Raw genomic sequence first — 57,671 nt, 5'->3', positions numbered from 1 at the left:
AAACGTTGTTCAGTTTCCATTAACTTTGTGATTTTAGCATCTTGTTGAATGCGAGCTACAACTTCTTGTGCTTTTTGGTTATCTTCTTCAGTGATTTCTTGACCTTGCATCATTTTTTGTTGTAGGCCAAGTTGCATTGTGCGGAACTCATCGAATAAGTTCTTTGAATTTGCATCACCTTGTACTGCTGCGTAGCTTGCTTTTAATGTTTGGAAATCTTCGTTTTCAGCGATTGCTTTTTGTAATTCATATGCAACATCATGAATGTTTTTTGTCATTTTATTTTTCCTCCTTTAGAAGGCTAGCGCTTTTCGCTCACACTGCCTTTTAAGTGCATTTACATACGCACCTCTTCTTACCATATCAAACTATGCAAGAGATGTGAAGAAATTTCACTTTTATTTCTATGTACTTATCTTTACTACATAAGGAACAACAGTAATAGCCCTTGCACGAGTCCAATCATCCCGCCTAATAGTGCTCCTAAATACGTAATCATTTTTAGTTCATTTTTGGTAATGGATAGAACTAAATCTTCTAGTCGCTCTGTTGAAAATGTAGACACTTCTTGTTGGACAATTTCCGCAAGGTGGAGATTGTTTAATATACTTTCTACGTTTTCTGTCCCCCACTTTAAGCCTTTCGTTACAGCACTTGGGACTAGCTTTTCCTTGATTGTTTCTCGAACTGGCTCACATACTTGCTGCACAGATTGATTTAAAAACTTACTCACTGTTTCTTCAACTTTAACTGCTGACAATATGGAGCTTACAATCATTTCTTTTTCTACAAACGTTTCTAATTCTTTTACATCTCTACCTTTTAACTTTTCCCACTCTTTTTGCAGTACATCAGTTAAAAGCTGCTTTGTGCCATCTTGCCCTAAAAACTTAATAACTTCTGGCTGTACACGATCCATTAAGCTTACATTCCCTAAAAACATTCCGACTAAGTTAAGCAGCGTTCCCCTAGAAGCAAAGAAATCATCAATCATTTTTGAAAGACGAGCTTTTCCTTCCTCACTTTCAAAAAAACGAATTCCTCGCTCTAAAATAAACGCCGAGACATTTGGGATCGTATTTTCTATTTTTTCATGTACAGAATGAGGTAAAGCCTGTTCCCATGTATATGTATAGTACTCCGCTAAAAATGCCTCTATTTTTTCTGTAATCACATGTTCAATTTTCCCGGTCGCCTCTTTTTCTACATGTACTAAATTCCATTTTTCTAACATTTGTCGTAACGACTGTTCATTCGTAATTACTTTATCCACTTCTACTTGTGTCCATTGAATTAAACCTTTTTGAAACTCTTCATTTGTTAATTTCTTTCCGATTCCTTCTGGCGTTAACAAATGTTCGACAACCATTTTTCCTAATTGAACAGCAAGTTCATCGCGGCGCTTCGGAATTAATCCTGGTGTAAATGGAACTTGAAACTTTCCAATATAAATAGGGCGATGAGGACGAAATAACATTTTTATCGCTAAATGATTTGTGAATCCTCCAATAATCGCTCCGAGCCCTGTCGTCGTTAACATACTTAACCACATATTCATTACAATCAACCTTTCGCTTCTCCAAAACTATAGCATATCATCATACGGACAAAAGTATAATGGTATAAAAACGTATTTGCAATATATAGCTATGCCTCTTATGCCAACATTTTGTTAATAAAGGAGTGATTTCGTTGGTTCTCGGTATTTTAACTTCTCACCCTCATTATGAGCAAATGTATTACACCGAAATCGCTAAACGCGCTCGGTTTTATCATAATGTCGTTGCCCAGTTTACGCCATTTGGTATTGATCCTAAAACAGATCTTGTCTCTGGTCTGATTTATGATACAGATACAGGAAAATGGAAAGAGCAAATATTCCCTATTCCTTCTTATATTTACGATCGTTCTTCTTTTAACGAGGAAACAGACTTCGACAAAGCAAAATCAATTATTCATTCATTACACAACCGTGCTTCCACTACCTTTTTAAATAACACACTCATTGACTTGAGCGAACTACATGATTTATTTCTCACGAATAAAAAATTATCTCCTTATATACCAAAATTCGAAATAGCAACGATACAAAACATTTTCAAACTGTTATTAAAAACAAAAGATATTATTATACGGCCTACTAACACACATTCCAATGAAAGTCTGTACCGAATCGCTTATAAAAATAAAACGTTTCATATCGATACGATAAATGATGACTATCATACTTCTACTCCAATCAAACGGACAGATGAATTTATATCTTGGTACAAATCTAACATACGATCAGCACGTTACATCACCCATACAATGCTGCAACCACCAAATCAATTAACATACCCGCTTCATATTCGAACCATTTTGCAAAAAAATAAAGAACAGAAGTGGACTGCTATCGGCCAATTTATACAAAAAAGCTCATTTCCGAATCAACTTTTACTTTCGGCAACGGATGATTCCTCGCTGCATTCGTTTTCAAAAATTAAATACGTATTATCTAGTACCGGTGTAAAATTATTACAGGACGCTTTACATGACATTATAAATGAAGTGTTTCAAACATTAGATGAATCTTATTCTTCGTTATTCGAGCTAGAGCTTTCCACCATTATGGATCAAAAAGGGGCAATTTGGCTTATGTATGTCAACACGATTCCCCCGTACGAACATTACATTCGTCATAGTGATGCACTAGCCGAAAAAATATATCACGGACCACTAAAGTTTAGTCGCTTCACACCATAATGAAAGGAGGTAACACCATTTTGAAAGAGCACATATATACATTAAATATTTCAGATGAGCATCCAAATAGTATTACTTTACCTTATATTTTTTCCATTACACCACCAATCGCATCTCTTTCCTTCGGCGTACGCCATGTTGCAAGTGAAGAGGTGAAAATTCATTATTCCTTTACTCGCGAAATCATTATCGGAAAACAAATTGCAGAGAAACTTTTACTTCCTCATTCCACTACTATCCATGCATTCACGCAAAATGAAACCATTATTTTCGGACCGTTAATCGGGATTTTCACAACTGGTTTTAACGATGACTCTTCTAATCCTTTAGGAAACCGTTCAACTTCTCTCAGCGAGTTACTAACGCCGCCATTCACCTTGCGACCATTTGTATTCGTTTTTGGTGTGCAACATATAAACTGGGCAGACGAAACAATTGAAGGATATTTCTTTCAAGAAGGGCAATGGATTAAGAAAAAAGTTCCTTTACCGAATGTCATTTATGATCGATTACCAAATCGGAAAGCCGAAAATTATAAACCGATCGTAAGAGCAAAAAGAAAATTAGAGCGTGACTATTCCATTCCGTGGTTTAACCCAGGGTTTTTCAATAAATGGGAAGTGCATCAACTTCTTATGAAAGATGAATCCATTATTCCCTTATTACCAAATACGGAAGCTTTTCAACATTTCGAACAAGTAGAACGCTTTCTTGGCACGTATAAATCTGTTTACATGAAACCGATACACGGTAGCTTCGGGAGAAACATTCATCAAATATTTTACTCTCAAACAGAGAATTGCTACTACTGTCGTTATCGCGAAAATGAAGAAAATAAACTAAGAAAGTACCAATCATTAGAAACGCTTCTGAACCATGTATTAAAAGGACATGATTTAAAAAAGTTTATCGTACAACAAGGTATTTCCTTACTTCGCTTCGATGGGCAACCTGTTGATTTTCGCATTCATACAAATAAAAATCATTTTGGCCAATGGATGGTCAGTGCAATCGTTGCAAAAATTGCGGGCAAAGGTAGCTTAACAACGCATGTAAATAGCGGTGGCGATACGAAATTACTGCAAGAACTTTTTCCGGATTCAACGAAACAAGTTCAAATTGAAAATAAATTAAAACATACAGCCTTACAAATCAGTTACGCGCTCGATGAACAAGTAACCGGAAATATTGGAGAAATTGGTTTTGATATCGGTTTAGACACGCAAGAAAACCCGTGGCTCTTTGAAGCAAACTCTAAACCTGGGCGAACGGTATTCCAAGATGAAAAGTTAAAAGAACAAAGTGAACTGACGCGCCAATTATTTTACGAATATGCCATCTACTTAACTGAACATTCTTTGCGCGATGCAAAAGAAAAAATGGCTCAAATAAAATCCGGAACTCCATCAAACACCGAACATATCCCATCCCCTATGATTCACTCACAAATACGAAAACAAAAACTTCCACCTCATTCATAAGGTGGAAGTTTTCTATTTATACAAGTTTCACTACAACCTCTGTTTCCACATTACACATCCCGCAATAAAAAACATGATTGCAGTACTCTTGTGAATTACTATGTGTTAAACCATCTACTGCACTTAATAATTCTTGATCCATATACGCACTATAATCGTCTATGTAATCTACAGTTTTCCCATAATCTTGGAGTATACCTTGGCAATTTTGACAAGAATATGTTTGTGATTCTAATGCGTTGCAAAGCGGGCAAATTCCCATCACGATTCCTCCATACGTTATCATTTACAAGCAGATTGAAGAGAGCATCTAGCCGTGCATAGGAGCGTCCTGTCCCCCTACTTAAAATAGAACTATAAAGTTGCTACCGATTTAATTTTAGTAAGTCATAAATAAGAAGTTAATGATTTGCCCCACAATAGCGGGATACAAAAAGAAAAACATATTTCATATCGCTCTTAGTTTAGCCTTCTTTCTAAAAAATACAACGATTACTCTTATTTCATAATTTACGAAATCACTAAGATTTTTTACAAAATTTACAAATTATTATTTCGTATATCTTTCTAGGTAACATCCATACTATGAGTACAAACTTAATTACCGATGGATTAGCGCCAAACGGGGCGATAATCTGGTTCAAATCCAGCTAGTCCAACCAAAAAAAATTTTTCTAACTCTAAGGAGGATATATTCCTATGGCAAACCAAAGTTCTTACAATCAATTAGTAGTACCAGGAGCAACAGCTGCAATCGATCAAATGAAGTACGAAATCGCTCAAGAATTTGGTGTACAATTAGGGGCAGATTCTACGGCTCGCGCTAACGGTTCTGTTGGTGGAGAAATTACAAAACGTCTAGTTGCAATGGCTGAGCAAAGCCTTGGCGGATTCCAAAAATAAATATATATGGCAAAAAGGTCTCAAGGCATATGCCTTGAGACCTTCCTTCATTTACTGCAACATTTGTAAAAACTTTTTCGTACGTTCTTCTTTTGGATTTGTAAATACATCTTCTGGTGTACCTTGTTCGACAACGACACCGCCATCCATGAAAATAACGCGGTTCGCAATTTGATGTGCAAAACGCATTTCGTGCGTTACAATCACCATCGTCATGCCTTCTTTAGCAAGTTCTTTCATTACTTTCAGAACTTCTTGAACAAGTTCAGGATCAAGTGCTGACGTCGGTTCATCAAATAGTAATACTTCCGGCTCCATCGCAAGCGCGCGAGCAATTCCAACGCGCTGTTGTTGTCCGCCTGATAATTGGAACGGATATAAGTCTACTTTATCTGCAAGACCAACTTTTTCAAGGAAATAGTTTGCTTTTTTCTTCGCTTCTTCTTTCCCCATCTTTTTCACTGTAACGAGCCCTTCCATTACATTTTGAAGTGCTGTTAAATGCGGAAATAGATTATGGTGCTGGAATACCATACCTGTTTGCGTACGAAGATTGACAATATCTTTCTTCGATACTTTTTGAGAGAAGTCGAGCTCTTTATTACCGATGCGAATATTACCAGCGTTCGGCGTTTCTAACACGTTGAGGCAACGCAGGAATGTCGTTTTACCAGATCCCGATGGCCCGATAATAACAACAACTTCCCCCTTCTCAACTGATAAATCTATATGTTTTAGTACGGTATTATCTCCGAAACTTTTTTGTAAATGTTGAATTGAAATCATAAAAACAAAAACTCCTTTTATGAAAGGGTTATTTTAGAGTGTAACGTTCTGAACGTTTTTCTAATATTTGTTGCACAATAGATAATAAGAAGCAAATTGCCCAATAAATTAGACCTGCTTCGAAATACACAATTAAAAACTCATAGTTCATTGCCGCAATTTCCTGCGCTTTTCGGAACATTTCTGTTACTAAAATTAGCGATGCTAATGAAGTATCCTTCACTAAACTAATAAATGTATTCGAAAGCGGCGGAATAGATACTCGCGTTGCCTGCGGTAAAATAACACGTTTTAATGCTTGCGGGTATGTCATCCCAATTGTGTAAGCTGCTTCCCACTGTCCTTTCGGGATTGAAAGGATAGAAGCACGAATAATTTCAGATGCATACGCACCAACATTTAACGAAAATCCAATAACTGCTGCTGTATATGGCTCAACTTCAATATTAAGAGTTGGAAGACCATAGAAAATAATAAATAACTGTACAAGAAGTGGCGTTCCGCGAATGATAGATACATAGATACGAGCAATCCATTGTAAAATACGACTACCTGAAATACGTGCAAGCGCCGTTAACGTCGCAAGTATAATCCCGATAATAAATGTAATAAGCGTTAATGGAATTGTCGTAAACACAGCTTCCTTCAGCATAGGCATGAAGGAAGACTGCATAATATCTATCCAAGTAGACAATCGATCTGAAACCAGCGCACTACTTAGATACATTTTCACCGAACCATTTTTTCGCTATTTTATCGTACGTACCATCTTTTTTCATATCTTCTAACGCTTTATTTACTTCTTGTACTAGCTTGTCGCTACCTTTACGGAATAAGAATCCACTTTGTGACGCTTCTTTTTCTGTATCTACAATTTTAATTTTTGCATCTTTTTTCGTTTCTAAATAGTTTAACACTGATAATTTATCATTAATTGTGAAATCAACACGGCCAGTGTTTAATAATTCTGCAGCTTGGCTAAAGCCTTCTACATTCGTGATTTCTGCACCATTTTTCTTAGCAATATCTGCATAGTTACTTGTTAAAGATTGTGCTGCTTTTAATCCTTTTACATCAGCAAATGTAGCAGGTTTATCTTTATCCTTCGCAATAACTAATACCGCTGAAGATGAAACATATGGGCTAGAGAAGTCATATTTCTTTTGACGATCTTCACGAATACCAACTTCGTTTGCAACCATGTCGAAACGTTTTGCATCTAGACCAGCAAGTAAGCTATCCCATTGTGTTTCTTTAAATACAGGTTTTACTCCTAAACGTTTTGCAACTTCTTCTGCTAATTCAACGTCAAATCCAGTTAATTTATTACTTGAATCGTGGAATGTGAACGGTGGATATGTACCTTCTGTTCCAATTACAAGTTCACCACTTTGTTTTATCTTTTGTAACGCATCTTGACTAGCTGTATCTTTTTTCTCTTCTTTGCCGCAGCCTGCTACAATCCCGATCGCTAAAGTAGTTACTGCAAGAACTGAAAATAATTTTTTCATGATGGTAATCCTCCAAGTATTCTGATAGGAATTTAAAAACTATATTGATTGTATGCAATCTTGAACAATTTTTCAATGAAAATGTTCTTATTTAGTTTATCCTTTTTCTTCATAATCAAACAAAAGGGGAAAATAACGCTACATACAAAAAATAAGTAACATTTTTTAATATAGCATTTATAAAGAAAAAGGTAAAACAATACTTCTTATTTAACTGTCGCGATTCACTAAAAAAGAACTTGCAAAAATCGCAAGTTCTCCTCCATACATATTAAGCGCTCTGGTTTCCTTCCATTTGCGTTTTGTACATATCGTAATAACGCCCGCGCTTTTTCATTAGTTCATCATGAGAGCCTTTTTCTAAAATCGTTCCTCTATCAAGCACAATAATTTGATCTGCACTTTTAATTGTGGAAAGACGGTGAGCGATAATAAATGTCGTTCTTCCTTTTTTCACAACTTCTAACGCTTGTTGAATCATCGCCTCTGTTTCTGTATCAATACTAGACGTTGCTTCATCTAAAATTAAAATGGCTGGGTCAAAAGCGAGTGCCCTAGCAAACGAAATAAGCTGACGTTCTCCAGTGGAAAGCGTGCTTCCCTTTTCTGTAATTTCTTCATTTATATTGTTCGCAAACCGTTCCGCACCAACATCACGCAATGCTTTTACGATGCGCTCTTTTGAAATTTTTTCGTTCTCTAAGCTTACATTAGAAGCGACCGTCCCGCTAAATAAAAACGGATCTTGCAGTACGATTCCCATATGTTCACGCGTTGCTTGTTTCGGCATCGCTTTTACATCGTGACCATCAATCGTAAGCTTCCCTTTTTCAAACTCATAAAACTGGAAGAGTACATTCATAATGGAACTTTTTCCTGATCCAGTATGACCGACAAGTGCCACTGTCTCGCCTTGTTTCGCTTCAAAAGAAATATTTTTTAGTACTTCATCTTTTCCATTATAAGAAAACGACACATTATCAAACTTTACATTTCCTTGTAAGCGAGGCATACGTTCCTCTTCTACTGCTTCCCCTTTTTCCTCTAACAATTCAAAAACACGTTCTGATGCAACACGCGATTGTTCCAAGTTAGCAAGCTGATTTACCATATTTGTAATTGGTGAGAACAATCGTGTTAAATAATCAACGAACGCATACAGTATCCCTAGAGAAATGACGCCTGAAGCACTTAATGAAGCACCACCGAAATACCAAATCACACCTGTGAAAGCAATATTTCTTAATACAGACACTAAGTTATGAGAAGTTGCTGCATTTAAATTCAAAATTTTATTTTGATATTTAAAATAATCACCATTTAATTCTTCAAACTCTTTCTTCGTTTCACGCTCTTGACGAAACGCTTGAATAATTGGCATACCTTGAATAGATTCATTCACTGTCCCATTAATATCAGATAAACGTGAACGCATTTTATGATTGTATACAGACGCATACTTTCTATAAAGAATTGCCCAAACGATTAAAATCGGGATGATAAGTAAACATAATGTCGCCAATTTTACATCGAGTAAAAATAGCGCAGCGAATATCCCGATAATATAAATGATACTAGAAACGAATGTCGCCAGTACCGTTACGTATAAATCACGAATGGCTTCCGTATCATTCGTAACACGCGATACAATTTTCCCTGCTGGTAAATGATCGAAATAACGAATCGGCAACGTTTGAATATGAGAAAAGACATCTTCCCTCATAATTTGAATAATTTTGTTCGCTGCTTTCTGTAAGAAAAATTGCTTTCCGTATGCAAATAATGAGACAACCACTAATAAAGCGAAATAACCACCACCAAGTAATAATAGGGGGTTTATTTCTGGTTTATAAAACGCAAACACTTCTTCTTTCGTTAATGCTTTCGCTTTATACACTTGCACTGCCTTACCATTTTGGACGGTAATCATATCATCTTTTACAGTACGTGACCCTTCAGCATTCACTTTATTCGGTACAAAGTAATATTGAAAACCGACTTGCATCACGCGTACTTCTTTTCCTTTTTTCTCACCTTCCTGGAAGCGATCACTTCGCTTATAAAAGGCACCATTATACGAAACAGCCTCTTCACTCTGTTCTGTTTCATACCAAGGTTTCTCTATCCCGACGATATGATCGTCAATCATCGTTTTCGCGACGAAAGGACCAGCAAGCTCTGCGATGACGAAAATAAATAACATTAGCATCGCTGCAAAAATCGTCCCTTTTACTTTCATCGCATATTGGAACAATCGTTTTGATACGCTCATATTTTCACCCCACTATCCGCACTTTCACTTTCCCCTTGTTGTCTTTCAAACTGCTCCGCATACCAGCCTCCGCTTTGAATAAGCTGTTCATGCGTACCTTCTTCCATTACTTCACCTTCATCCATAACGAGAATCCAATCCGCATGTTGTACGGCAGATAAACGGTGCGTCGTAATAATCGTCGTCTTTCCGCTTCTTTCTGTTCTTATATTCTCGATGATCGCTGCTTCCGTACGAGCATCAACAGCTGATAAAGAATCGTCCAAAATTAAAATTTCTGGATTTTGAATAACAGCTCGCGCAATCGAAATCCTTTGTTTTTGCCCTCCTGATAAAGAAACACCTTTCTCTCCGACGAGCGTTTCTAACCCTTCTGGTAAAAACTCTAAATCCTTTGTAAACGCCGCAATTTCAATTGCTTTCTCGAGTTCTTCTTCCGTCGCTTCTCGGTTCCCAAATAAAATATTTTCCCTCGCTGTCTTTGAGAACAAAATATGTTCCTGAGGTACATACCCAATCCACCCGAGTACATTTTCATTCGTTATTTTATCTAACGTCACATCAGAGACCGCAATATCCCCATCACCAAGCGGATATTGACGAAGAAGCTGACGTACAAGCGTCGTTTTTCCGCTTCCTGTTTTTCCAACAACTCCAAGCGTCTCCCCTTGTTTTAATGTAAATGAAACCTTCTTTAAATTTTTTTCATTTGATGAAGGATATGAAAAGGTAACGTCATCAAACTGAATATAATCTGGCTCTTGTACAAGCTTTGGGTTTTTCGGATCCTTTACATCCGGTTCGTACGCTAATGTTTCATTCACACGGTCTAACGAAGCGTTTCCTCTTTGCATAACATTAATTAATTCGCCAATTGCAAACATCGGCCAAATCATCATCCCTAAATACACGTTAAATGAAACAAGTTCACCAAGTGTCACCTTTGATTGAAATACAAGATACGCACCATACACTAAACCGATTAAATAACTAAGGCCAACAAGCATTTTAACAGTTGGTTGGAATAATGCATCAATTCTCGCTACCTTCATATTTTTTTCGTAGACGTCATCTCCTAAATGATGAAACCTTCCCTCATCTGCATTCTCTTGTACGTATGCACGAATAACGCGCACGCCGGCGATCGATTCGAGTACTTTATCATTCATATCTCCGAACGCATCTTGCGCAACTGTAAATCTCTCATGCAATTTCTTTCCATATATGTTCATCGCATACGCCATAATCGGAAGCGGTATAAGCGCCGCAAATGTAAGCTCCCAACTGATTGTAAATCCCATCATAAAGACAATTGTAAGCATATATAAACTCGAATCCACGAGCGTTAATATACCGAAACCAGCTGTCATAGCAATTGCTTTTAAATCATTTGTCGCTCTCGCCATTAAATCACCAGTACGATTTTTATGATAAAACGTCGGTGTCATCTTAAGTAAATGCCCCATAAACTTAGAGCGCATCGTCTTCTCCAGTACGAATGCTCCCCCAAACAGCTGATGTTGCCAAACGAAAGTAAGACCATATCCAATTACCGTAACCCCTATTAAAATAAGAATAAATTGCATAATTGCCGCATTCGTTAACGTTCCTGTTTTTATATTATCAATCGTAACCCCTAACACTTTCGGGGGAATGACTTCAACTATATTCACAATTAAAAGAGCTCCAATGGCGATACTATATCTCTTCCAATGCTCTTTAAAAAACCATTTTAGCTTTAGTAATACTGATAACAATGTAACCTCTCCCTTCTCGTTCTCGTTTCACTCCCATTTCTTTACCCACTATCCAGACCCATCACATTTACATTTCGTAATCCATACAGTCTCATCACATTTTTCCACCTTCCAAATTTTTATATAGTAACGTGGAAAATAAACAAAAAAAAGCATACCGCCGCTTGACGATATGCACAAAAATGCATAAAAGCGTACGTTACGATATACGCAACGTACGCTTTTTATAAGACAAAGATGCCTTATATATCCGCACGGGTTGCGTAATGATATGAATGTTTTCTGCCATTTAACAGAGCTAAGCCCATTACATTTACGATTACAATCATTACGCACACCCCCTTCATTTATTTTCCATTTATAATCTTACAACTTTATTGAGTATTCTGTCAATTATTTTTTTACAAATCGAATAAAAATATACGCTACATCATTTTGAAATAAGGGAATTTTCTGTAAGAAAGGGCATACAAAATAAAAAAAGAATAAGAAATCGTTTTCACAAACATTTCATTTGAAAAATGCTATCAAACACCCTACAATCACCTTATACTCACTCTTACAAGTTGCTATTTTAGGAGGACTAATCATGACAACTAGCAATACGTACAAATTTTATTTAGACGGAGAATGGAGAGAAAGCTCTTCGGGAGCAACAATCGAAATTCCATCTCCATACTTACACGAAGTAATTGGACAAGTACAAGCAATTACTCGCGGAGAAGTAGATGAAGCAATTGCATCTGCAAAAGAAGCTCAAAAATCATGGGCGGAAGCTTCTCTACAAGATCGCGCAAAATATTTATATAAATGGGCTGATGAGCTCGTAAATATGCAAGATGAAATTGCCGATATCATTATGAAAGAAGTCGGTAAAGGTTATAAAGATGCGAAGAAAGAAGTTGTTCGTACAGCTGATTTCATTCGTTACACAATCGAAGAAGCTCTTCATATGCACGGAGAAAGCATGATGGGCGATAGCTTCCCTGGCGGAACGAAATCTAAACTTGCGATCATCCAACGCGCACCACTTGGTGTTGTATTAGCAATCGCACCATTTAACTACCCAGTAAACTTATCTGCTGCAAAACTTGCACCAGCATTAATTATGGGTAACGCTGTTATTTTCAAACCAGCAACTCAAGGTGCAATTAGTGGTATTAAAATGGTTGAAGCACTTCATAAAGCTGGCCTTCCAAAAGGTCTTGTAAACGTAGCTACAGGACGCGGTTCTGTAATTGGTGACTACTTAGTAGAACACGAAGGCATCAATATGGTATCGTTCACAGGTGGTACAAACACAGGTAAACATTTAGCGAAAAAAGCTGCAATGATTCCACTTGTATTAGAACTTGGTGGTAAAGACCCTGGTATCGTTCGTGAAGATGCTGACTTACAAGATGCTGCAAACCATATCGTAAGCGGTGCATTCTCTTACTCTGGTCAACGTTGTACTGCTATTAAACGTGTACTTGTACACGAAAACGTAGCAGACGAGCTTGTTAGCTTATTAAAAGCGCAAGTAGCTGAGCTATCAGTTGGATCTCCAGAACAAGACAGCACAATCGTTCCATTAATCGACGACAAGTCTGCTGACTTCGTTCAAGGTTTAGTTGACGACGCTGTTGAAAAAGGTGCAACAATCGTTATCGGTAACAAACGTGAGCGTAACTTAATTTACCCAACATTAATCGACCACGTAACAGAAGAAATGAAAGTTGCTTGGGAAGAGCCATTTGGCCCAATCCTTCCAATCATCCGTGTTTCTTCAGATGAGCAAGCAATTGAGATTGCTAACAAATCAGAGTTCGGCTTGCAAGCAAGTGTCTTCACAAAAGACATTAACAAAGCATTTGCAATTGCTAACAAAATCGAAACTGGTTCTGTTCAAATTAACGGACGCACAGAGCGCGGCCCTGACCACTTCCCATTCATCGGTGTAAAAGGTTCAGGTATGGGCGCACAAGGTATTCGTAAGAGCCTTGAGTCTATGACACGTGAAAAAGTAACTGTATTAAACTTCGTTTAATCTTATATGTAGAAGCTGATCTAGTTTTAGATTAGCTTCTTTTTATATCAAATAATTATTCATTCCTAATAACAAACTCTTCTCTATAATCTGATTATTACTATATCCATTGACGTATAAAAATACATTTGTTACTCTTAACTACGTTAATTTAATATTTAAATCCTCATTCGTATCTCGGTGAGGTAGAGGTTGCAATCATTAAGAGTATCGTTTCAGGAGATGTAGTGGCATTGATGAAGGAATGAGAAAGGAATGATTGCCGAAGTAAGTCGTGTCCACCATGCACACTTGCTGGGTCTGCATTTAATAAGTGCAGAACTGTCACAAACGAAACGTTTCGTTTGTGGAGAGCTATCGAGAGGTATGTCGTGGGTTTCTTATAAGATAGAAAGCATGTAGCGGCAAATTACGTGCTTTTTTTGTTTTGTTTGGGACTTTTCTTCTCTACTAAGAAGACATACATATCTCCTCGCTTGACTTGGTTATACTAACTTTGGAGGTATTTTCTATGCAACAAAAAAAATGGGGCTTTTGGGTACTAACAGCTTTCGTTGTCGGTAACATGGTTGGCGCTGGTATTTTCATGGTGCCAAGTACGTTGGCACAAACAGCAAGCCCTCTCGGTGTCACTTTAGCTTGGTTAACAACAGGGTTTGGTGTTTTAATGCTAGCTCTTGTTTTCGGTAATTTAGCAATTCGTCGTCCTGATTTAACGACAGGACCACAAAGTCATGCATATGCTTTATTCTCATCACCAAAAAAGAAAAAAATGGCTGGTTTCAGTATGGTATGGGGATATTGGGTTGCAAACTGGGCAAGTAACGTTGCCATCATTACATCTTTCGCGGGATATTTATCACTCTTTTTCCCAATTATGAAAGATACACGACTACTATTTTCAATCGGTTCTTTTAACATAGAAGTCGGAAAACTAATTACATTTACGATTTGTTCCATCTTACTTTGGGGAACTCATATTATATTAACAAACGGTGTAAGTGGAGCTGGAAAGCTAAACTTCTTAGCAACAACAACGAAAGTAACTGGATTCCTTTTATTCATCGTCGTTACGTTATTTGCATTCGAAGCTTCTAAGTTTGGACAATGGTACACACCGATGATCGATAAATCAGGTGTATCACACGGCCTTCTTTCACAAGTAAATTTAGCTGCTCTTACAACGCTTTGGGCATTTATCGGAATTGAATCGGCAGTACTTTTATCAAACCGTGCTACCTCTCCTAAAACAGTAAAACGCGCAACAGTTGCAGGATTACTTATTACAGTTGCGATTTACTTAGGAATTACCATTTTAACAATGGGTGTACTTCACGTTGATAAATTACAAGCTTCTGAACGTCCATTAGCAGATGCATTAAATGCTGCAATGGGTCATGGCGGCGGGAAACTGATGGCATTACTTGCTCTTACTTCCCTATTCGGTTCTATATTAGGCTGGATTTTATTAAGCTCAGAAGTACCGTATCAAGCAGCAAAAGAAGGTTTCTTCCCTTCCTTCTTCACGAAAACAAATAAAAAAGGAAGTCCAATTTACTCATTACGACTAACAAACATTATGTCGCAAGTGTTCTTATTCTCAACACTATCCGGAACAATTGCGGAAGCTTATACATTCGTTATTACCGTATCAACACTAGCCTACCTCATTCCATATCTCGTTTCACCAATCTTCCAGTTAAAACTAGTCGCAACTGGTGAAACATATAAAAATGAAATGCGGGCAAGAATTACAGATGGCATAATCGCAGTGATCGCACTTTGCTACGCACTATGGGTTATTAAAACCGGCGCAGCCGATATAAAAACGTTCCTTCTCGGAATTGGTTTATTCGTAATTGGCTTTGCCTTCTATCCATTAATGAATCGTGATCAGAAAAAAAATAACGAAAAGAAAAACGAGCAAGTTGCGTAACGCAATTTGCTCGTTTTTTCTTTTGTAAAACATATATAATAGAACAAAGAGGTGAAAAACATGTCAATTGAATCACTATGGAGCAGCCGCTTCCAACAACATATTCAAAATATCATTACATACTTTGCACGTATGATTAACGGTTTACTATATAGCTTTATCTTCGTTGCCTGTATAGGTGCTTACTATTATGCAAAGTTTCTTAAGACAGCTCCTTCTAAAGGACTATCTTTATTACTTATTACAATCGTCCTAACAGCGATTATAACGAGATGTCCTATCCGTACATTTATTCAAAAACCTGATGCTGTCTATTTGCTTGCATTAGAAGAGAAACTAACATCTTATTTTAAAAAATCTCTTCTATATAATTACATCATTCAGCTTTTCCCATTATTATTTACGTTCCTTATTCTCGTTCCACTTGCACTGCAATCATTACAATTAACTGTACCTTTCTTATGTACAATCTTTATCGTTTTAATGATTATAAAAGCTTGGAACATGTATACACATTGGATCTGGCGTGATAGTCATGAAAAAAATATATGGTTCATTATTCGTATTGCTTGTAACGCCTTAATCATTTTCATGCTGTTTTACTCGGCACATGTTCTCATATTAGGCGGATTGCTCTTACTACTTGCTTTCCTACTTCTATATACGAAAAAACAGCCTACAAAACGAATACCGTGGGATTACATAATCGAGCAAGAAGAAAAAATGAACGTCCGTTTTTATCAATTTGCTAGCATTTTCACCGATGTTCCGCAACTGAATAAGCAAGTAAATAAAAGAAAATGGCTTACAAATTGGATTGAACCTTTATTACATAAAAAACGAGCAACTTTCTTCTATTTACATACACTAGCATTTTTACGCGGGAATGATTATTTCGGTATATATATTCGCTTAGGCTTAATCGGTGCCTTCGCCTTATATTTTATACCAAACATATACGTAAAAGGCGCTATCGCATATATCGTCCTATATATGATTTCTATGCAGCTCCGTTCCCTGTGGAAATATTTTTCGGGAAATATTATCGTAGCATTATATCCAATTAATACTGAAAAACGAATGAATGAATTTCTTCGCTTAATCTTTATATTACTAAGCATTCAACTCATTGTATTTTCAAGTGTTATACTCATTGCTACAGGTCAATTTTTACATAGCCTTATCATTATGATTATCGGGGTACTCTGGATCAAATTTATTATTGTACCAAAAACGAAGCAACGCGTTTCTGCGTTTTAACGAAAAGAATTATCTTAAAGCCAAGGAGAAGATAAATTATCTCCTTGGCTTTTTTATTTTTCTTCCTCAAACAAGAATCACTGAAACAACCGACATTTTATGATTTTTACATACAAAAACGATAATACATGTTTACGCGCTAACAAAAAGGGTATGTATTAAAGTAACAGGGCAAAGGAACTGGAGGGAATGAAAAAATATGAATTAAAGTTTCACTTTATAAAAGACATTGCTCAAGGATGATTCTGGAACCGATAATATAATATAATATAAGGAGCGGATTAGAATGAGTAAAAAAATTGCTATTTTAATAACGGATTATTTCGAGGACACAGAATACACAGAGCCAGTAGAAGCTTTTAATCAAAAGGGATATGAATTAACAACTATTGAAATGGAAAAAGGTAAAACGGTACACGGTAAACGAGGAAAAAGTGAAGTCGTAATTGATAAAAGTATTGATGATGTTTCTCCAGATAACTTTGATGCCCTCTTCATACCAGGCGGATTTTCCCCAGATATGCTTCGTGCAGATGAACGTTTTGTTCGCTTTAGCAAAGCATTTATGGATGCGAAAAAACCTGTTTTTGCTATTTGTCACGGCCCCCAATTACTCATCACTGCACAAACACTTGAAGGACGCGATGTGACTGGATATAAATCTATTGAGGTCGACTTAAAAAATGCTGGTGGACATTTTCATGACAAAGAGGTTGTCGTATGCCAAAATCAGCTAGTAACAAGTAGACAACCAGAGGATATCCCAGCGTTTATTGAAGAATCATTGCGTATATTAGGGTAGCTAGTTTGGTTAACCTCCTTTTATTTGTATGAAAAAAAATTTAATCAGTGGGGTTTTGTTCATCCCCCACTGATTATTACTTCTCACCAACCGGGTGTTTTCAGGAAATCCGGCTTCCACAAATAGCATGGGATAAATAAAAGGATGGAATCCAAAAGTTCATTTTTAATAATCTTTGGGATTCCACCCTTTTCTCGTCCCCAAATTTCTAATCACTTTTCATAGGCAGTTCTCATATAGTGAAAATGACTATACAATTCCTATCCATAAGTTAAACAATGATTTTACACATATATAAATACAAAAGATGGGAGCTTTAATTATGAATAACAATCCACCTTCAACGCCCCCAAATCCAACGGAAATGAATAATAATGAAGTGAGCTTACAAACGTTACGCGTCATTGGGCTTATTGTACTGATTAGTGGCTACATATTAGTAGCTCTTTCTGAAGTAGGAACGTTAAAAAATCTTTTACTACAGCCTAGTACCACTCCAGATTTAGCTGAAGTTGATCCGTTTTAAAAATTATATAAAAAGCGAGTCCAGTTCGTTCGCTTTTTATATAGTTTTATCCAATCTGAGAACCCCCTCTCTCATCCTCATACTTCTCTTTCCCAATCGCCTTCATAAATAATAAAATACTGCTCATACCAACGATAAAGTACAGAGCACTCATGCCCCAAGATGCAATAAATGAGCCTAGCATAACGCCTAATGCCCCGTTCATTTTTGCTACTTGAAAGACCATTCCGTTAATCGCCATGTATGAACCTCTTGCCTCATTCGGCACCATATCTGCCATAATAGATTGACGTACTGGCACATACATCATCTCACCTACCGTTTGGAAAAGCCCTGCAATTAATAAGACCCATAAACTATTGCTCGTTCCGAGTATTGTAAATCCAATTGTGTAAATGAATAAACCTATATATAAAATTTTCAAATCGTTGAAGCTTTTTAGCATTTTAATAAGAAGTGCTGAACATAACACAACTAAAATTGTATTCTCTGCTGAAATCCAGCTCAACATTCGAATACCTGTTAAATCAAACGTAAAACCATTCCCGAATAAAAAGTGCACTGTTTCAAATTCCTGCTGTAAACGTACTCCTAAATAATTATTAATTTGAAACTCTAAAGACAATGTACATATACTTGCTGCACAAAAAATTAAAAATGCTCTATCTTTCATCACGACTGTATAACTATCTGCCATATCTTTTAATACATTTTTCTTCTCTACTGTTTTTCTCGCTACATACACTTCTTCCATGTATACAGCCATCACATATAAAGTAATAACGGCAATAACTGTTAATCCGATAAACAATTGCAATCTATAGTTCTCAAATAGTAATCCGCCAAATATTGCTCCAATTGCCATTGATAAATTAATAGCCCAATAGTTAATGGTGTACATCACTTTTCGATTTTCAGGTGTACTCACATCAATTAACATCGCCTCTGTCGCAGGGTTCATAAGTCCAGACCCTAAACTATTTACTAACATAAACACAAATGTTAGCCACGGTGAATCTACATAATCCGAATTTGCAACTCCCATACAAGCAATGGAAATGACTTGTATACTTTGACCGATAATCATCACCTTTTTACGACCGAGCCGATCCCCAACATATCCACCGTATAAACCAATTACTAATGAAGCTATGACATTAATGAGTAATAACGCACCTGCAATCGCACTACCTAACTTTATTGAAAAGTATATCGCCATAAATGGAAAAATCATCGTGGACACAGCACGTGTTAAAAACGAAGTTATAATTCTAATTTTTATATTTCGATGCATACTCCAAAACCCCATTGTTTCCCCCTCCTTATGCTTACTTATTTTACTTTGAAAAAGAGGAAGAAAAAGGTTAGAATATTCTAAAGAGTTTCCCCTTTTATTATAAAAGGAAGTGTATATATGAAAATTATGGACTATTACATTAGACTAAGACTACATGCACAAGATCAACAGCATATCCGAAATAGCTTACAAGAACTAGCGGATATTTTATATTGCAGTACGAAAAACGTGAAAATTTTATTAAGGAAAATGAGCGAGGAGCAATTAATTCACTGGACTCCAGGGCGTGGACGCGGGAATAAAACGGAAATTCTATTTATACATAGTCTCGTGGAAGCGATTGAATCCTACACAGATGAACTGTTAACGCAAGAAAAATTAAAGGATATCTTTCTTCTTTTAAAAGAACCACTGCCTCTTGCAATTCAAAAAAAGATAGAAAATAAACTACATCATCATTTTGGATACGAACCTTCAAATGATATGTATGACATATTAAAGATTCCTATATCAAGAAAGATATTTCCATTAGATCCGGCTTTTGTGGCTGTAACTACAGAGAGCCATCTTACGAGTCAAATTTTTGACACGTTAGTCGTTTATAACGATGTTACTGAAAAAATGGAACCACACATTGCACATACGTGGGAATTAAGTGGAGACGGGCTTACGTGGACCTTTTATTTACGAAAGGATATACGTTTTCATAACGAAACAGTTTTAACTTCTAAAGATGTACAATTTTCATTTGAACGATTAAAGCAAGTTCACTCTCCTTTCAAATGGTTAACAGAAGAAATTGTTCAAATTGAAACACCATCACCACTGCAAATTCGATTCCATTTAGCAAAACCCAACTTATTTTTCTTACACTATGTAAGTTCCATGCAACTAGCAATTTTACCGTGTGATGCCAGTATTCAAGATCATCATTATATAGGTACTGGACCTTTCAAACTTACTCATTACTCTGAAGATAATATCGTACTCGAAGCATTCACCCATTATTTTAAAGAGCGCGCGTTATTAGACCGTATTGAATTTTGGGGTATTCCTGATCATGTGCAAATCGATGCTGATTATGAACTGCCAAATGAAGAGGAAAATGAAAGGCATGATATACAAATAGAAGAAATAGGTTGTATTTATGCTAGCTTCAACTTTACAAAACCTGGTCCTCATCACGACATTTACTTTCGAAAAGCTTGGAGAGAACTATATGACGTTGAAACAATACTTCGTAGCATAGAGGGTAGACGAACAATTGCTGCTTCAAGCTTTTTCCCTGAAAGAAGCCGCCAAGTTCCTAAAAGGTCCTACTCTTTAGAGAAGGCAAAAGAGTATTTAAAAAAGAGCACCTATAATGGAGAAACGATACATATTTACTTCTTCGCATTTAAAGATAGTGCAAATGACGCTCATTTCCTAAAAGAACGGTGTGAAAGTTTAGGTATACAAGTAGAGCTTCACCCATTTCTCGTTTCAGATTATATGGATCGTTCTATTGATAAACATGCCGATATTATTTTCATGGGAGAAGTATTTGCTGCCGATCATGAACTCGCATTCTTAAATGTGTTTAAAAATAAAAGTTGCTTCGTAAATCGGTTCATGGACCCGCACTATGAAAACCAAATTAACTGTTTACTTGATACCTTTTTATTAGAAGAAAATAAAGAGAAGCGCTATGAGCTCATGTATGAAATCGAAGAATTTTTACAAGTAGAACACATCATTTTATTTAACTATCACGTTTTAAAAAGAAAAACATACCCTTCTTCTTTAAAAAACGTCACAATTGATTCATACGGCTGGGCAAATTTTGCGAAGTTATGGATACAGCCATCCACGTCTTAAAATGTGAGTCATTACAAAAGGAGAAGAACCATGAAACGCACCCTAGAAAAAAGACTTTCCTATCTATACACAGGTGAGTTATTTTCAGTCATTACTTTTATTTTCACAAGTTACTTACTTAATTATGCTTATCCTACGTTACATTTATATTCTCTATATTCTTTTTGGGTCTCATTTCTTCTTTTAGAGTTTATCTTATTACAAGGAGTAATTTACTGGTACGTAAAGTGGAAACGACTAAAAAAAGAGAAAACATCTGTTACCCCTATTAGGGTGGTTCAATATTTAAAAATACTTCAAAAGATAAATATAGCATTAATTATCACGGAATTTGTTACGTTTACTATTGATTTTGTAATTTGGTATCCCCACTTACCTTTAGGCGGACTATCATTCACTCTATTTATTTATATTTTTGCATTACTTGAGTACATTAACTATTATCACACTCAGCTTTCATACGATAACATCTCTGATATTAAACATTTAATTAAATCAAAAAAACTAAAACAGTCCTGTATAAGTAAAGATTTTCAACGTATTTCATGAAAGAGAAGGTACTACGTCCTTAGTAGTACCTTCTTTACAAACTATTATTTAATTACTCCATCTAAGTGATCTTTCAAGTTCAATAAATATTGCTCAATATTCGGATTCTTCACCACATCATAACAAGCAAAACTCTTTAACGAACTCATCCCAAGAAACTTCTGCACGCGATGTAAATGGCTAAGCGCTGACTCTAAACTTTCCCCTTCAAAGAACTTCGTCTTATCTCCAAATGCCTTTTCAGGTGCATTCCAAGTTGCAGAAAACATATACGCTTTCTCTTTTAATAAACCGCCTGTTCCATATTCATCAGCACCTTTAAAGAACAAACCGTATTCATATACTTCATCCATATACGTTTTAAATAAGCCCGGTACACTAAACCAATAAATCGGTGTTTGATAAATCACAACATCGGCCCATAAAAACTTCTCTTGTTCTTCCTTAATACTGTAGCCATCTTGAATCGTTGTTGTTTTCACATGATGTTTCTCACTTAATACCGTTACCATATAATCAACTAACGTTCTATTTAAACGTCCTTCTTTCGTACCGTATTTTTCATGTCCATTTATAATGAATATATTTTTCATCGCTTTTCTCTCCCCTATATAATTTACTCTTCAGCTATTAACCCAAGTTGCTGTTTCAGCGTAAGATTATCTTCTAAATGCCAGTCTTCCGTGATTTTTCCGTCTTTCACATGTAACATATCAATGGCGAAAAAATTGATTTTCTTATCATTATGCCTTCCTGTAAAAGAAAGACGAGCTGTTACTTTATCACCGACGACTAATAAATCTTCAATCTCGCAATGTATATTAGGAAAATTTTGTGCCGCAAACTTTAATCCTTCCGTTCCTTGTGGTCGCCCTTTCGGCAATGTATTATCGAAAAAATCTTTAGTAACAGTCTGCGGAATAAGTTCCTCCTTACCTGTATCCCAAAATGCATAAAAACGCTGCGCTGCATGAACCATCTCTGTCGCTTCTTTTTTACTTAGTGAGGGATCAATTGTCATTGCTTTTGGCTGTGGCATTTCTTTTAATAACTGAATTTCAGTTTTTTGTTCCACGCCGCATGCTACAAGTACAATACAAACAACAAACAAACTAAGAAATCCAAACAACTTTTTTATCCCCATGAAAATCACCTCCTCATCTAAACCCTTTTTATTTCGTATTGCTATTGTATATGCACTAACTTCCTTTATGGAAGTAGTGATATTTTTTTCATATAGTTACCAAAAGTATATTTTTGTGATACTATAAAGCAAATTCATTCAAAAAAATTTTATGGAGGCTAGTTCCATGAACAATATAGATCCAGTTGAATTAACGAAAGGTTTACCTGGCATACCTTGTCCTATCGCTAAAACCCTTGATGTAATTCGTACAAAATGGACGTTTTTAATCATTCGTGACCTTCTTATTGAAGGAACATTACGCTTTAGTGATTTACAAAAATCAATGGACGGGATTAGTCCGAAAACATTATCGCTTCGACTAAAAGAATTAGAATCTCAAGGCATTATAACGAGAAAAGTATATCCAGAAGTTCCGCCTCGTGTAGAGTACACATTAACGGATAAAGGAAAGCAATTAGAGGGGATTTTCATTGAATTAAAACGGTTTGGATTAAGCTTATAAAACAAAAACCCCTTACCGTCGTAAGGGGTTTTATTACTTCGCAAAACTTTCAGCTAGCTGTTTCTCTCTCCACATAAATGTAATGCCGAGACCAACTATTAAAACAACTCCTGAAAATGCATATGGATAATGAATATTCATATCAAATAATATTCCGCCCATCGCTGGTCCTGCGATATTTCCTAAACTCGTATAAGTCGAGTTCATACCAGCAACGAATCCTTGCTCTTTTCCAGCTGCCTTTGATAAAAATGTCGTTAAAGCTGGACGAAGTAAATCAAATGCTAAGAAAATGAAGCAAGTAACGAGAAGTACAATCCAATAATTAAAGACTACAGTTGAAACGAAGGCTAATACTGCACCTACAATTAAACATATTTGAATTAACACTTTTTCACCGAACATGTCGACCAATTTGCCAAACATAAATACTTGCACAACTACCCCAAAGATTGAACTAATTGTAATGATTGCCGCGATATCTTTCGGTGTAAAACCAAACTTATGATCAGAAAACAGACTAAACACAGTTTCATACGCCGATAATCCGAATGCGAGTACAAATACGATAATAAATGCAATTGCATACATTGGACGTAATGATTTCTTTAAATCACCAATAAAACTGGATTCTTTCGTATTAGCAGAAATCTCTGCAAGCTCTTCCTTCGTTAACGGCTCTTTCAAAATAAAGATAGAAATTACACATGCTATAAAGGCAATTGCTGCTGCAACGAAAAACGGTACACGTATACCATACTCTGCAATAAATCCGCCAATTCCAGGCCCTATAATAAATCCAGTACTAATTGCCGCGGATAAATATCCCATTGCCTTTGGACGTTCCTGCATAGATGTAATATCCGCAACATATGCCGTAACACCAGGCATAATAAACGCGGCACTAATTCCGCCTAACACCCGTGCTGCATAAAGCATCCACACATCTTTTCCTAATCCAAAAAGAAGTTCTGAAACACCAAAAATAAATAATCCAATGATGATCATTTTCTTCCTACCGTAAAGATCGACCCACCGGCCTGTAATAGGTGACGTAATAAGCTGCGCCATTGCAAACACTGCAACGAGATATCCCATCGTCTTCCCTGTTAAACTCATGTCATTCATAAAGGACGGCATAACCGGAATGATTAATCCAATCCCTAAAAAAGCGATAAATATATTACTCAAAAGAATGACCAATATCATCTTTTGTTCTTTTATCGGTTTCTTCACTTTTTAACACCTCTTCCCGTAAGTTCCTCTCAAAAAAATGCCTAAGAAGATTTTTCTTTATCCTGCTATTTGTGGGCTAATCATGAGTAGAAATGCCTCCACCCATTAGAATTTCACTCTATCCTCCCACGCATACATACGTATTAGGTGAATGACTATCATTCATTTCCCCTCAAAAATGAACCTACCTTTTCAGACAGGTTCATCTTACTACTTCTTTATATGTAGTGCATGTGTTAAAAAATCTAGTACTTCTGCCTTTTGTAGCTCGACTTGCTCTTCATCTTTATGATCATATAAATAAACTTGTTCTGCTGCTGATTCAACAAGGGCGATAAATAACTTCGCTGCTCGCTCTGCGTGAACCGAATCACGAATTTCACCAGCTTCTTTCGCCTCACTTAAAAATTCGCTTAGCCACATATAAAGAGGCTCATACACAGCTTCCCATTCTTTTATATGTTCTGTAGATGCAAGACCCGCATACATTAAAGCTTGTATTTCACGATATTCCGCTATAAAGTGAAACACCGCATCTATTACTTGCGTCACTTTACTTGAGAAAGGCGCATCATTTTGCACTTTTTCTTTCACTGCAAGTATCATCTTTTCAACCATCACTTCTGCTATTGCAGGCATAACAGATAACTTAGAAGGAAAATATAAATAGAAAGTTCCTTGTGCAATGCCAGCTAATTTCACGATATCAGAAATCTTCGTTTTTTCAACGCCCTTCTCCTGAAACACTTCAATAGCTGCATAGACAATTTTTTCTTTTTTATTCATCAGCTAAACCCTTTCACACACATATTGAATGACTGTCACTCATTTTATAAGATAATCGATTGTACTGTCAATGATAGTGAATTCTAAGAGGAAATCATTTTTTAATAATAAAAATCTCCTAATAAACCATTAGGAGATAAAATACAATATATCTTTAAGAAAGAGCCTTTAATCCTGTCACTCCGCATACAATAAGAGCCACACTAATGATACGTGCTTTACTTTTCGACTCACCAAATAGGAACATGTTTAATAAAACGGCTCCTGCTGTTCCAATACCAATCCAAACCGCATACGCGACACTTACTTGTAAAAATAAGAAAGATGTATACAAGAATGCAAAGGATGTAGCAAACCCGCCTATATAAATCGCGCCATTTGCTAACGTCTTTTCTTTACTATACATTTTCAGACCGATCACACCGACTATTTCACTAATTGCAGCACAAAATACGAAAAACCAACCCATCTTTAAGCAGCTCCTTCCACAGTTTCTTCTTTATTATCAGCTAACTTTAAACCGATAACGCCAGCTACAACCATCACGATAAAGAATAACTTTCCTACACTAAAACTTCCGCCGAAAAGGAATACATCCATTAAGAAAGTCCCTACCGTACCAGCTCCGGCAAAAATGGCATATACAGTGCCTGTCGCAAGATGTTCACACGCTTTAGAAAGGAAGTGAAAATCAACAGCGATAACTCCTAAAATAATAATCCAATGCCACCAAGTATCGGCTGTATTAAAACCAAACACCCAAAAAATTTCAAAGATACATGTTAATATGACATATAACCAAGCTCTATTTTTCATACCTCTCACCTCTCATGACTGACTATCAGTCATTTTTTTGTTTTAAAAACATATTCTCTTTCATCACTACTATATATAAACAACTATCATCCTCATTTACCATTATATTTGTTCCATTTCCAAGCTAACTGCATCCTGCCACACAAAAATGACTGAATGTCATTCATATGTATTGTACATGAATATTTTAAAAACTGTCAATGCCGAAAGATTATTTAAAATTTCTTTCATCCGATTTGTATATTTCCTAATAACCTGTCAATACTGCTAGTAACATAATATTTTCTCCACTCCCCCTTGGAGAGATCCCTTTAATAGAGCAGTTAGCTTGTGCTAGTTGCTCTTTTTATTTTTCATCTTTCATAATCCAATTCAATCGCATATTCACTTGATCCAAAATAAATATTTGCTTATGCAATACTATCACGATATTCCTCAATATGAATTCCCGAAAAGTCATTTCAGATTCATTTTAGATCTGATTTTCTTCGTTCTAAATCCGTAATGAGTTGTTTAATTTATTCAGATTTCAAGATGCACATCCTTTTCTACAAAATAGCATTTTCATTCAATTACCATTTCACTTTTTTGTTCTACAATTCGATATGCAATATTTCATATTTCATTATCGCAATATCACTTTATTAACCATCATTTTATATAAATGAGTTCCTATTATGCGTTAAATCAACATTTGTAATTTAATTCCTTATTTAAATCATCTAGATTTTATTTTTAAACACTATATTCGGATAATTATATTGGAATTTCCTGTTCTACACATCCAAGTACATCTTGTGTATTATGTAGGAGAAGAGTAATTAAAAGACTTACTCTTTGCTATTGAGGGAAGAGCCTGAGAGCCATATCAGGCTCTTCTTCGTTTATGTACCTTGTATTAAGATGCGATTTTCAGTGAAAAATCACATTCAAGAAATCATAATTTATCTACTATGAAAATATAAACACTAAATTTTCACATCCAATTTACCGAGCAGTTAGCCTTTGCTAACTGCTCTTTTTTATTTACCAGCACACTGTGAGATTAAATCCATTTTTATCATATATATGTTTTCTATTTATTTTCCAAAGAGGCTTTGTATGCAATAATTTTATTCTCAAGCATCTTTTCTGTAATTACTAAGTTTTCTCTTTGAATCTGAATAGATTTCCTATGATCTTCTAGGAGCTGTAAACGAGCTTCGGTTGTATGCTCCCCTTCTAAATATAACCTAGCGTATTCTCTTATTTTCGTTATTGGCATTTGCGTTTGTTTTAATTTCATAACAAACTGCAACCACTTTATATGCGACTCTGCATACATTCGATTCCCATTTGTATCGCGATTTGCAATTAATATATTTTCCTTTTCATAATAACGTAGTGTATGTGTACTCACTCCTATTAATTTAGCCACCTCGCTAATTGTGTACATACTCTAACTCCCTCCACGTGCTTACCCTCATATATTTTATAGCCTTATCAAATTCATAAAAAACATTTGACTTAGAGTATACTCTAACAAATAAAATCTAACCATAATATATTTATTTGAACTTAGGGGGATTTTATATGAAATACACTGTTATTACTGGTGCTAGTTCTGGAATTGGCTATGAATCGGCTTTAGCCTTTGCAGCTCGCGGAAAGAACTTAATACTTGTAGCTCGAAGACAAGAAGAATTAGACGGATTAAAATTAAAAATTAACGAAATGAATCCGGAATTGGATGTTGTTATTCGAAGAACGGATTTATCTATCACGAAAAATGTTTATAAGCTGTATGAAAACCTACAAGCCTTTCAAATTGAAACGTGGATTAACAACGCAGGGTTTGGTAATTTCGCCTCAATTGCTGAACAAAATTTAAATAAAATAGAAACGATGTTACATGTAAATATAGAAGCACTAACAATACTCTCCTCTCTTTTCGTTCGAGATTATTCAATGGTTGATGGCACACAGCTTATTAACGTTTCATCAGGCGGTGGATACACAATCGTTGCTGATGCTGTTACGTATTGCGCTACGAAATTCTATGTAAGTGCATTTACAGAAGGTTTATCTCACGAATTGAAACAACAAGGTGCAAAACTGCAAGCAAAGGTTTTAGCACCTGGTGCAACTGAAACAGAATTTGCAAAACGTTCATTTGATATTGATGAGTTCCAATACGATAATGTTGTACCGAAATTCCACACCGCAAAACAAATGGCACAATTTATGCTCGATCTTTACGATAGCGATAAAGTTGTAGGGCTTGTCGATGGTTCTACTTATAACTATGAGCTTAAAAATCCCATTTTTAATTTTGCGGTAAGAAAAACGAATTCAAGTTCTTAATTTCCCTATAATATAGAATCCCACTATTACGTAAATAATAGTGGGACTTTTTTCTCTCTGAAAATTTCACCCAACATACCGAATCATCGCCACCTCATCACAATAATCAACTTTTGGACAATGCCTACAATCAATCCATACTTTCTCTGGTAACGCACCTCTATTCACAAAATCAAACCCGCACTTTTGAAAAAATTCCGTTTCATATGTTAAAGAAATGACTCTATTCACTTTTATTTTCGCTGCCTCATTTATTACATGGTTCACTAACATGCGACCGATTCCTTTCCCTGCATATGTATGCGAAACGACTAATGACCGGACTTCTGCAAGGTCCTCCCCTAACACATGTAAACCAGCAACTCCAACGATTTCTTCTCCTTCTTTCATAACATATAAGCATTGTAAGTATTGATAGAGAGATAAAAGAGAACGCGGTAAAACAACTCCCTCTTTTGCATAAACTTCAATGAGACTATAAATTTCTTTCACATCACTCGTAACCGCATTAAAGATTTTCATATTATATCCCCTTGCCCCTAATATTAATATTTATAACCCAAAATGAATTTTAATACATAATTTTATATAATAATACATCTCTCTTTTCTCCCCGTCAATCACTTTATACAAACAAAAAACCAAGCATTCTAATCGATGCTCGGTTCCTCATTTCGGATCGGTAATACTGTCGAATATTTAATTTCACGAAGTGCTAAACTCGTCTGTATCCTTGTAATACCAAGCTTATTCAGCTTTCTAATAAAATGCTCCAGCTCTTTACGATCACGATTTGCAACTTTTAATAAATAATCATACTCTCCTGTTAAACAGTGACATTCTAACACTTCCGGCATCGATTCTAATTCTTTTTCCAACACGTCAAGTTTATCCGATTGATGAATATTCGTACTCATAAAAATGAAGCATAACAAATCAAAACCAAGCTTTTCTTGATTTAAAATGGCTACTTGCTTATCAATGAACCCTTCTCCATCTAATCTTTTTATTCTCGCATGCATCGCAGCTGGTGATAAATTAACGCGTCGCGCAAGCTCTGCATTACTTACTTGAGACTCCTTCTGCAATATATCTAAAATTTGTACGTCTAAATCATCTAACACTTTAATAACAGATGACTCCATTACAATTCCCCCTTTTTTCTTACCGATGATTATTCGAAAAAACATACCTTAACTTATTCAGAACTGAACCTTTTATTACAAACTACATCTAAAACAAAATATTTTATTGACTTTTAACCATTATACAAAAGAATATATTACACAATAAAGAAAAATGCTAAAATTATTTACAATTCATATTGATTACAACAAAGGGGATTTTAGTATGCCTTATTTTTATGTCTTTTTACTATTACTAACGAGCTTATTATGGGGAGGAAATTTCGTCGTTGGAAAATCGCTCGTTAATCACGCGTCTCCGATGACACTTACAAGTTTAAGATGGATGATTGCGATCGTTTGTTTATTACCGATGGTTTGGTTTAAAGAAAAGAAAATCATTCCACCACGTGCTGCAATACTTCCGTTACTACTAATGGGGATTTCAGGGGTCGCTCTTTTTAACATCTTTCAATTTCTAGCACTAGAAAAAACATCCGCAACGAATGTAGGGCTTATTTCTACATTAAATGCGATTTCAATTGCATTATTTTCAGTATTATTTCTAAAAGAAAAAGTAAATACACTTCAAATTCTATCCATGATTCTTTCATTCTTTGGGGTGGTTCTCGTCCTTTTAAAAGGAAATTTTACACTTCTATTTTCACTACATTTTAATAGCGGAGATTTATGGATGATGGCGGCTGTTTGTATTTGGGGAATGTATTCTGTTTGTAGTAAATGGGCAACAAAAACAACTACACCGCTCATGGCAACATTATACTCTGGTATTTTCGGCGTTATTTTATTACTGCCATTTAACATAGGGAGCTTCACTGTTACAAACATAAATACTTCTTTCCTAACATCACTTTTATATACTGGGCTTATTTCCACAGTTCTTTGTATGGTGTTTTGGAATATTGGCGTGCAAAAATTAGGAGCGACTACATCCGGTATTTTTCTAAACTTCAATCCGATTTTTACAGCTATTTTAGCATTCCTTTTCCTCGGCGAAGAACTAACGTGGATACAAATTTTCGGGACAATGATCGTTGTGACGGGATGTTATTTATTTTCTCATTTCAAAACGGTTACTGTTCAGCCAACTAGAGCTTTAATGCGAAAACATTCTTAATCAAAAACATCGCCATCAAAGTGGCGATGTTTTTATTTACCTTTCATTTCTTTCACATACTGCTTTTCTTCTTCTGGCGATAAACGTTCTGTTGCCTTTCCAGTATCACCACCTTGAATTTCCCACAAAAAGTTATGCTCCTCAACCGTTTGTGAAAAATCCCCTTTCTCCCAACGCTCTAAAGTCGCAAGTAACTTTGATTTATATTTAAAATTTGTACTACTTTCTACAGCCTTCTTGGCGCTAACAATTTCCTTAGTTGTCATTTCAATAAATCCCCATTTTTCAGAGGATTTCACTTTTTGATGTACCATCCTATGCATGGTAGAAATAATTTCATCCTCACTAAATTGTGGCTTCTCTTCCGCAACTTTCTTGTCCTTTTGGCTCATCACTTTTTGTGTTTTAAGACTCTTCTCCTCTTCCTCTATATAATTAAGAAGTTTAGTAACACCGAATACAGCTCCTATCGCAATTACAATGATTGTAATTGCCCCTATTATCCATTTCTTCATATTATGTACTCCCCATTCCCCTAATAATCACATAAACAAATGGAATCGCCTGCGCACAGTCGATTCCATTTGTTTCCTTATTTCATTTTAAACCTTCATCGCTTCTCGTACAATATAACTATCCACATATTGCTTGAATTTTACGATTTTTCCATTTTCAAGCTGCCATACATGAACAAACTCTGCTTCAAATGATTTTCCCGTTTCTTTATAAACTCCTGAATAAACACCTTCAGCAATAATTACATCTTTTCCGTTTACTTCATGGTACATATTTACACTCGCTTTATAATCATGCCATTCTGATCCTAATCGGCTAAATACATTTTCCATTATTGCTTCTACACCTATATAAGTTCCCCCATAAGGGAATCCTTTTGCCTCTGTCCATTCTACTTTTTCAGAGAGGGCTTCTACTAAATGTTTTGCATTTGAAGAAGCTGACCCTTCATACGTGCTTCGAATAATTTCTAAATTTGATTTAGGCATATTACTTCCTCCCGTTTTATTTATTTTTTACACGAGATGTAACCGATAATGTTACATCTTGTGTAAAAAAATATTTAAATTGTTTTATTCTTAATCCACTAGTTGTAATCATTATAGTTACAATTATGATTCAAGTCAACAATTTATAAATAAGTTTACTTCGCTTTCATTACTTTCTCTTTTACGAAGCGATCTACATATCCTTCTGCTTTTACAACGAATAAATACGCGCCCATTGCTAATAATGCAAGATCTAATTCATATCCTGGATTCTTTCCATCTCCTAATAAACCTGCTGCTCCATTTACCTTTACGATAGCTCCAGCTAAAATAAGAGCGAATAACAATCCTACATATCTTACGCCTAAACCGATAATTAATAATATACCACCAACTAATTCAACTGTTGCTACGCCATATGCAAGACCACCTGGTAAGCCGATGCTTGTAAACCATCCCGCTACGTTATCGATACCTGATTGAAACTTCGCTAAACCGTGTGCAAAGAACGTTACTCCTAACACGATACGAATCATTAAATTCCCAATATATTGGTTCATTTTAAACTCTCCTTTTTGTTTTGTTATGGTGAACTTTTATTCACAAGTCAAAACAATACGGTATTTCATTTCATTCGTCAAATACTTTTTTTAAGAAAACAAAAAACATTATCCCTTTTACGGATAATGTTTTCCTACAAAATAGCGCTAATTCAAGCTTTTACTCTATCGCACAAAAAAAGTTGAAACATTTTTCCAGCACCAACATACGGCAATAAAGACAAGTCCTCTTCTACAACCATTCCAACAACATTCACTTTCTCATCCTTAGGCAACTCATGTACAACAACTTGCATCTCTCCTGCATATCTACCGTACAATTCATTATCAATTGTAATGCTGCCTTTCTTTCTTGCAATGGCATCCATCGGCTGTAAAATCACTTTATTCTCCTCTCGTGATTCTACAGAACGAATGACATCACAAGCTGGATCTAGTCTATTTGTATGCACTTGTTCTACCATTTTTAATACTTCACTTTTCTTTATCAATGGCTCATACCGCAGCGGAATAATTCCTCTACTCGCGCTCGCTATCTCTTGTACACTTTCTACACTTCCGCTTATGTCCCCGATTAGCACCTTATCGACACCACAATCTTGTACAAGTTCTAAGTACGCTTCCAGCGGGCGCATATTGCGGTGCTTTTCTAACGTTGGTAAGCCTTCATATAACGGACCACGTTTTTCACCATCTCCCGGAATAAATGCCATCGTTTTTATTCCGCACTCATGTAAGTATTCGTTTTGTTTTTGTAAGAATGATTTTGCTAGTCCTGTTTCTGGACGCGGATAAAAATTATGCCAAGCTTCTACATTCGCTACTTTTATATTTTCTATGATTAACTCTTTCCAAAATGAATCTGTAATCGTACTCGCATTTAAAGCTACTTTCATCTTATGAGATACGCGTGCGATTTCTTTCGGCGTGATGCCGTAGTCCATTCGTAAACCAGTAATGCCCCAGTCTACTAACTCTTCGACATTTTCGTACGTCATTCCTAAATGGTATAACGATTTTGGAGAAACATCCACCATTAATTCCATGTCATATTTGAGCGCTTGCTTCCCAAGTATTTGAATTAACTCTTTATACGTACCAGGATCATCCTCTGGTATATGAATTGATGTAAAAATAGATAAAAACCCGTTTTCCTTCGCCACTTTTAGCCACTCTTCTTGCTTCTGTACTCGTTCTTTTGAAAGATAAATTGAAACTCCTATCATATGAATCTCCCTTTCTATGAATAGAAAAAGAGAAAGGAATCCCTTTCTCTATATGTTTTCTGCCATTTCTTCTTTAAATCCGAAGAAGTACGTAAAGATAAATCCAAAAGTATATGCCACAACTAACCCAAGGAAATATAATAAATATTTATTATCAGCAATTAACGGAATTAATGATAATCCTGATACGCCAATTCCGAGTGCGGCTGTTTTCATAACTGCTTGGAATGCACCACCGACAGCTGCACCTAAACAAGCTGTAAGAAACGGTTTCCCAAGTGGTAATGTAACCCCGTATAATAACGGTTCGCCAATTCCTAAAAAGCCAACTGGTAATGCACCTTTAATTACGTTACGAAGTCGTTTGTTTTTTGTTTTTACAAAAATCGCAATCGCTGCTCCTACTTGCCCAGCTCCAGCCATTGCTAGTACTGGTAATAAAGGCGTTACGTGCGTTTGATTAATAAACTCCATATGAATCGGTGTCAAACCGTGATGTAATCCGACCATAACGAGTGGTAAAAATGTTCCCGCAAGCACTGCTCCCGCAAACGCTCCACCAATACTTAAAATGCCGTTAATTCCGCTTGTAATTCCTTCAGATAAGAAACCTGCTACCGGCTGAATGGCTAACATCGTTACGATACTTACTACTAATACAGTAATGAGTGGTGTCACGATAATATCAACTGCATTTGGCACTGCTTTTCGAACTTGTCTTTCTACTACAACCATAAGCCATGCTGCAAAAATAACTGCAAACAATCCACCCCGTCCGGGTACGAGCGCTTCACCGAATAATTTTACATTCGCCATCGCCGGGTTAAAAATTAAAATACCAGCAATCGCCCCAAGAACTGGTGTCCCGCCAAATTCTTTCGCTGTATTCCAGCCGACTAAAATCCCTAAGAATGTAAAGATACCGCCGCCAATAAGTAGTAACATTTGTAGCCACGTTGCATTTGGATCAGCACCTGCGTTTTTCGCAAAGTTAGCAACCCCGTTTATAATTCCTGACGCAACAAGACCTGGAATTAACGGAATGAAAATACTTCCTATTTTTCGTAAAAAGTTTTTCACTGGTGTATTATTTTTCTTCTTAATCTCTGACTTCATCTCTTGCCCAAGATCTTCAAGATGATGATCTGCCACCTCACCAATTCGCAGTCCCGTTAAACCTTCCATTTCAGCAGCTACTTTATTTACTGTCCCTGGGCCAACAACAACTTGAAGCGTCTCATCTTCAATAACGCCCATAACCCCTTCAACCTTTTTCAAAAGGTCCATATTCACTTTACTTTCATCATGAAGCGTTAATCGCAGTCTCGTCATACAATGAGCAATGCCACGAATATTTTTTACTCCCCCAAGTTGCTCTGAAATCTCTTTGGCCATTCTCTCTTCTTTCTTCATAATAGAATCCCCCTCCCTATTATTTTATAGTGCCTTCTTCACAAACCCTTTCGCTTCTTTTAACTTTTCCAGTGCTTCCCCATACTCACACTGCAATAACACCATAACAATCGCAGCTTTCACATTACGTTCTGCTTTTTCATAACACTCTGCTGCTACTTCATAACTAACCCCTGTTGCTTCCACAATAATTCGTTTTGATCGTTCTACTAACTTTTCATTTGTAGATTGAACATCTACCATTAAGTTTTTATATACTTTCCCAACACCAATCATAGAAGCTGTTGAAATCATATTAAGTACTAATTTTTGTGCTGTACCAGCCTTCAAACGCGTTGAGCCTGTTAATATTTCTGCGCCTGTCTCCACTTCTACATTGAGTTTTGCATACTTACTTATTTCAGCATTTTTATTACAAGAAATACTCGCCGTACTAGCTCCCACACTATGTGCGTATTTCAATCCGCCAATTACGTAAGGGGTTCTACCACTTGCGGCAATACCAATCACTGTATCTTTCTCGTTTAATCCAATACTTTTCAAATCTTCTTCTGCTAACTCTTCGCGATCTTCGGCACCTTCCACTGCCTTAGTAAACGCTTTCAATCCACCTGCTATAAATCCTTGCACCATTTTATCTTCTGTGCCAAATGTCGGCGGGCATTCCACTGCGTCTAAAATACCTAAACGACCACTCGTACCAGCCCCAATATAAATTAATCGGCCCTCTGCTTCAAAAGATTTAATAACAGTCTGTACGACCTTTTCAATTTGTTCTATCTCTTTTTCAACTGCTAACGCAACAGTTCGATCTTCTTCATTCATACTCTGTAACACTTCTTTTATACTCATCTCATCTAGATTCGTCGTTTTCTCATTACGGTGTTCTGTCGATAAATTTTCTAACATATTGCCACCCTCTTTGAAATTATATTTCACACTTTTATTATAACTTCGAGAAATTAAAAATCAATATTACTTTCTTATTTTATGAAATAAAATTTCATAAAATGACATATTTGTGTCAAAGATAATAAAAAAGATGAGTCCCCTCATCTTTTCTTCTACTTTAACTTCCGTAACCGCACTGCTTCTTCTCGCGTCTCCATAAATTGATCCAACACTTTATTACCAATACGATTAAAAGTAATCACATATAAAGCATCAATCATATTCAGTTGTGTCATTCTAGAAGCAATACTTGCAATACGATGATCTTGCTCTACATCTGGCATACAAAGACGAATATCCGCCTCTTTATATAACGGTGATGATTGGTCAAGCTTTGTAATCGCAATAACTGTTGCACCTTGTCTCTTCGCATATTGCGCCATTTCAAGTACATCTTTCGTACGACCAGATGTTGAAATCGCAACAAATATATCGCCCTCTTTTAAATTCGTTACAAGCGGCAACATCATATGAAAATCAGATAGCATCATCGCTGTAAATCCGAGCCTTGTAAATTTATAAGCCCCGTCCATCGCCGGAGTAGCTGATCCGCCTACTCCATAAAATATAATTTTACCCGCATTTACAATACGATCTGCAGCTTTCTCAAGTTCCTTTTTATCTATCGCAGTAACGCTCGCCTCAATTGCAGCTTTATTCACATACGTAACTTTATTAAACAAGTCATACGGTCCATCTTCCGTATTCATAACTGAAAAATCATTAATATTATAATCAGCAATCGTCAATTCACGAACGAGCGCGATTTTAAATGCTTTAAAGCTTCCAATCCCAATCGACTTACAAAAGCGAACAACACTCGCCTCACTTGCGCCCGCATTCGTTGACACTTCTTTCGTCGTTAAGTTCGGAACAATTTCTGCATTCCCCATTATGTACATGGCAACCTTCTTTTCAGCTGGTGAAAATTGATCCATATTACTTTCAATTTTAAATAGTAATGTTGAAGCTTTCACTATTTAACCTCCACTTCTTACGGTTGCTTTCACTTATTTTCTCTTGCTTCAAAAAGATAAAAACCATCATCGCCAGGAGGATGGTGAACAATTACAGTTCGATCCCCTCTTTTATATGACGTTATTTCACCTTCAGATCGCTGTTTTTCCCATCCATGTATCCAAATTGCAAAGTCAGGTACAAAAGCAGTGTAATTATAGTCTTTCGGGTTTTCGTCTTCTACATAGGAAGAAAAAATAGAAACAGGAAAGTCTTTCACTTTTGACTCTTTCCATGCAGTAAATGGTATACATAGCGCAATAAGTATGATTATACCGATAACCTTCCCCTTCGTAATCCTCACACATTTTCTCTCCTCGACTTATCATATACGTAGATTTTAACATAATTACAACCTATTCACGCTATATGACTATTGCTTTTTCCAATAAAAAAAAAGCTTACCTACATGAGATAAGCTCTTCCTCTCTATACAAAATATTTTTTCAAAAGCGGCGGCGTAATAATCGTCGTTAATATAACAACAATAACAATCGCTGTGAAATTTTCTTTCGCTAATAAATTCGCCGCAAGTCCATTTGCTGCGATGATAAGCGCCACTTCTCCGCGCGAAACCATCCCCGCACCAATACTAATAGAAGATTGAAGGTTGAACCCTGTCAGTCTTGCTCCTAAACCTGATCCGATTAACTTTGTAAAAATTGCAATAAGCGTCATGATGATAATGAACCAAAGCTGGCTTCCGATACCTTGAAATGTAATTTCCATTCCAATACTTACGAAGAACACCGGTACAAATATCGCATAAGCAATCGGTTCAATTTTATGTTCTACTTCGTGCTTATACTCTGTTTGCGAAATGGCAATTCCGGCTGCAAATGCCCCAATAATACCTGCGATCCCCATCATTTCACTGTAATACGAAAATGAGAAACAAATAATAAGAGCTGCACTAATTAACGCCTCTGTTACGCGAAGTGGTACGAGCATTTTCATAATCCATGGAACAACTTTCCAAGAGATGAAAACGATACTGACAAAAAAGATAATTTTCTTTGCAATGACAAGCGTTACATTTACATCTTGTGTACCTAAAAAACTCATCACAAATGCTAATAAAATAACAACAATTACATCATCAAATACAGCTGCCCCTAAAATCGTCGTACTTTCTCTCGTATTCATTTTCCCTAAATCTCTTAATGTTTGAACAGAAATACTAACGGAAGTGGCACAAAGTAATAACCCTAAAAAGATCGCATGCGACTGTAACATTCCAAACGCAAGTCCCGCTAAATACCCACCAAGGAATGGGAAAATAATTCCCCCCATCGCTACTGCGAATGCAGATTTCAAATTCCGATTTAACTCTTCTAAATCTGTTTCAAGCCCTGCCATAAACATAAGTAGTAAAACACCAATTTCACTCAGTTCATCGATCAATTCAGAACTATTAATAATACCAAGCACAGCCGGACCGATAATAATACCAACGATTAATTTACCAAGTACAGAAGGCTGGCCAAGTCTCACGCTAATATCACCAGCTAATTTCGTACAAAGTAAAATGACGACAAGTTCAAAATAAAATAACATAACATCTTCTCCTACTTTATAAAGTGAAACTTTTATGAGTGGTTTTGTCACTCTGTTAACCCTCGTCCATTTCTGCAAGTAGTTTCCCCTATTCATCCGCATTTTATTTGTCATATTTTTATTTGACAAAATATTCTGAATTATATTAAGATTAATCCAGCAATTTTAAAAAACTACATACCATAACTGTACCTCCATTTACTTACATACTCTCTTCTAGTGGGCTCATACTATATTCGCAGTTATGGAAATGAAAAAACGGGGGGAGAGTCCAAAGTGAAGTCATTATTACGAAAAAAGCCACTTAGTACTGAATCACCACGGCAGTTAGAGAGAACATTAACTGCACTTGATTTAACTTTTTTAGGAATTGGCGCCGTAATTGGGACAGGGATCTTTGTATTAACAGGTATTGTCGCAGCGAAACATTCTGGTCCTGGTATTATGTTATCATTCCTTATTGCTGCATTTACTTGTGCTTGTGTAGCCTTTTGCTATGCCGAATTTGCTTCTTCTATTCCTGTCTCTGGAAGTGTGTATACTTACGCATACATGACAGTCGGAGAAGTCGTCGCCTTCATCGTCGGCTGGTGTTTAATGCTCGAATATTTACTTGCAGTCGCGGCTGTAGCTGTCGGTTGGTCTGGTTATTTACAATCTTTACTACAAGGGTTTAACATCCATCTGCCCACCATAATCGCCTCGGCCCCTGGCGTAGGAAAAGGCGGCATTATCGATTTACCAGCTGTTTGTATTTTACTACTCATTACGGGCCTTTTAAGTTTCGGTATACGCGAAAGCGCACGCATTAATAATGTTATGGTTCTTATCAAGTTAGCTGTTATTATCGCCTTTATCGTAGCAGGCGCAAAATATGTAAAACCTGAAAATTGGACGCCGTTCATTCCATTCGGATACGACGGTATCATTACTGGAGCTGCCACTGTATTCTTCGCCTTCTTAGGCTTTGATGCAATCGCCACCGCGGCAGAAGAAACGAAAAAACCACAGCGCGATTTACCAATTGGCATTATCGGTTCTCTTCTTATTTGTACTGTTTTATACATGATTGTATCTTTCGTTTTAACAGGTATGGTTCCATATACACAATTAGATGTTTCTGATCCAGTTGCGTTTGCCTTACATTTCGTTGGCGAAGATACAATTGCAGGACTTCTCGCTGTTGGCGCGATGACTGGAATGACAACCGTCCTCCTAGTCGTTATGTACGGACAAGTTCGCGTTTCTTATGCGATGAGCCGCGACGGACTACTTCCAAAAGCGCTAGCACGTGTAAATAAAAAAGTAAAAGTCCCTTTATTAAACACATGGATCACTGGTGTTGTTGCCGCTTTATTAGCAGGACTTCTAGACCTACATCTACTTGCTAATTTAGTGAACATCGGTACGCTAACAGCCTTTACATTCGTTTGCTGCGCAGTACTCATTTTACGAAAAACACATCCTGACTTAAAACGTGGATTCCGCGCACCTTTTGTACCTGTATTACCAGTTGTTGCAATTCTTTGCTGTTTATATTTGATGATTAATTTGTCTAAAACGACATGGATTAGCTTTATAGCTTGGCTTATAGTTGGCTTATGTTTCTATTTCTTCTACTCTAGAAAACATAGTCATTTAGCTACTGAAAAAACAAATGATGGAGAGAAAAAAGCATAACAAAATAGCTCGCCGATAAAACGGTGAGCTATCTTTCTGTATTATTATATTTTTTCGTTAACGATTGTAAAATGAAAAATATGCCGATGCAAGCTGTAAACGATGCCCAATTTCCTATCGGTGTAGAATATTTTAAAACGACAATACCTACAAGCACTATGAAAAGAATCACCTGATATATGAGCTTCCACTTTTGCATATATTCCCTCCTTTACTTCGTTCCCTTCTTTTTCTTCTTCCATGCATTTAGACTATCAAAGAAGAAATTAATAAATAACGTGCCTAAACCCGCTAATAAAAACGTCATTAGAAATAGAACCCATATACTTTTTTCTTTTAAGAAATAATATCCTACAAGGAGCACAACCGCGATCCATACATATTCAAGAATTCTTTTTAGCTTTTTCTCTTCCAAATTATTCGCTCCCTCATTCTATACTATTTTTAGTATAACAAAAAAGAAGCCTATCATGATAAGCTTCTTTTCTTCTCTCTTATTTGTTTATGCTTTTTTCAACGAGTGAAATCGCATATTCCATCGTACGATTCATCGTTTCTACTTGTGCATCTTTTACTTTCGCATCTTTTAACACAGATTCTGCCACTGTAATTTTTTGACTCAATGATTTCACTGAACCATCCGTTACATTTGCAGCTTGCGCTTTTTTCACCACTGCTTTTGCAGTTTCAATATTGATTTGTAATTTTTCTTTCGGTGTTTTCGGTTGTTCTTCTGCTACTTTAGATTGTACAAATGTTACATTAGCTGTTTTTAATTCGTTATACGCTTGAACGATTTGCTCTCCAGTACTTCCTACATTTTCAAATGCTTGCTTTGCAGTGTTATAGCTTTTCTCTAGTGCTTGAAATGCTTCCTTTGAATATTGACCTGGTTTGTCACCAAACTCATACGTACCAGCTAACACTTCTTTTACTTTTCCAAGCTCTTCATATAACGCGTTTACTTGCTCTAATTTTGTACGATTAGAAAACTCATTATATGCTGCTAATACTTCTGAAGAACTTAACGCTTTACTATATAATTTTGCAAGCGCAATTTGTCCGTTTAACGGAATACCGCCATTCCCGTTGCTATCTGGATCTGCACCAAGTGCAAATGGTACGTTCGGGTGATATACTTTCCCTGTAGCTGGTTGGCTATTTACTTTTTTACCATCTACGTAAATGGCTACTTCACTTCCATTATACGTTCCAGTTAAATGGTACGTTTTATTTGCCTCTAATTGCACGCCAACACGCTTATAGCTACCGCCAATATGAGCCCATAATTCTACATAACCACTTCCTGTAGATTCAAAGCCAATTCCGCCGCTCTCTGTATTTTGTAAAATACCTTGCCCACGGATTTCATTCATTGAAAACACAGTTTCTAACGTAAATGTATTTGCTACTTTCTCTTTTTGTGCTGCTGAAAACGGAAGATATCCAAATGTATTTGCTTTTCCGTTTAGCTTCATAGCATTCTTTTTCAACGCTTTATCATATTCAATAGTCACATTACCCTTAACATCACCTTTTGTACCAAATGATGAATTGTCTTTAAATGTACCATCTGCAAAGTTCACATCAAAAACATCCGCCTTTGGTACTTTCACATTCGGATCAATATTATCTTTTTTCGTAGTAACCTCTGCCGTTAATGGTTGTACACTTTCATTGCCGAATGAATCAATCGCAACGACTTCCAGTGTATATGTTTTCCCGCCATCTAGTCCTGCAAGCGTAAATGTCAGTTCTTTCGGCACTGGATCACGATAAAACTCTGAGAATGCTAACAATTTATTCTTTATTTCTCCCGTTTGCTTATCTCTCGCTTGTACACGGTAAGAATGAACAAGAAGGTTGTCCAACGCTTGCTGGAATGTTACTGTTGCTGCATTTTCTGTTACATTTGATACCGATAACTTCGCATCTTTTGCAAAGTAAGGCTTTTCTTTATCACGATCTTCTACATGTGTAAATGTCTCTTTCTTTGATGGCAACTGAATTTTCCAAGGCTCGCCTGTCCAAGAATTTGTATGGAAATCACGGCGATTAATCGTTACTTCTTTATCATCTACTTCTACTAATAAACCTTGGCTTAATGCACGCGATTCTGAAGGAATATTCCCTTGCACTTTGCCACCCTCTACCTCCATATAGCTTACAGAAGAGGTACCAACGGATGTAAAGTCTTTTTGATGAATCGATCTTGGATCATCTAATGGATAATGTGAATGACCTGAAAACGTAATGACTTGTGGATATTCTTTTAATACTGCATTAATTTTTGCACTATCTTTCGTTCCCCATTCTTGACTACCGTACACTGTATCTTTAATATGTTGATGTAAAAATACGAAAATTGGTTTTTCTGGATCATCTTTTTGCGCCTTTGCCATCTCTTCTTTTAACCAATTAATTTGCTTGTCCGAATAATATCCATGAGTTGTTCCATCCTCTGGAGACATAACAAGGAAATGATAACCTTTTACCACATTATGATAATAAATTGATTTCATTCCTGTTTTTTCTAAGAAACGCTTCTGTGCTCCTTCTACAGATAAACCATTCCAATAATCATGATTACCAAGAGAATTCATTCGTACCGCATCTTTATTTGCATTTTCATTATATACTTGCATAAAACGATCATATTGTTGTACCGATCCTGAATCAGTAAAATCTCCCACAATTACGAACGCATCTTGCTTTGGTGCAAGTGTATTAAACTGTTCAATCGCTCTTTTCCAGCGAAACGTATCATCCGTTCCACTATTTTTAATATGTACATCACTCACAACTGGAAAAACTATCTTCTTTTCACTTGGTGCCTTTTCTTGCTTCTTCTCTTCCGCTTTGACTGATGTACTCCACGGAACTGATACGAATGCTAATACAAAAAACATTAATAATCCAATAAGACCTTTTACTTTTCGTAAAGCTGTTCTTTCCACGTGAATCCTCCTCATAATAATTAATTCATTACAAGAGCTATTTTATCTAAAACATGTTAATGTCGTTTGAATAACAAATGAATTTTATTAGATTTTTGTAAATATACAGTTAATTAGAGGTTAAGTCCAACATTCCTCATACTATTGTATACAACCACCTTTTGTCTAAAAGAGTCTGATCATTCTTTTCCTATGACTATTCACATATAATCTTTTCTATAACACTAATGATAAATTAAAGTTTAAGCCTATTGGACAATCTTAATTTTTAACATTTCCTTCTTTTTTAACACATCGGCCATGCTTCTACATTTAATAGTAGTAAAAGACAACTTAAAAGGAGGGGTTATATTGAGGAACAAAAAAAATATTGGCTGTTTCGCTCCTTTATCTATTATTTGTCCAGACCCTTGTCCACCACCCCCTCCCCCAAATCCAAATTGCGAGCGAGTAACAAATGAATTTGCAGGGAATTTCCTCATAACTAATAACACCATCCCATCTGCCAAAGATGCATTACAATCAATGATACTATGGAAAAGTGATAGGATACTACTTATATCAGGTACTGTCTCGGTTTACAATAGTACTAGCAGCACAGAAGCAATTACAATTCAAATCACTGGAGCAGTAACTAATATTTTCACTGTGTTTCCTGGTAATACTATATCTTACACAGGAAAAGACTTACAATCTGTCAGTATTATTAATATACAAAGTGATCCTTCACTATATTTAGAAGGCAAGTACTGTTGCCAATTTACATGTTGCTTATAGAATACCAATTTCATTACTTTCTCAATTAAAAAAGCATACCATTCACGGTATGCTTTTTTTATGAAATCGGATAACGTACAGTAATACAAAACTCTCCTTGATTAACAGTTGTTCCTGTCGTAGTAATTCGAACAGTAGTAAAATATCGTACAGTGAAAGTACCACTACTTTGTGGTTGTACAGTAATTGTATCAACTACTGTAGCACCTACTAAAAAATCAACTGTAATGGGATTCGCGCCTACATCATATTTCACATAACCTGAACCATATACTTCTTGTGTAATATTATTCGTATATACAATTTGAGTACCAGCACCTGTAATAGACCAGTCTGTACATACTTGATCTTGCACAAGTGTTTTATTAGAACAACAAGACAAACCGGAACTTCTCATTCCCATTTCAATCCTCTCCTATTCTACTATGAAAGTGGATAGCGTGTTGTAATACAAAATTCTCCCTGATACGTTCCAGCAGGTGTTGCAGGTAACACAACTTGTATACTATCAAAGCGGCGATACGTAAAAGCGATACTCGTTCCTGGGTTTAATATTTGTGTATCAATTGTAGCCCCAACAGAATCAAGCGCTTCTACAGTAATTGGACCTGGACCAACATCATATTTAACAAAACCAGTACCAACTACATTTTGGTTAATATTATTTGTATAAAGAACATTATCAATTGCTGTTGCAACTACAGTAGCAGACCACGGACTACACACTTTATCTTGTACATAATTTTTATCTGGACAACAAGTTAATGCTGACCCTGAGCACTCACAAGACATAGTTGTTTCCCCTCTCTCTTTTATATTCCCTATATGTGTATGTCCCTCAGAGTCTTTTGCCTGTACTATTCATCTATTTTCAAAAAATATGAAAATTTCAGTACCAATGACTAGATAGATTCAGTTTTATTTCGTTTTTTCATAAATTTATAGATAAAGATACTAGCCACGATAAGAAGTACGCCTCCTAATATCGGTAACATATATTGTCCAACAACATCCGCAGCCTTTTCCCAATGCGGCCCTAATTTCATTCCAAAATAGACATATAAAGTCGTTAACGGGAACATTGCTACAAATGTATATATACTAAATTTCCATATATTCATTTTCGCCATTCCACATGGAACAGAAATAAGCGTTCGAACCCCTGGCACAAAGCGTCCAACAAATGCTACAACTGGTCCATATTTCTCAAAGAAATCATCTGCTTTTTGAATTTGCTCTTCTTTAATAAAGAAGTATTTCCCGTATTTTATTAATAGAGGACGGCCACCGTAATAACCGAGTGCGTATAACGTTAATGGTCCTGTCGTTCCGCCAAGTGTCCCTGCTAATACAGCTAGCCAAAAATTCATATCTCCCTCGTACACCCAATACCCAACCATAGGCAAAACTACTTCTGCTGGAATAAATTCAAACGTTAATGCTAACACAACTCCAAAATAAGAAAACTGCTTTAAAAACTCGATTATATCTAAAATAATTTGCTCCATATTTTCAACTCCTATCCTACGTTTACGTTATGCTTTTCTTGTAATTGCACTGGCGCCATTTTTACAATTCGGTTCAAAATGAATAACACAATTCCAATATCATCTAAAATACCGATAAACGGCAGGAAGTCTGGAATTAAATCAAGCGGCATCGCAACATACCCAACTAAAAAAGCAACAGATAAAATTTTCTTCTTTATTGAAACCTCTTTTGAAGTAAAAAAGTCAAATAGGAATGGAACGAAACGACGAACATGAAATACAACTCTTAATCTACTAATAAGTTTTTTCATTTTTATTTCTCCTCTCTTTGTATACAAAAAGGACCCTACCAAATATGGTAAGGGTCCTAAAAAAGACAATAAGGGGCCTTTACCATTGCTGGTAAAGGTCTCACTAACAACGAAACGTTGCCAATAAAGCCGAGGGTTTCTCCCTGTAATGACGACTTTACTGTAATAAGTTACTCCCCTTTATATACACAGTTTTATACAATCACATTAAAATATTTGCCTAAGCTTGTCAATATTTTTTTCATTCACCATTCAGATTATTCCATTATAAAAAGCTCTATTCCATATTTTATATTGAAGTAAATTGGAGTGTATAACCATCTGGATCATGAAATATTATTTTAACTTCTTCACCATGGTGCTCTTCTACAAATGATATTTGATAAAACACTAACTTTTTCTTTAACCGCTCGATATTTGTAGTTTTTAACAATAGTTCTTTCACTGATGATATAACGGTCTCTCTATGTTCTCCTAGTCCCCTATTTACAACAAAACAAATTCTCGTTGAACCGATATCATACCACACACCTGTTACACGTATTTGTGGCCTCTCCTTGCTCGGTTTAAACCCTAGAATGCCTTCGTAAAAATATAATGTTTCCTTTAAGTTTTTAGATTCTAATACAATACATGTTGTAACACTTTCCATCCGCACTCCCCCTGCCTCTTTTAGTTTTCTATATGAGTCATAATTTGCAATTATGTACGAATACAATACGTAGTGATGAATATTTCATTTATAAAGGAGGCGTGTAACATGGATGAATTTATGAAATCCTACATACCTTTCCATGGCCCAAACGACCCTTGCCCTCCAATTGGAAAAAAATATTACTCAACTCCCCCACACCTATTTATGGGCTTTCAACCACCTAACCTACCACAATTCCCACCAAAAGAAGCTTTACGAAAAGGAACTCTGTGGCCTGCTTTTTATGATTTTTATGAAAATCCTTACAAAAAAGGACGGTGAATAAAAACGTGACACAGACATTACCTGATGAATATTACAAATGGATTGAAGAACTACAAGAACTAGACTTTGTATTAGTTGAACTTACCCTCTATTTAGATACGCACCCAAACGATACTGCAGCTATAAATCAATTCAACGATTTCTCCTATAAACGAAGAGTATTACAACAAAAAATCGAAGAAAAATACGGGCCACTCCAGCAGTTCGGAAATAGTTATTCTAACGCTCCATGGGAATGGAGCAAAGGACCGTGGCCATGGCAAATATAAAGGAGAGAGACTATGTGGATTTATGAAAAGAAATTACAATATCCAGTTAAAGTGAGTACTTGTAATCCAGCACTCGCCAAATTATTAGTTGAACAATATGGCGGTGCGGACGGCGAACTCGCTGCTGCTCTTCGCTACTTAAATCAACGTTATACCATTCCTGACAAAGTAGTTGGCTTACTAACCGACATTGGTACCGAAGAATTCGCGCATCTAGAAATGATTGCGACAATGATTTATAAATTAACAAAAGATGCAACACCAGAGCAAATGAAAGCTGCTGGATTAGACGCACAGTACGCTAATCATGATAGTGCTTTGTTTTATCATAATGCTGGTGGCGTTCCTTTTACTGCTACTTATATTCAAGCAAAAGGAGACCCTATTGCAGATTTATATGAAGATATTGCTGCTGAAGAAAAGGCAAGAGCAACTTATCAATGGCTCATTGATTTATCTGACGATCCTGACATAAATGACAGCTTACGCTTTTTACGCGAACGAGAAATTGTCCATTCACAACGTTTCCGAGAAGCAGTTGAAATTTTAAAAGAAGAACGTGATAAAAAAATATTTTTTTAAGACACGTATCCTAGCGATATGTGTTTTTTTTACGTTTAAAGTTAAATCCTTCCTATTAAAGATATAAATAGTATATTTATTCAATTTTACGCATTATTTTAAAATATTTTTAAAATTCCCTATTGCTTTCTAGTCATCAGACCTTTAAAATAGTAACAGTTACTCGACAAATTATTTGAATTTTCGACAAAAACACTCATTAGGAGGATTTTCTTTATATGCGTACAACTTTAAAACCAGCGCAAATACTTTCGATTAGTTTATTACTATTCGCAGTTTTCTTCGGTGCTGGTAATATGATTTTCCCGCCCCTTCTCGGTCTTTCATCCGGAGAAAACATGTGGATTTCCATTACAGGATTTATTATTACAGACGTCGGTTTATCTTTACTAGCTATCGTCGCTGTTGCCCTTGCCGGTGGTAGTTTTAACACTTTAGCAAGCCGTGTTCATCCAAAATTCGCAGCAATATTCGCTATCATTATTTATCTTTCAATCGGCCCACTATTTGTTATTCCACGAACTGGATCTGTATCTTACGAAATTGGGATTGCACCACTTTTCCCGGACCAATGGTACTCTATGTTAGTCTTTAGTGCGATTTTCTTTACAGTCGTCTACTTCTTATCATTAAATCCATCAAAATTAGTAGATCATATCGGAAAAATATTAACGCCAATTTTACTTGGAATTATTGCAATTATGGCAACAAAAGCGATTCTTTCACCAGGAACGTTTGCAGAACCTGTTGGTGACTATAAAGAAATTCCATTTTTCAAAGGATTTCTTGAAGGATTTTTAACGTTAGATGCAATTGGAGCACTTGTATTATCAACAATTGTTGTAAATGCAATTCGCCAAAATGGTATACAAGAGAAGAAATCGATTGCAAAATATACAATTATTTGCGGAAGCATTGCAGCTCTATTCTTAACAATTGTTTATTTCTTACTCGGTTATATCGGCGCTTCAAACGGCAATCTAGGGCAATTCGAAAACGGTGGTCAACTATTAGCTACTGTTATGTATCAATTCTTTGGGACAAGCGGTAATGTTTTATTAAGTATCGCCATTATCTTCGCTTGTTTAACGACAGCAATCGGTGTTGTAAGTGCATTCGCCAACTATTTCGCAACAGTACTAACAAATGTTTCATATAAGAAACTCGTACTATACGTTTGTATATTTAGCTTCGTCATTTCAAACTTAGGATTAAGTTTACTAATAAAAATTACATTACCTGTATTAATCATTTTGTATCCAATTACAATCATTTTAATTTTCGTATCATTTATTGATAAATATACGAAACGTAAACCTTCTGTCTACATCGGAGCAATGCTCGCAGCATTCATTATTAGCTGTATTCATGCACTTGATAATGTGGAATTGATACCAAGTTTTATCGCTAATATCGTACACACCATTCCTTTTTACAACTTAGGAATCGGCTGGATTATTCCAGCAATCATCGGTGGTATAATCGGATACTATATTCCTCAAACAGAAGCTGAAGGTGAAGTTTCTACAAAATAAAAAGAAGCAAGCATGAAATCCATGCTTGCTTCTTTTCACATCGTATGTTTAAAAGTAAATAGCTCTTCTTTTGACTGCACAGCAGATTGTTCCTCTTCTACATCCGTCTTCTTTATCTCTCCCCCTAATCGAACTTTTGTCATCGCTTCTTCTATACTTTTCACAATCATATTTCCTGAAAAAATAGTAAGTCCAAAAAATGTAATGGGAACGAGCGGAATCCACGGATTCACTGTTAATGATCTAAAATAGACTCCAATTAAGCCTGACCATTCATGTGTGTAAGAGTCTATTTCTTCTATCGGTCCGAAAAACTGAACTGTTCCGCCAAAGAATATTTCCAGTAATCCTAAGTGCAGTAAAATAGTAAGAGTTTGCGTAAACTGCTGAAAAAATACAAGTATAAACGTCATATAAAGATGCGGGAAAATATGCTTTATAACAATATGCCTTCTCGATCCACCTAATATGCACGCAGCTTCAATAAATTCTTCGGTTCTCAACTTACGGACTTCCTTCGCAACATACAATGCAATAACTGGCATCACAAGCATTACAAGTAATAAAACTTGAAACGAAGCCCTTTCAAAAAAGGTTGTTGTTTCCTCTCCACTCCCAAATGCATTTGCAGATTGAAGAAAAAAATACGCAATCATAACTGTTGGAATAACTGTAAAACTATCAAAAAAAGCCTCGATTTTTGAAAACCCTCTTTTTACATATGTTCCGAGTACGACACCGAAAAACACACCTATTACCATTCTAAGTGCCGCAATTAAAATAGCTATACCAATTGTCCACTTCGCACCTTCAATGACTAAATGTAACAGGTCGTATCCTTTCCGGTCTGTCCCAAGTAAAAATTGGAATGAAGGTGAAAACGGTGGAACTTCTGGATTTTCATCCGCATCATATTGCAATGTAACTTGTCTAATATGTCCATCGTTCCATATCGTATTTCCGATGCTCAAAAGAACTAATATGAGAAGAAACCCAATGCTTATCCAAAATCTTTTATCGCGTTTTATATACGTCCACATATTATAGTCTCTCCTTCATCGCAGCTGGAATGAGATAATGAAACAATTTAAACAAAATAAAAATCGGAATATAAATAAGCAGCACACTAACGATGAAAACCTCAATCCTAATACCCTCATACGATTTCAAAAACATAAAAATACCACCCGTATTAAAAATCCATTCTATAATATATAAATTAGATAACATAAAAAAGATATTCGTTTTCGCAAAGAAAAGTGTACTAAGCAACACATTTCGTAAAATATGACGATTTAAAATATGAAAACGATCGAGCCCTTTCGCCTTAGCAAATAGTACATAATCTTTTTCTAGCTCATTTTCAAAACGAAGCACTAACAGTTTTACAAACAGAATCGTAGTCGGTATACTCAAACAAAATATTGGTAATCCTCTAATTGATTCGCCTCCAATTGATGCAATTTGAAAGGGCAAAAAACCTGTTTGTTTAAAAAACCATACAACTAAAATTTGTGATACTAAAATAAGTAGAATGTCTGGAATAGATTCTAAGAAGATGAGAAATGATTTAATGCGATGTTGTATACGCGGTGAACTACTCGTAATCACATAAACAATACAAAATGCTACAAATAATGAAATAAAAAAAGCAGCTAAAAAAATAACAATCGTTTCTTTATAATGGACGAACAACTGCGGAAATAAAAATTTACCTCTCACATATTGAAAATTAGAGATATCCATTAAGTTCACAAACACTTCTTTTAAACTCTGTATGTACCTTGATGCATGCAGCTCAAATCCATAAAATAATTTCGGCAGTGCTCCTAAACAAATAATACCCAAAATCGAAATAATAAATTGAACCGTCACTTCCATCCCATTCAGAAAAACTTTTTTGACCACGTTTTCCCTTCTCTCTATATAATTTACCCCTTTAATTTTATTCTTAATTTTCTGAATTGTAAATATTTATATATAAAAAATCACTAGGTTATGATCCTAGTGATTCTTTATGCGCATTCCCTTCTCTTTTCGCAAACGGCATATACAAAATAAAACATCCAATAAGCGCAGCTATTTCTAATGAAATAATATAGTAAGGGTGTGGCCCTAACATATCGAGTAATGAGGCAGTTTCTGGCTTACGAGCTAAAAACATATAATTGCCACCTGTTTTGTAGTTCACAAAAGAAACGATCGGAATTATTATGTTTAAAAATATCATCGTACGCTTAATTGATTGCAAGGTCGGTCTATATCCTTCTACCCACGTCATAAAGAGTGGTGCCCAAATGAGTAATACATGTGCAACGAAGAATTCTATAAAGCGAAAATGTGGAAAAGCATATTGCACGTTCGGCGTTAAAATGGCTTGTGATGCCCCAATAATTCCCGTAAAAAATACAATCTCATATATGCGGTAACTTTTCGTTACCATCATAATCGACGCTAACAATAAACTAATCGTACATAACTCAAATGGTAATGAAGTGCCTAGTTCAAAAATCCCCGCTTTCCATTCCCACATATGGAGCCCAATTTCACTCCCAATAAATAAAAATGCAATCGCATATCGAACCGTTATATTCCACTCATTTTGACGCAATAAATCTTGGTATTGATATAGAAAAAATATCCCTACTAACATAATAAATAATATAAGGACATGTTGCCTTGAGTATGGAATAAACGGTTTTAATGGATGCGCACTAAAATAAGCTTCCATCTTCCTTCCTCCTCTCCTTCATACAACATTATTGTAAGAAAAAAACAACGAGTCAATTCATTTGCTTAGGCTGGGACAAGCTCTACCTTACATTTACATATTCATACCTTACAAAACTGTAAGGTTATTGTAAGCTAAAACGATTTGTCAGATTCTTCACCTCTTTTATACTGAATGTAGATACTAAAACGAACGAAAAGGTGATAAATAGATGAAGAAGAAAAATAAAGTGTTAATTACTAGTGTAGTAGCAATCGGTATTGCAGCTGGATCATATTTTGCATTTGCTGGCGGTAGTTCAGAAGTAGCAATGGCATATAGCGGATATAAAGTAACAGAAAAACAAATTGAAAACGCGCAAAAATTTGGCGGTGAAGTCATTCCAAACGGCATCGAAACAATTTCATTTGATCCAACAAAAGGTACGTATGAATTAGCTGTAAAAAAAGGTGATGAAGTGAAAAAAGGGCAACTCCTTTTTAAATATAATGACCCTACTGCGAAACAAGGTGTAACAGAAGCAGAAATGCAAAAGAAAATCGCACAAAAAGAAGTAACATTGTTCCAAAAACAAATTGATGCAGCGAAACAAAAATTACAAAAAGAGAAAAATGCAGGCCTTCCTGCTGAAGCGTTAAAAGCATCAGAAATCGAAGTACAACAATTAGAATCACAAATTGAAATGAAAAAGTTTGAAGTGGAAAAATCTGATGAAATGATTAAAGCAGCAAAAGAAAAAGTAAACACACTTTCTGTAACGAGCCCTACTGATGGCGTAATTGATGATATCGTAAAAACTGCTGATGAAAAAACAGGTATGAGCGGCATTACACTTCGTCATGCTGGTCCATTTAAAGTAAAAGGTCAACTTTCTGAATATGAGCTTGCTAGTATGAAAGTTGGGCAAGAAGTAACTGTTTCATCAAAAACTGTCGCTGGTAAGACTTGGACAGGAAAAGTAACAGAAATCGGTTCTACACCATTAAAGAGCATGGATGAAAACAAAACAGTTTCTAACTATCAATTCACTGTCACATTAGATAATAGTGAAGAATTACAAAACGGCTTCCACGTTTACGTAACAAGTAAATCTGGCGAAGCAACTGGTACGATTGTTCCGAAAAGCAGTATCGTGAAAAAAGGTGACAAAAATGTTGTCTTCGTTGTAAAAGACGGTAAAGCGAAAGAACAAGCAGTTACTGTTGAATTCGAGACTGATAGCGAAGCAAAAGTTTCTGGAGTGAAAAAAGGAGAGCAAATTATCTCTAAACCTGAAAAAGACTTAAAAGATGGTATGGAGGTTGTCGTTGAATGATTAACTTAAAAGGCATCACGAAATCTTTCCAAAATGGTGCAGAATCCGTTCAAATATTACACGGCATTGACGTAACACTGAACCAGGGAGAATTCACTTCTATTATGGGACCATCTGGTTCTGGTAAATCAACATTAATGAACATTATCGGTTGCTTAGATAAACCAACGACAGGTGCGTATGAACTAGCTGGTCAAAATATTTCAAACATGTCTGAGACAGAACTTGCACGCGTTCGTAATAAAGAGATTGGGTTCGTATTCCAAAACTTCATGTTATTACCGAGACTTACAGCACTTCAAAATGTAGAATTACCTCTTATTTACGCTGGAGTTGATAAAAAAGAAAGACGTGAGCGCTCATTAGCCGCTTTAACAAAAGTAGGTTTAGCTGATCGTGCTACTCACCTACCGAACGAATTATCAGGTGGACAAAAACAGCGTGTCGCAGTCGCACGTGCAATCGTAAATAATCCAAAGTTCATTTTAGCCGATGAACCGACAGGTGCACTTGATACGAAAACGAGTACACAAATTATGGACCTCTTTTACGAATTAAACAAACAAGGCTCAACAATCATTATGATTACCCATGATCGTGAAATCGGGGAAGCTGCAGCACGTCAAATTGTAATTCGTGACGGAAATATCGTCCAAGATTGGAGAGGTTAATTTTGAACACGAGTGAAAATATACGCATGGCCCTTTCCTCTATCTTTGCCCATAAAATGCGTTCTATATTAACGATGTTAGGTATTATTATCGGTATTAGTGCCATTATTACTATCATCTCAATGGGTGATGGTACAAACGCAAAGTTTAAAAAAGAGTTAGGCCAAGGAAAAGATACTGAAGTAACGATTTACTACAACAACCCTGATTACGGAACTGATAGTGCCAAAATTACAGCTGATATGTTAAAACGTCTTCAAACTGTTCCTGGTGTTAAAGATGTGTATCCAGATGTAAGTATGAAAGTAAAAGCATCTTCTGGTTCAAAAGATGTCTCTCTTGATTTAAAAGGTGGAACAGGCGCCTTCATGACAGATGCGAAAATAAAATTAGTTCACGGTCGTGAATTAAATGATAGTGAATTAAAGCAAGCAATTCCTGCTGTTATTTTAAATGAAGAAGCTTTCAACAAATTGTTTAATGGTTGGGAATCAAATTTATATACTGATATAAAAGGAAAGCCATATAAAGTAGTCGGTGTGTATGAAGCAAAAAATGATTTCGGAATGGCTATGTCAGAAGGTTATACATCACTTGAAAACGCTCCTGTAATCTCAGGAGTAACTGAGTATGACTCTGTAAGATTAATATTAACTTCGCCAGCAGAACGTAAAAGTGTAGAAAAACAAGCTGCTTCTGTTTTAAACGAAATGAAAGCTCCTAAATTTGAGCATAAATTCGAAGCACAAGATTTAGGTGAATTTACGAAGCAATTAGACGAGTCCATCGGTATGATGAAAATGGTATTCGGTGGTATCGCTGCTATTTCTTTACTTGTTGGTGGTATCGGTGTAATGAACATTATGCTTGTATCTGTAACAGAACGTACACGTGAGATCGGTATTCGTAAAGCACTTGGTGCAACGCGCGGTAAAGTATTAACACAATTCTTAATTGAATCTTGTATTTTAACAGGACTCGGTGGTTTCATCGGATTCATGCTCGGTATATTCTTCGCTTGGATCGTCTCAATCTTTGCCGGATGGCCACTCGTTATCTCAAAAGAACTTGGACTTCTTTCAGTAGGTATCTCAATGCTAATCGGTATTGCATTCGGTTTACTACCAGCGAACAAAGCTGCAAAACTTGATCCAATTGAATGTTTACGATATGAGTAAATAAAAAACGTAGGAGTGTAAACTCCTACGTTTTTTATTTATCTATTAAATCGTGTTTCTTCTATTATATATGTTTCACGTTATCAACACCTTTAATTATTTTAGCGTACTAAAGCTATTATAGAATCCTATTATTGCAAAAATAATATGTGATGACCTAAAATCAAGGCGTAATTTTTTCCATACCTCGACTTATTTTGTAACAATTATGGCGATATTTCATTGATTTTCACCTCATATATATATTTACACAACCAAAATAGTTATTATTACATAACTATCTCTACGTTACAATAGTGAAATACACCACTTTTGTAACACGTATGAAAAGTTTATGTAACACTACAGAAACATTATTAACCTATTAGAAATTGAAATACTCTCATTTTTATGTATCACATGCTATAACCTCCCCTAACACCTATAAGAAAGCGCTTTTAGGATATTACTGGAATTATTACAGAATATTAATGACCCGTTACGAATGCTTTGTAGTTTTGTGTTTTCCGCAAATAAGAAAATAATGGTTGCTATAATGAGGTCAACGAAAACAAATGCAATGGAGGCTATTATGAAAAAATTTATGGGTATAGCAACAGCAGCGGTTTTTGGTCTTGGGATTTTCACAACATCTGCTAAAGCAGAAACGATTGTAACAACTGACGTACTAAACGTACGAGAAAACCCAACTACTGAATCACAAGTTGTCGGAAAGTTATTAGATGGATATAAAGTTAACGTTTTACATACAGAAAACGGATGGTCAAAAGTGAAATTGAATAGCGGTAAAGAAGCTTTCATTAGCGCTGACTATACAAAAGACACTTACTACGTAACAGCAAACGTATTAAACGTACGTGCTGGTGCAAACACAGACTCAGAAATTATTGGTAAGTTGAAACAGGATGACGTAATCGAAACAACACACCAAGTGCAAAATGACTGGATTCAATTTGAATATAACGGAAAAACAGCTTATGTTCATGTTCCTTACTTAACAGGTAAAGCTCCAGTTAAAGTTCAACCAGCAGTTAAAGTGGAAAAAACAACTAAAGTTCAAGATACAGCTAAAGCTGTGGAAGCAACTAAAGCTCGTGAAGTAGCTGAAACGCAAGCAAAAGCTAAGGCTCAAGAGGCAACTAAAGCTCGTGAAGCAGCTGAAGCTCAAGCAGAAGCTAAGGCTCAAGAGGCAACTAAAGCTCGTGAAGCAGCTGAAGCTCAAGCAGAAGCTAAGGCCGGGGAAGCAGCTAAAGCTCGTGAAGCGGCTAAAGCCGAGGCAGCAGCTGAAGCTCAAGCAGCGGCTAAAGCTCAAGAGGCAGCTAAAGCTCGTGAAGCAGCTAAAGCTCAAGAAGCAGCTGAAGCTCGTGAAGCGGCTAAAGCTCAAGAAGCAGCTGAAGCTCGTGAAGCGGCTAAAGCTCAAGAGGCAGCTAAAGCTCGTGAAACGGCTAAAGCTCAAAAACCAGCTACACAACAACCTGTTGCAAAAGAAACTGAAACAAGTGCACCATCATCTTCTCGTGAACTACGTGTTGTAGCAACAGCTTACACAGCAGACCCACTTGAAAATGGTTATAAAGCAGGCGACCAAGTAAAATCAGCTTTAGGTCATAACTTAACAGCTAATCCAAACATGAAACTTATTGCAGTTGACCCAAGTGTAATTCCATTAGGTTCAAAAGTATGGGTTGAAGGTTACGGAGTAGCAATCGCTGGTGATACTGGTGGAGCTATTAAAGGAAATAAAATCGACGTTTTAATGCCTGATAAAGGTACATCAAGTAACTGGGGACGTAAAACAGTTACAGTTAAAGTATTAAACTAGTTCGTATAAAAAGAGTCAGTCTCATTGAGGCTGACTCTTTTTTTGATTCTCACATTCTAACTTTCTCTTGAAAGTAACTAATATGATCCCGAATCCACTTTCGCTCTGACATAAATAAGTTCCCTCGTTTGTTATATACTTTATCAAACGCCTTTAAAACTTCTTCATGATTAACAAACTTATGTAAAAAACGAAGAGCGATGACAATCTCCTTCTCTCCCGTCCAAATTAAATCTATCTCTTTGCATTCTATATACGATAGATTACTATTTCAACAGAACAAAGAGGATGCCATAGCATCCTCTCCTCCCCTATTCCACACAAGTAAACTGCGTCCAAGCTCCTACATAATCTAGTAAGAATAACTCTTCTTCCGCAATTGTACCGACAATATTTTTCCGTTCATCTATCGGCATTTCTTTTAGAATGATTTGCAGTTCACCTTTATACTTACCAAATGAGTTGTTCCCAATTACAACTTGCCCTCTTTCCTGTCGTACACTTTCGCGCACTGGGAAGTCATAGTTTTTGTACTTTTTACGTACTTCTGTAGAACGTACCATATATTCTGTTATGTCGCCGCGTCTTACGTGTAATTCTTGCAGTGTCGCTTTCTTCTCTACTTCAGTCGCTTCTTCTACAAAGTGTACCTTTAGCTGTAACATGTAACGATTTAAGTTTCCTAGTTTCTCTAACTCTTCTTCACTCGCATAAGCATTTCCGATAATAACATCATCAATAAGCCCTGTTGCCCATAAATGTTTCGCTTGTACTTCAATCGGTAAATTTCGATGTTGTTCTAACGTACATAATCCGTCATTAATATCCCATGGACCGATGTCG

General features: G+C 36.1%; 62 protein-coding genes, 1 pseudogene and 1 riboswitch (2 of these 64 cut by a window edge). Of the genes and pseudogenes, 23 read left to right on the top strand and 40 right to left on the bottom strand.

Features of this window, described 5'->3' with window-relative positions; genetic code table 11:
- Nucleotides 1-278, bottom strand: the 5' portion of a protein-coding gene (locus AC3WTA_RS24685) for a YlbF/YmcA family competence regulator (protein ID WP_048545636.1). Its footprint begins 79 nt before the window's first position; the window shows 278 of its 357 coding nt (coding positions 1-278); the start codon lies at nucleotides 276-278; the stop codon falls past the left edge of the window.
- A gap of 143 nt (nucleotides 279-421) precedes the next feature.
- Nucleotides 422-1,558 (bottom strand): DUF445 domain-containing protein, encoded by a 1,137-nt coding sequence (locus AC3WTA_RS24680; protein ID WP_070168476.1) that lies wholly within the window; start codon nucleotides 1,556-1,558, stop codon nucleotides 422-424.
- A 134-nt stretch (nucleotides 1,559-1,692) separates the two neighbouring features.
- Here AC3WTA_RS24680 and AC3WTA_RS24675 point away from each other — a divergent pair, with 134 nt between their 5' ends.
- Both AC3WTA_RS24675 and AC3WTA_RS24670 read left to right on the top strand, forming a co-directional pair.
- Nucleotides 1,693-2,745, top strand: coding sequence for a YheC/YheD family protein (locus AC3WTA_RS24675; RefSeq protein ID WP_492333060.1), 1,053 nt, complete (start codon nucleotides 1,693-1,695; stop codon nucleotides 2,743-2,745).
- Nucleotides 2,746-2,765: 20 nt separating this feature from the next.
- Nucleotides 2,766-4,226, top strand: coding sequence for a YheC/YheD family endospore coat-associated protein (locus tag AC3WTA_RS24670; protein ID WP_492333059.1), 1,461 nt, complete (start codon nucleotides 2,766-2,768; stop codon nucleotides 4,224-4,226).
- A 16-nt stretch (nucleotides 4,227-4,242) separates the two neighbouring features.
- On the opposite strand, the gene AC3WTA_RS24665 is transcribed toward AC3WTA_RS24670, so the two are convergent.
- A complete protein-coding gene (locus AC3WTA_RS24665; RefSeq protein WP_000510463.1) occupies nucleotides 4,243-4,488 on the bottom strand; it encodes a hypothetical protein in 246 nt (81 codons plus the stop codon).
- Between the two features lie 437 nt (nucleotides 4,489-4,925).
- On the opposite strand from AC3WTA_RS24665, the gene sasP reads away from it, so the two are divergent.
- Complete coding sequence (gene sasP / locus AC3WTA_RS24660) at nucleotides 4,926-5,129, top strand: small acid-soluble spore protein, SasP family (RefSeq protein ID WP_000013349.1); 204 nt, start codon at nucleotides 4,926-4,928, stop codon at nucleotides 5,127-5,129.
- A gap of 51 nt (nucleotides 5,130-5,180) precedes the next feature.
- On the opposite strand, the gene AC3WTA_RS24655 is transcribed toward sasP, so the two are convergent.
- The 5 genes from AC3WTA_RS24655 to AC3WTA_RS24635 form a co-directional block, all read right to left on the bottom strand.
- The gene (locus AC3WTA_RS24655) at nucleotides 5,181-5,915 is read right to left on the bottom strand and encodes an amino acid ABC transporter ATP-binding protein (RefSeq protein WP_000623593.1); all 735 of its coding nucleotides are present in this window, start codon (nucleotides 5,913-5,915) and stop codon (nucleotides 5,181-5,183) included.
- Between the two features lie 28 nt (nucleotides 5,916-5,943).
- Entirely contained in the window at nucleotides 5,944-6,642 is a 699-nt protein-coding gene (locus tag AC3WTA_RS24650; protein WP_033657688.1) for an amino acid ABC transporter permease, read from the bottom strand.
- On the bottom strand, nucleotides 6,629-7,426 hold the full coding sequence (locus AC3WTA_RS24645; protein WP_000732850.1) for an amino acid ABC transporter substrate-binding protein: 798 nt from the start codon (nucleotides 7,424-7,426) through the stop codon (nucleotides 6,629-6,631). Before AC3WTA_RS24645 ends, AC3WTA_RS24650 begins: the two co-directional genes overlap by 14 nt.
- Nucleotides 7,427-7,697: 271 nt before the next feature.
- Entirely contained in the window at nucleotides 7,698-9,698 is a 2,001-nt protein-coding gene (locus tag AC3WTA_RS24640) for an ABC transporter ATP-binding protein (RefSeq protein ID WP_000116655.1), read from the bottom strand.
- Nucleotides 9,695-11,455, bottom strand: coding sequence for an ABC transporter ATP-binding protein (locus AC3WTA_RS24635; protein ID WP_492333058.1), 1,761 nt, complete (start codon nucleotides 11,453-11,455; stop codon nucleotides 9,695-9,697). Before AC3WTA_RS24635 ends, AC3WTA_RS24640 begins: the two co-directional genes overlap by 4 nt.
- Before the next feature lie 589 nt (nucleotides 11,456-12,044).
- Between AC3WTA_RS24635 and gapN the strand changes: the two genes are divergently transcribed.
- From gapN to AC3WTA_RS24610, 5 genes are all read left to right on the top strand, one after another.
- Complete coding sequence (gapN, locus tag AC3WTA_RS24630) at nucleotides 12,045-13,484, top strand: NADP-dependent glyceraldehyde-3-phosphate dehydrogenase (RefSeq protein ID WP_000213611.1); 1,440 nt, start codon at nucleotides 12,045-12,047, stop codon at nucleotides 13,482-13,484.
- Between the two features lie 178 nt (nucleotides 13,485-13,662).
- Nucleotides 13,663-13,849: riboswitch (Lysine riboswitch) on the top strand.
- Nucleotides 13,850-13,995: 146 nt separating this feature from the next.
- A complete protein-coding gene (locus AC3WTA_RS24625) occupies nucleotides 13,996-15,420 on the top strand; it encodes an amino acid permease (protein WP_097860153.1) in 1,425 nt (474 codons plus the stop codon).
- Between the two features lie 60 nt (nucleotides 15,421-15,480).
- The gene (locus AC3WTA_RS24620; protein WP_078182863.1) at nucleotides 15,481-16,680 is read left to right on the top strand and encodes an ABC transporter permease; all 1,200 of its coding nucleotides are present in this window, start codon (nucleotides 15,481-15,483) and stop codon (nucleotides 16,678-16,680) included.
- Nucleotides 16,681-16,966: 286 nt separating this feature from the next.
- Nucleotides 16,967-17,482: a type 1 glutamine amidotransferase domain-containing protein gene (locus tag AC3WTA_RS24615; RefSeq protein ID WP_000037543.1), complete on the top strand. Its 516-nt coding sequence runs from the start codon at nucleotides 16,967-16,969 to the stop codon at nucleotides 17,480-17,482.
- Between the two features lie 322 nt (nucleotides 17,483-17,804).
- Nucleotides 17,805-18,008 (top strand): hypothetical protein, encoded by a 204-nt coding sequence (locus tag AC3WTA_RS24610; RefSeq protein ID WP_001063859.1) that lies wholly within the window; start codon nucleotides 17,805-17,807, stop codon nucleotides 18,006-18,008.
- 46 nt (nucleotides 18,009-18,054) lie between these two features.
- Here AC3WTA_RS24610 and AC3WTA_RS24605 read toward each other — a convergent pair whose 3' ends face one another.
- A complete protein-coding gene (locus AC3WTA_RS24605; RefSeq protein ID WP_492333057.1) occupies nucleotides 18,055-19,317 on the bottom strand; it encodes an MDR family MFS transporter in 1,263 nt (420 codons plus the stop codon).
- Nucleotides 19,318-19,422: 105 nt separating this feature from the next.
- Between AC3WTA_RS24605 and AC3WTA_RS24600 the strand changes: the two genes are divergently transcribed.
- Both AC3WTA_RS24600 and AC3WTA_RS24595 read left to right on the top strand, forming a co-directional pair.
- Nucleotides 19,423-21,162, top strand: coding sequence for an SgrR family transcriptional regulator (locus AC3WTA_RS24600; protein ID WP_000699830.1), 1,740 nt, complete (start codon nucleotides 19,423-19,425; stop codon nucleotides 21,160-21,162).
- A gap of 30 nt (nucleotides 21,163-21,192) precedes the next feature.
- A complete protein-coding gene (locus AC3WTA_RS24595; protein WP_000831577.1) occupies nucleotides 21,193-21,711 on the top strand; it encodes a hypothetical protein in 519 nt (172 codons plus the stop codon).
- A gap of 44 nt (nucleotides 21,712-21,755) precedes the next feature.
- Here the strand turns inward: AC3WTA_RS24595 and AC3WTA_RS24590 are convergent, their stop codons facing one another.
- Both AC3WTA_RS24590 and AC3WTA_RS24585 read right to left on the bottom strand, forming a co-directional pair.
- Nucleotides 21,756-22,304, bottom strand: coding sequence for an NAD(P)H-dependent oxidoreductase (locus AC3WTA_RS24590; protein ID WP_492333056.1), 549 nt, complete (start codon nucleotides 22,302-22,304; stop codon nucleotides 21,756-21,758).
- Nucleotides 22,305-22,327: 23 nt separating this feature from the next.
- Nucleotides 22,328-22,855, bottom strand: coding sequence for an ester cyclase (locus AC3WTA_RS24585; protein ID WP_492333055.1), 528 nt, complete (start codon nucleotides 22,853-22,855; stop codon nucleotides 22,328-22,330).
- Nucleotides 22,856-23,021: 166 nt separating this feature from the next.
- On the opposite strand from AC3WTA_RS24585, the gene AC3WTA_RS24580 reads away from it, so the two are divergent.
- The gene (locus AC3WTA_RS24580) at nucleotides 23,022-23,360 is read left to right on the top strand and encodes a winged helix-turn-helix transcriptional regulator (protein ID WP_001059468.1); all 339 of its coding nucleotides are present in this window, start codon (nucleotides 23,022-23,024) and stop codon (nucleotides 23,358-23,360) included.
- Between the two features lie 33 nt (nucleotides 23,361-23,393).
- Here AC3WTA_RS24580 and AC3WTA_RS24575 read toward each other — a convergent pair whose 3' ends face one another.
- From AC3WTA_RS24575 to AC3WTA_RS24555, 5 genes are all read right to left on the bottom strand, one after another.
- Nucleotides 23,394-24,596, bottom strand: a complete 1,203-nt coding sequence (locus tag AC3WTA_RS24575; protein ID WP_000742933.1) for an MFS transporter — start codon at nucleotides 24,594-24,596, stop codon at nucleotides 23,394-23,396.
- Between the two features lie 210 nt (nucleotides 24,597-24,806).
- Nucleotides 24,807-25,385, bottom strand: coding sequence for a TetR/AcrR family transcriptional regulator (locus AC3WTA_RS24570; RefSeq protein WP_033657689.1), 579 nt, complete (start codon nucleotides 25,383-25,385; stop codon nucleotides 24,807-24,809).
- A gap of 151 nt (nucleotides 25,386-25,536) precedes the next feature.
- Entirely contained in the window at nucleotides 25,537-25,851 is a 315-nt protein-coding gene (locus tag AC3WTA_RS24565) for a DMT family transporter (RefSeq protein ID WP_000539678.1), read from the bottom strand.
- Between the two features lie 2 nt (nucleotides 25,852-25,853).
- The gene (locus tag AC3WTA_RS24560) at nucleotides 25,854-26,198 is read right to left on the bottom strand and encodes a DMT family transporter (RefSeq protein ID WP_000796014.1); all 345 of its coding nucleotides are present in this window, start codon (nucleotides 26,196-26,198) and stop codon (nucleotides 25,854-25,856) included.
- A 1,075-nt stretch (nucleotides 26,199-27,273) separates the two neighbouring features.
- On the bottom strand, nucleotides 27,274-27,633 hold the full coding sequence (locus AC3WTA_RS24555) for a MerR family transcriptional regulator (RefSeq protein ID WP_000288054.1): 360 nt from the start codon (nucleotides 27,631-27,633) through the stop codon (nucleotides 27,274-27,276).
- Between the two features lie 137 nt (nucleotides 27,634-27,770).
- Between AC3WTA_RS24555 and AC3WTA_RS24550 the strand changes: the two genes are divergently transcribed.
- Complete coding sequence (locus AC3WTA_RS24550; protein WP_000878087.1) at nucleotides 27,771-28,541, top strand: SDR family NAD(P)-dependent oxidoreductase; 771 nt, start codon at nucleotides 27,771-27,773, stop codon at nucleotides 28,539-28,541.
- Nucleotides 28,542-28,607: 66 nt separating this feature from the next.
- Here the strand turns inward: AC3WTA_RS24550 and AC3WTA_RS24545 are convergent, their stop codons facing one another.
- Both AC3WTA_RS24545 and AC3WTA_RS24540 read right to left on the bottom strand, forming a co-directional pair.
- A complete protein-coding gene (locus AC3WTA_RS24545; RefSeq protein WP_000689153.1) occupies nucleotides 28,608-29,063 on the bottom strand; it encodes an N-acetyltransferase in 456 nt (151 codons plus the stop codon).
- Nucleotides 29,064-29,191: 128 nt separating this feature from the next.
- On the bottom strand, nucleotides 29,192-29,686 hold the full coding sequence (locus AC3WTA_RS24540) for an Lrp/AsnC family transcriptional regulator (RefSeq protein ID WP_000446101.1): 495 nt from the start codon (nucleotides 29,684-29,686) through the stop codon (nucleotides 29,192-29,194).
- Between the two features lie 205 nt (nucleotides 29,687-29,891).
- Here AC3WTA_RS24540 and AC3WTA_RS24535 point away from each other — a divergent pair, with 205 nt between their 5' ends.
- On the top strand, nucleotides 29,892-30,803 hold the full coding sequence (locus AC3WTA_RS24535; protein ID WP_001146286.1) for a DMT family transporter: 912 nt from the start codon (nucleotides 29,892-29,894) through the stop codon (nucleotides 30,801-30,803).
- Between the two features lie 32 nt (nucleotides 30,804-30,835).
- On the opposite strand, the gene AC3WTA_RS24530 is transcribed toward AC3WTA_RS24535, so the two are convergent.
- From AC3WTA_RS24530 to AC3WTA_RS24490, 9 genes are all read right to left on the bottom strand, one after another.
- The gene (locus AC3WTA_RS24530; protein ID WP_000758757.1) at nucleotides 30,836-31,318 is read right to left on the bottom strand and encodes a DUF6241 domain-containing protein; all 483 of its coding nucleotides are present in this window, start codon (nucleotides 31,316-31,318) and stop codon (nucleotides 30,836-30,838) included.
- Between the two features lie 87 nt (nucleotides 31,319-31,405).
- The gene (locus AC3WTA_RS24525; protein WP_001126716.1) at nucleotides 31,406-31,807 is read right to left on the bottom strand and encodes a nuclear transport factor 2 family protein; all 402 of its coding nucleotides are present in this window, start codon (nucleotides 31,805-31,807) and stop codon (nucleotides 31,406-31,408) included.
- A 155-nt stretch (nucleotides 31,808-31,962) separates the two neighbouring features.
- Entirely contained in the window at nucleotides 31,963-32,367 is a 405-nt protein-coding gene (locus AC3WTA_RS24520; protein ID WP_001077758.1) for a DoxX family protein, read from the bottom strand.
- Nucleotides 32,368-32,519: 152 nt separating this feature from the next.
- The gene (locus AC3WTA_RS24515) at nucleotides 32,520-33,593 is read right to left on the bottom strand and encodes a DUF871 domain-containing protein (RefSeq protein ID WP_492333054.1); all 1,074 of its coding nucleotides are present in this window, start codon (nucleotides 33,591-33,593) and stop codon (nucleotides 32,520-32,522) included.
- A gap of 48 nt (nucleotides 33,594-33,641) precedes the next feature.
- Entirely contained in the window at nucleotides 33,642-35,006 is a 1,365-nt protein-coding gene (locus AC3WTA_RS24510) for a PTS transporter subunit EIIC (protein WP_000711310.1), read from the bottom strand.
- Nucleotides 35,007-35,030: 24 nt separating this feature from the next.
- Nucleotides 35,031-35,915, bottom strand: a complete 885-nt coding sequence (murQ, locus tag AC3WTA_RS24505; protein ID WP_000892378.1) for an N-acetylmuramic acid 6-phosphate etherase — start codon at nucleotides 35,913-35,915, stop codon at nucleotides 35,031-35,033.
- Nucleotides 35,916-36,070: 155 nt separating this feature from the next.
- A complete protein-coding gene (locus AC3WTA_RS24500; RefSeq protein WP_000648178.1) occupies nucleotides 36,071-36,934 on the bottom strand; it encodes a MurR/RpiR family transcriptional regulator in 864 nt (287 codons plus the stop codon).
- A 29-nt stretch (nucleotides 36,935-36,963) separates the two neighbouring features.
- Nucleotides 36,964-37,278 (bottom strand): hypothetical protein, encoded by a 315-nt coding sequence (locus AC3WTA_RS24495; protein WP_001223246.1) that lies wholly within the window; start codon nucleotides 37,276-37,278, stop codon nucleotides 36,964-36,966.
- Nucleotides 37,279-37,403: 125 nt separating this feature from the next.
- On the bottom strand, nucleotides 37,404-38,627 hold the full coding sequence (locus AC3WTA_RS24490) for a cation:proton antiporter (protein ID WP_050552155.1): 1,224 nt from the start codon (nucleotides 38,625-38,627) through the stop codon (nucleotides 37,404-37,406).
- Nucleotides 38,628-38,807: 180 nt separating this feature from the next.
- Between AC3WTA_RS24490 and bcaP the strand changes: the two genes are divergently transcribed.
- On the top strand, nucleotides 38,808-40,211 hold the full coding sequence (gene bcaP / locus AC3WTA_RS24485) for a branched-chain amino acid transporter BcaP (protein ID WP_000838746.1): 1,404 nt from the start codon (nucleotides 38,808-38,810) through the stop codon (nucleotides 40,209-40,211).
- A gap of 28 nt (nucleotides 40,212-40,239) precedes the next feature.
- On the opposite strand, the gene AC3WTA_RS24480 is transcribed toward bcaP, so the two are convergent.
- The 3 genes from AC3WTA_RS24480 to AC3WTA_RS24470 form a co-directional block, all read right to left on the bottom strand.
- Nucleotides 40,240-40,410 (bottom strand): hypothetical protein, encoded by a 171-nt coding sequence (locus AC3WTA_RS24480; RefSeq protein WP_001174856.1) that lies wholly within the window; start codon nucleotides 40,408-40,410, stop codon nucleotides 40,240-40,242.
- A gap of 12 nt (nucleotides 40,411-40,422) precedes the next feature.
- Nucleotides 40,423-40,626: a hypothetical protein gene (locus tag AC3WTA_RS24475; protein WP_000391504.1), complete on the bottom strand. Its 204-nt coding sequence runs from the start codon at nucleotides 40,624-40,626 to the stop codon at nucleotides 40,423-40,425.
- A gap of 79 nt (nucleotides 40,627-40,705) precedes the next feature.
- A complete protein-coding gene (locus AC3WTA_RS24470) occupies nucleotides 40,706-43,168 on the bottom strand; it encodes a LamG-like jellyroll fold domain-containing protein (protein ID WP_000442454.1) in 2,463 nt (820 codons plus the stop codon).
- A gap of 351 nt (nucleotides 43,169-43,519) precedes the next feature.
- Between AC3WTA_RS24470 and AC3WTA_RS24465 the strand changes: the two genes are divergently transcribed.
- A complete protein-coding gene (locus tag AC3WTA_RS24465; protein ID WP_002096836.1) occupies nucleotides 43,520-43,945 on the top strand; it encodes an S-Ena type endospore appendage in 426 nt (141 codons plus the stop codon).
- A 58-nt stretch (nucleotides 43,946-44,003) separates the two neighbouring features.
- Here AC3WTA_RS24465 and AC3WTA_RS24460 read toward each other — a convergent pair whose 3' ends face one another.
- The 5 genes from AC3WTA_RS24460 to AC3WTA_RS24440 all read right to left on the bottom strand — a co-directional run bounded on the left by AC3WTA_RS24460 (nucleotide 44,004) and on the right by AC3WTA_RS24440 (nucleotide 46,398).
- Entirely contained in the window at nucleotides 44,004-44,348 is a 345-nt protein-coding gene (locus AC3WTA_RS24460; RefSeq protein WP_000525803.1) for a DUF3992 domain-containing protein, read from the bottom strand.
- Between the two features lie 20 nt (nucleotides 44,349-44,368).
- Nucleotides 44,369-44,737, bottom strand: a complete 369-nt coding sequence (locus AC3WTA_RS24455) for a DUF3992 domain-containing protein (protein WP_492333053.1) — start codon at nucleotides 44,735-44,737, stop codon at nucleotides 44,369-44,371.
- A gap of 110 nt (nucleotides 44,738-44,847) precedes the next feature.
- Nucleotides 44,848-45,453, bottom strand: a complete 606-nt coding sequence (locus AC3WTA_RS24450) for a DedA family protein (protein WP_000435018.1) — start codon at nucleotides 45,451-45,453, stop codon at nucleotides 44,848-44,850.
- An 11-nt stretch (nucleotides 45,454-45,464) separates the two neighbouring features.
- Entirely contained in the window at nucleotides 45,465-45,746 is a 282-nt protein-coding gene (locus AC3WTA_RS24445; protein ID WP_000733852.1) for a YkvA family protein, read from the bottom strand.
- Between the two features lie 289 nt (nucleotides 45,747-46,035).
- Nucleotides 46,036-46,398, bottom strand: coding sequence for a VOC family protein (locus AC3WTA_RS24440; RefSeq protein WP_000446754.1), 363 nt, complete (start codon nucleotides 46,396-46,398; stop codon nucleotides 46,036-46,038).
- A 108-nt stretch (nucleotides 46,399-46,506) separates the two neighbouring features.
- On the opposite strand from AC3WTA_RS24440, the gene AC3WTA_RS24435 reads away from it, so the two are divergent.
- From AC3WTA_RS24435 to brnQ2, 4 genes are all read left to right on the top strand, one after another.
- The gene (locus tag AC3WTA_RS24435; protein ID WP_000343267.1) at nucleotides 46,507-46,722 is read left to right on the top strand and encodes a spore coat associated protein CotJA; all 216 of its coding nucleotides are present in this window, start codon (nucleotides 46,507-46,509) and stop codon (nucleotides 46,720-46,722) included.
- A gap of 8 nt (nucleotides 46,723-46,730) precedes the next feature.
- Entirely contained in the window at nucleotides 46,731-46,994 is a 264-nt protein-coding gene (locus tag AC3WTA_RS24430) for a spore coat protein CotJB (protein WP_000194954.1), read from the top strand.
- Nucleotides 46,995-47,006: 12 nt separating this feature from the next.
- Complete coding sequence (gene cotJC / locus AC3WTA_RS24425; protein ID WP_000265283.1) at nucleotides 47,007-47,576, top strand: spore coat protein CotJC; 570 nt, start codon at nucleotides 47,007-47,009, stop codon at nucleotides 47,574-47,576.
- Nucleotides 47,577-47,794: 218 nt separating this feature from the next.
- The gene (gene brnQ2, locus AC3WTA_RS24420) at nucleotides 47,795-49,111 is read left to right on the top strand and encodes a branched-chain amino acid transport system II carrier protein BrnQ2 (RefSeq protein ID WP_001260906.1); all 1,317 of its coding nucleotides are present in this window, start codon (nucleotides 47,795-47,797) and stop codon (nucleotides 49,109-49,111) included.
- Between the two features lie 35 nt (nucleotides 49,112-49,146).
- On the opposite strand, the gene AC3WTA_RS24415 is transcribed toward brnQ2, so the two are convergent.
- The 3 genes from AC3WTA_RS24415 to AC3WTA_RS24405 all read right to left on the bottom strand — a co-directional run bounded on the left by AC3WTA_RS24415 (nucleotide 49,147) and on the right by AC3WTA_RS24405 (nucleotide 51,842).
- The gene (locus tag AC3WTA_RS24415; RefSeq protein ID WP_000269931.1) at nucleotides 49,147-50,151 is read right to left on the bottom strand and encodes an ABC transporter permease; all 1,005 of its coding nucleotides are present in this window, start codon (nucleotides 50,149-50,151) and stop codon (nucleotides 49,147-49,149) included.
- A gap of 1 nt (nucleotide 50,152) precedes the next feature.
- Complete coding sequence (locus AC3WTA_RS24410) at nucleotides 50,153-51,019, bottom strand: ABC transporter permease subunit (protein WP_000239701.1); 867 nt, start codon at nucleotides 51,017-51,019, stop codon at nucleotides 50,153-50,155.
- Between the two features lie 88 nt (nucleotides 51,020-51,107).
- Nucleotides 51,108-51,842, bottom strand: a complete 735-nt coding sequence (locus AC3WTA_RS24405; RefSeq protein WP_000388707.1) for a YwaF family protein — start codon at nucleotides 51,840-51,842, stop codon at nucleotides 51,108-51,110.
- A 211-nt stretch (nucleotides 51,843-52,053) separates the two neighbouring features.
- Between AC3WTA_RS24405 and AC3WTA_RS24400 the strand changes: the two genes are divergently transcribed.
- From AC3WTA_RS24400 to entC, 4 genes are all read left to right on the top strand, one after another.
- Entirely contained in the window at nucleotides 52,054-53,157 is a 1,104-nt protein-coding gene (locus AC3WTA_RS24400) for an efflux RND transporter periplasmic adaptor subunit (RefSeq protein ID WP_070168425.1), read from the top strand.
- Nucleotides 53,154-53,828 carry an ABC transporter ATP-binding protein gene (locus AC3WTA_RS24395; protein WP_000609098.1) on the top strand — a complete coding sequence of 225 codons (675 nt, stop codon included), beginning with the start codon at nucleotides 53,154-53,156 and terminating at the stop codon, nucleotides 53,826-53,828. Before AC3WTA_RS24400 ends, AC3WTA_RS24395 begins: the two co-directional genes overlap by 4 nt.
- A 26-nt stretch (nucleotides 53,829-53,854) precedes the next feature.
- Nucleotides 53,855-55,006, top strand: a complete 1,152-nt coding sequence (locus AC3WTA_RS24390) for an ABC transporter permease (RefSeq protein ID WP_406655986.1) — start codon at nucleotides 53,855-53,857, stop codon at nucleotides 55,004-55,006.
- 448 nt (nucleotides 55,007-55,454) lie between these two features.
- On the top strand, nucleotides 55,455-56,828 hold the full coding sequence (entC, locus tag AC3WTA_RS24385) for a cell wall-binding protein EntC (protein ID WP_492333069.1): 1,374 nt from the start codon (nucleotides 55,455-55,457) through the stop codon (nucleotides 56,826-56,828).
- Between the two features lie 49 nt (nucleotides 56,829-56,877).
- On the opposite strand, the pseudogene AC3WTA_RS24380 reads toward entC, so the two are convergent.
- Together AC3WTA_RS24380 and AC3WTA_RS24375 are read right to left on the bottom strand one after the other, a co-directional pair.
- Nucleotides 56,878-57,051, bottom strand: a pseudogene (locus AC3WTA_RS24380) (HEAT repeat domain-containing protein); the annotation flags it as partial.
- A gap of 88 nt (nucleotides 57,052-57,139) precedes the next feature.
- On the bottom strand, nucleotides 57,140-57,671 hold the final stretch of the coding sequence (locus AC3WTA_RS24375) for a DUF871 domain-containing protein (protein ID WP_000440074.1). Its footprint extends 554 nt past the window's final position; 532 of the gene's 1,086 nt are visible here — the last part of the coding sequence; its start codon lies beyond the right edge, outside the window; it ends in the stop codon at nucleotides 57,140-57,142.

Source organism: Bacillus sp. EB106-07-01-XG149 (genome assembly GCF_058791555.1).
This window is presented reverse-complemented; position numbering and strand designations above follow the sequence as displayed.

Coding starts and splice junctions, on each gene's coding strand:
- cotJC (WP_000265283.1), top strand. CDS start 47,007: ATGTGGATTTATGAAAAGAAATTACAATATCCAGTTAAAGTGAGTACT.
- AC3WTA_RS24440 (WP_000446754.1), bottom strand. CDS start 46,398: ATGGAAAGTGTTACAACATGTATTGTATTAGAATCTAAAAACTTAAAG.
- AC3WTA_RS24615 (WP_000037543.1), top strand. CDS start 16,967: ATGAGTAAAAAAATTGCTATTTTAATAACGGATTATTTCGAGGACACA.
- AC3WTA_RS24460 (WP_000525803.1), bottom strand. CDS start 44,348: ATGGGAATGAGAAGTTCCGGTTTGTCTTGTTGTTCTAATAAAACACTT.
- AC3WTA_RS24590 (WP_492333056.1), bottom strand. CDS start 22,304: ATGAAAAATATATTCATTATAAATGGACATGAAAAATACGGTACGAAA.
- AC3WTA_RS24640 (WP_000116655.1), bottom strand. CDS start 9,698: ATGAGCGTATCAAAACGATTGTTCCAATATGCGATGAAAGTAAAAGGG.
- AC3WTA_RS24665 (WP_000510463.1), bottom strand. CDS start 4,488: ATGGGAATTTGCCCGCTTTGCAACGCATTAGAATCACAAACATATTCT.
- AC3WTA_RS24645 (WP_000732850.1), bottom strand. CDS start 7,426: ATGAAAAAATTATTTTCAGTTCTTGCAGTAACTACTTTAGCGATCGGG.
- AC3WTA_RS24550 (WP_000878087.1), top strand. CDS start 27,771: ATGAAATACACTGTTATTACTGGTGCTAGTTCTGGAATTGGCTATGAA.
- AC3WTA_RS24600 (WP_000699830.1), top strand. CDS start 19,423: ATGAAAATTATGGACTATTACATTAGACTAAGACTACATGCACAAGAT.
- murQ (WP_000892378.1), bottom strand. CDS start 35,915: ATGTTAGAAAATTTATCGACAGAACACCGTAATGAGAAAACGACGAAT.
- AC3WTA_RS24620 (WP_078182863.1), top strand. CDS start 15,481: ATGTCAATTGAATCACTATGGAGCAGCCGCTTCCAACAACATATTCAA.
- AC3WTA_RS24480 (WP_001174856.1), bottom strand. CDS start 40,410: ATGCAAAAGTGGAAGCTCATATATCAGGTGATTCTTTTCATAGTGCTT.
- AC3WTA_RS24555 (WP_000288054.1), bottom strand. CDS start 27,633: ATGTACACAATTAGCGAGGTGGCTAAATTAATAGGAGTGAGTACACAT.
- AC3WTA_RS24610 (WP_001063859.1), top strand. CDS start 17,805: ATGAATAACAATCCACCTTCAACGCCCCCAAATCCAACGGAAATGAAT.
- AC3WTA_RS24520 (WP_001077758.1), bottom strand. CDS start 32,367: ATGAACCAATATATTGGGAATTTAATGATTCGTATCGTGTTAGGAGTA.
- AC3WTA_RS24580 (WP_001059468.1), top strand. CDS start 23,022: ATGAACAATATAGATCCAGTTGAATTAACGAAAGGTTTACCTGGCATA.
- AC3WTA_RS24585 (WP_492333055.1), bottom strand. CDS start 22,855: ATGGGGATAAAAAAGTTGTTTGGATTTCTTAGTTTGTTTGTTGTTTGT.
- AC3WTA_RS24650 (WP_033657688.1), bottom strand. CDS start 6,642: ATGTATCTAAGTAGTGCGCTGGTTTCAGATCGATTGTCTACTTGGATA.
- AC3WTA_RS24560 (WP_000796014.1), bottom strand. CDS start 26,198: ATGAAAAATAGAGCTTGGTTATATGTCATATTAACATGTATCTTTGAA.
- AC3WTA_RS24390 (WP_406655986.1), top strand. CDS start 53,855: ATGGCCCTTTCCTCTATCTTTGCCCATAAAATGCGTTCTATATTAACG.
- AC3WTA_RS24545 (WP_000689153.1), bottom strand. CDS start 29,063: ATGAAAATCTTTAATGCGGTTACGAGTGATGTGAAAGAAATTTATAGT.
- AC3WTA_RS24405 (WP_000388707.1), bottom strand. CDS start 51,842: ATGGAAGCTTATTTTAGTGCGCATCCATTAAAACCGTTTATTCCATAC.
- AC3WTA_RS24415 (WP_000269931.1), bottom strand. CDS start 50,151: ATGTGGACGTATATAAAACGCGATAAAAGATTTTGGATAAGCATTGGG.
- AC3WTA_RS24565 (WP_000539678.1), bottom strand. CDS start 25,851: ATGGGTTGGTTTTTCGTATTTTGTGCTGCAATTAGTGAAATAGTCGGT.
- AC3WTA_RS24655 (WP_000623593.1), bottom strand. CDS start 5,915: ATGATTTCAATTCAACATTTACAAAAAAGTTTCGGAGATAATACCGTA.
- brnQ2 (WP_001260906.1), top strand. CDS start 47,795: ATGCGTACAACTTTAAAACCAGCGCAAATACTTTCGATTAGTTTATTA.
- AC3WTA_RS24435 (WP_000343267.1), top strand. CDS start 46,507: ATGGATGAATTTATGAAATCCTACATACCTTTCCATGGCCCAAACGAC.
- AC3WTA_RS24395 (WP_000609098.1), top strand. CDS start 53,154: ATGATTAACTTAAAAGGCATCACGAAATCTTTCCAAAATGGTGCAGAA.
- AC3WTA_RS24530 (WP_000758757.1), bottom strand. CDS start 31,318: ATGAAGAAATGGATAATAGGGGCAATTACAATCATTGTAATTGCGATA.
- AC3WTA_RS24625 (WP_097860153.1), top strand. CDS start 13,996: ATGCAACAAAAAAAATGGGGCTTTTGGGTACTAACAGCTTTCGTTGTC.
- AC3WTA_RS24535 (WP_001146286.1), top strand. CDS start 29,892: ATGCCTTATTTTTATGTCTTTTTACTATTACTAACGAGCTTATTATGG.
- AC3WTA_RS24595 (WP_000831577.1), top strand. CDS start 21,193: ATGAAACGCACCCTAGAAAAAAGACTTTCCTATCTATACACAGGTGAG.
- AC3WTA_RS24455 (WP_492333053.1), bottom strand. CDS start 44,737: ATGTCTTGTGAGTGCTCAGGGTCAGCATTAACTTGTTGTCCAGATAAA.
- gapN (WP_000213611.1), top strand. CDS start 12,045: ATGACAACTAGCAATACGTACAAATTTTATTTAGACGGAGAATGGAGA.
- AC3WTA_RS24605 (WP_492333057.1), bottom strand. CDS start 19,317: ATGGGGTTTTGGAGTATGCATCGAAATATAAAAATTAGAATTATAACT.
- AC3WTA_RS24490 (WP_050552155.1), bottom strand. CDS start 38,627: ATGAATAGGGGAAACTACTTGCAGAAATGGACGAGGGTTAACAGAGTG.
- AC3WTA_RS24400 (WP_070168425.1), top strand. CDS start 52,054: ATGAAGAAGAAAAATAAAGTGTTAATTACTAGTGTAGTAGCAATCGGT.
- AC3WTA_RS24515 (WP_492333054.1), bottom strand. CDS start 33,593: ATGATAGGAGTTTCAATTTATCTTTCAAAAGAACGAGTACAGAAGCAA.
- AC3WTA_RS24525 (WP_001126716.1), bottom strand. CDS start 31,807: ATGCCTAAATCAAATTTAGAAATTATTCGAAGCACGTATGAAGGGTCA.
- AC3WTA_RS24510 (WP_000711310.1), bottom strand. CDS start 35,006: ATGAAGAAAGAAGAGAGAATGGCCAAAGAGATTTCAGAGCAACTTGGG.
- AC3WTA_RS24445 (WP_000733852.1), bottom strand. CDS start 45,746: ATGAAAAAACTTATTAGTAGATTAAGAGTTGTATTTCATGTTCGTCGT.
- AC3WTA_RS24450 (WP_000435018.1), bottom strand. CDS start 45,453: ATGGAGCAAATTATTTTAGATATAATCGAGTTTTTAAAGCAGTTTTCT.
- AC3WTA_RS24540 (WP_000446101.1), bottom strand. CDS start 29,686: ATGGAGTCATCTGTTATTAAAGTGTTAGATGATTTAGACGTACAAATT.
- AC3WTA_RS24680 (WP_070168476.1), bottom strand. CDS start 1,558: ATGAATATGTGGTTAAGTATGTTAACGACGACAGGGCTCGGAGCGATT.
- sasP (WP_000013349.1), top strand. CDS start 4,926: ATGGCAAACCAAAGTTCTTACAATCAATTAGTAGTACCAGGAGCAACA.